Raw genomic sequence first — 57,671 nt, 5'->3', positions numbered from 1 at the left:
ATCAGCAGGCCGTTCATGGTGGTGATCGCCACGTCCATGCTGGTGACTACGCGACCGGCCATTTGCGCTTTGACGGTCTGTTCTTCGATGGCTTCCCTGGCGTAGTGCTGTTCGAAATTGGTGTGGGCGAACAGCTTCAGCGTGGCGATGTTGGTGTAACCGTCAACGATCCGTCCCATCAGCTTCGAGCGGGCGTCGGAAGCTTCTACCGAACGTTCTTTCACCCGAGGCACGAAGTAGTAGAGCGCGCCGATGTAAGCGGCGATCCACACCAGCAGCGGGATCATCAGACGCCAGTCGGCCTCGGCGAACAACACCAGCGCACTGATCGCGTAGATCACCACGTGCCATAGCGCATCGACCGCTTGCACTGCCGAATCGCGCAGCGAGTTGCCGGTCTGCATGATGCGTTGGGCGATGCGCCCGGCGAAGTCGTTCTGGAAGAAGTTAAGGCTCTGCTTGAGCACATAGCTGTGGTTCTGCCAGCGGATCATGCTGGTCATGCCGGGGCTCAGGGTCTGATGCACCAGCAGGTCGTGCAGGCCGAAGAAGATCGGGCGCAGTACGAGGGCAACCACCACCATCCACGTCAGTTCGAGGGCATGGTCTCTGAAAAAATTCGGGTTCGGCGTGCCTTGCGCCAGGTCGATGATGCGGCTCAGGTAACTGAACAGCGCCACTTCGATCAGCGCGGCGAACAAGCCGACGACCAGCAGGGCGGCAAAGCTCGGCCAGACCTGCTTCAGGTAATAGGTATAGAAGGGCCAGACACGATCCGGCGGGGAAGCGGTGGGGGCGTCACGGAAGATGTCGATAAGTTGTTCGAAACGGCGATAGAGCATCAGATAACCGCCCGGAGCACGGGCTCTCCTTTTATCGGTGTGAGCGGCGTGAGGTTGAGTTCACGCCGCTCGATACGCCCTGTAAAGCTTAGTCGATGACTTTGGCCGACTTGATGAACACAGGGTCGGAAGGCACGTTTTGCATGCCTTGTTTGGTGGTGGTTGGCGAGTTGACGATGATGTCGACGACGTCCATGCCTTTGACCACTTTGCCGAACACTGCGTAGCCATCGCCCTGGTCGAGGAAGTCGTTGTCCTTGACGTTGATGAAGAACTGGCTGGTCGCCGAATCAGGTACGGAAGTGCGAGCCATGGACAAGGTGCCACGAACGTTGGCCAGACCGTTTTTGTGTTCGTTCTTGATAGGAGCCTTGGTTTCTTTTTGCTGCATCTGTTGAGTGAAACCGCCGCCCTGGACCATAAAGCCCGGGATCACTCGGTGGAAAATCGTGTTGTTGTAGAAGCCGCTGTTCACGTAATCCAGAAAGTTTTTGGTACTGATCGGCGCCTTGACCGGATCCAGTTCGATTTCGATCTGGCCGTTGGTGGTCTCCAGCAGCACATGCGGTGCCTTGGCTGGCGTGGCAGCCATCAGGTTGGCGGCGAACAGCACGGTACCGGCGGCGAGGGCGAGTTTTTTCAACATGGGTCAGTGATCCTGAGATTGAATATCGGCTGCGGCAAGAAACTCCAGCAGCGTTTGATTGAAGCGTTCGGGTTGATCGAGCGGGGTGGCGTGGCGCGAATCGGCGATCACCACCAGCCGCGCATTCGGTAGCAGTTTTACATAGGTTTCTTTCAGTGCCACCGGTGTGTAGTCGCGGTCGGCGCTGACGATGAGGGTTGGACAGGTCACTCGGGAAAGTCGTTCCTGAACCCCCCAACCCACAATCGCATCGAAGCTGGCGAGATAAGCACGTTTGTCGTTTTTTGCCCAGCGTTCGGCCATCTTCTGCCGCAGATCGGCTTGTTCCGGTTTCGGAAAAAGTTTGCTGCCCAGCGCTTTGCCGATGGTCGCCAGACTGAGCACGCGCATCAGGCTCCAGCGTTTGAACCACTGCCAGTAGTCGTCGCGGCTGCGCACTTTGACTTCGGGGGCGCTGTTGACGATGGTCAGACTCTTGAGCCATTGCGGCTGATCGACGCCGAGCTGGAAACCGATCATGCCGCCCATCGACAGTCCGACATAGTGCACCGGGCCAAGCTTCAGGTGTTCGATCAGCGCCAGCATATCGGCGCTGAATCCCGCGATGCTGTAACGCTCACGCGGTTTGTCCGAGCGACCGTGGCCACGGATGTCCGGGACGATCACCCGATAGTGCGCGGCCAGCGCCGGGATCTGCATTTCCCAGTCCAGCGTGCTCGAGCCGAGCCCGTGAACCAGCAGCAACGGCGTACCGTGGCCATATTCCTCGTAGTGCAGGTTGCAACCTTCATGTTCGAAATAGGCCATCGGTGAACTCCGTGTCAGGCTTGTTCGGGGGCGGCAAACGGCGCGTCCAAAGGCAATGTATCGAAAGTGCGCAGCAGCTCGATAAGGATTTGCGTGGCCGGGCCCAGCGGTTTGTCCTTGTTTGAATACAGATAGAAGCTAGGGTTGCGGCTGCCGCCCTGATCCAACGGTAGCAGCTTGAGCGTGCCTTCTTTCAATTCGCGTTCGATCATGTGTCGTGGCAGCCAGGCGAACCCCAGGCCACTGCTGACAAACGTGGCGGCGGTGGCGAGGCTGCCGACGGTCCAGCGCTGTTCGGCGCCGAGCCAGCCAACGTCGCGTGGTTGTTGGCGACCAGAGTCGCGGATCACCACTTGCATCTGGGTTTCCAGATCCTGAAAGTTCAGTTCACGATTAAGCCGATGCAAGGCGTGATCCGGGTGGGCGACGGCGACAAACTCGACATCGCTCAACTCTGCGCCGAGGTAGCCGGGAATGCTCAGCCCCGTGATTGCCAGATCGGCCACGCCTTCAAGCAGCACTTCTTCGACACCCGACAGCACTTCTTCACGTAGTCGCACCCGGCAGCCACGGCTCTGCGGCATGAACGCGGTCAACGCACGCACGATACGCGCGCTCGGATAGGCCGCGTCGACCACCAGCCGCACCTCGGCCTCCCAGCCTTGCTCCATATGATGGGCGAGGTCTTCCAGTTGACTGGCCTGTTTCACCAGTTGCCGCGAGCGGCGCAGCAACACGCCGCCGGCTTCGGTGAGCACCGCTTTACGCCCATCGATGCGCAGCAGCGGCACGCCGAGCTGGTCCTGCATGCGGGCGACGGTATAGCTCACCGACGATTGCGAACGGTGCAGGGCCTCGGCGGCCTGGGCGAATCCGCCGTGGTCGACCACGGCCTGCAATGTTCGCCATTGATCAAGGGTCACGCGGGGCGCTTTCATCATTAGCTCCTCTTGTCCTAAGCTGGCCGTCCCTCATGGAGACTGCCGAATGAAAAAATTCTGTTGTGTGCTGCTGGCGCTGCTTCCTCTGACCGCTTTTGCATACCCGATCGACGTGCAGAAAAACCTCAATGGCATGAAGATCGACTACGAAACCTACGATACCGATAACGACATCGGCTCCATCAAAGTCGTCAACTACGGTGATGTCGATGCACTCTGCAAAGCAGTGTTCAGCAATGGCCCGGAAGCGCCACGCACCCGCAGTATCGAGGTGCCGGCCGGTAAGCATAAAAACGCCACGGCCAAGTTTTCCCGCTCCATCATCAAGCTGCGCATCGAACTGAGCTGCACCCCGAAATAACACCGTATTTACCTGTGGGAGCGAGCCTGCTCGCGAAGACGTAGTGCCAGTCGACACATTCCTTGACTGACACACCGCTTTCGCGAGCAGGCTCGCTCTCACATGCTCTGGGTGCATCTAAACGAATTATTCGATGCTTTGCAGCAATTATTTGCGCTTTTTCATCGATACAACCCTGTTTAACCTTCACTCCATCGACCTACAACATTCTCGGATGGAGGCTACACACCATGTCCCGCGTTCTGATCATCGAAAGCAGCGCCCGCCAGCAAGATTCGGTATCCCGTCAACTGACCCAGACCTTCATCAGCCAGTGGAAAGCCGCGCACCCCGACGATCAGATCAGCGTGCGTGACCTCGCCGTGAACCCGGTTCCGCACCTGGACAGCAACCTGTTGGGCGGCTGGATGAAACCCGCCGAACAGCGCAGCGACAGCGAACAATCGTCGCTGGACCGCTCCAACCAGTTGACCGATGAATTGCTCGCCGCCGATGTGCTGGTGATGGCCGCGCCGATGTACAACTTCGCTATCCCGAGCACTTTGAAAGCCTGGCTCGACCACGTCCTGCGTGCCGGCGTGACCTTCAAATACACCGAAACCGGCCCGCAAGGTCTGCTCAGCGGCAAACGTGCCTACGTGCTGACCGCTCGCGGCGGGATCTACGCCGGCGGCCCGGCCGATCACCAGGAACCGTATCTGCGTCAGGTCATGGGGTTCATCGGCATCCACGACGTGACCTTCATCCACGCTGAAGGCATGAATTTGGGCGGCGACTTCCAGGAGAAGGGCTTGAATCAGGCCAACGCCAAGCTGTCCCAGGTCGCTTGATATGTTAATCGCCAGATAATCACTGGATGGTCTAGTGCTCTGGCGCAACCCCTTCAAGGTTCCACGCGCATCGAACCTCCCTTTGCACTTGTTGCTCCTGAGTGCTGTAGCCCGATTGAACGCTTTAGCGAGATCGGGCTTTTTTTTGCCTGCGATTCCCCTACCTCAAACAAATCCCCTGTAGGAGCTGCCGTAGGCTGAGATCTTTTGATCTTGTTTTTTAAAATCAAAAGATCGCAGCCTGCGGCAGCTCCTACCGGGGATTTGTGTTGGTTGCAGAATGCAAAACCCGCTATCGTCGCCGCCATTCGAAACAGAGGCGACCATGGGCTATCTACTTTTTGTCACGCTGATCCAGGCGTTTTCCTTCAGCTTGATCGGCGAATACCTGGCCGGTCATGTCGACAGTTACTTCGCCGTGCTGGTGCGCGTGGTGCTGGCCGGGCTGGTGTTTATTCCGTTGACCCGCTGGCGCTCGGTCGAACCGTCATTCATGCGCGGCATGCTGATGATCGGCGCCTTGCAGTTTGGCGTGACCTACGTCTGTCTGTACCTGAGCTTCCGCGTGCTGACGGTGCCGGAAGTGTTGCTGTTCACGATCCTCACGCCTTTGCACGTGACCCTGATCGAAGACGCGCTCAACCGGCGCTTCAATCCATGGGCGCTGGTCGCCGCGCTGGTGGCGGTGGGCGGTGCAGCGGTGATTCGTTTTGACAGCATCAACCCGGACTTCTTCATGGGTTTCCTGCTGCTGCAACTGGCCAACTTCACCTACGCCGCAGGCCAGGTGATGTACAAACATCTGGTGGCGAAACACCCGAGCGATCTGTCGCATTATCGGCGCTTCGGCTTCTTCTACCTCGGCGCGCTGGCGGTGGTATTGCCGGCATTCCTTTTGTTCGGCAAAGCCAACTTCCTGCCGGAAGCGCCGTTGCAATGGGGCGTGTTGCTGTTCCTCGGTCTGGTCTCGACAGCGTTGGGGATGTACTGGTGGAACAAAGGCGCATGCATGGTGAACGGCGGCACGCTGGCGGTGATGAACAACCTGCATGTGCCGGTGGGCTTGTTGCTGAACCTGCTGATCTGGAATCAGCATGAGGAACTGGGCAGGTTGTTCCTCGGCGGTAGCGTCATCCTCGCCGCCGTATGGATCAGCCGATTGGGCATCCGACGCACCGCATAACCCCTGTAGGAGCTGCCGCAGGCTGCGATCTTTTGATCTTTAAAGTCAAAGATCGCAGCCTGCGGCAACTCCTACATTGGGACTTTGGGTTACAGGAGGTGTTTTTGTGGCTCGGGAATGTGGGCTGAGCCGAGTACGGCTGGCAACAACCCCGAACGCAAATCGCCACCACTCGGCTGTTGATACAGACTCAACCCGAACTCCGGCAGCACCGCGAGCAGATAGTCAAAAATATCCCCCTGAATCCGCTCGTAATCGGCCCACACCGTGGTGCTGGTGAAACAGTAGATTTCCAGCGGAATACCCTGCGCCGTGGTTTGCATCTGGCGAACCATGCAGGTCATGTTCGGTTGCACCTCCGGGTGGCTCTTCAGATAGGCCAATGCATAGGCGCGAAAGGTGCCGATGTTGGTCATGCGCCGACGGTTGGCCGACATCGCCGCGACGTTGCCTTGCGCCTCGTTCCACGCCTTGAGCTCGGCTTTCTTGCGGCTCATGTAGCCGCTCAGCAGATGCACCTGGCTCAGCTTTTCCTCTTCATCGTCACGGATGAAGCGCACGCCGCTGGCGTCGATGAACAGACTGCGCTTGATCCGTCGGCCGCCGGATTGCTGCATGCCGCGCCAGTTTCTGAACGACTCGGACATCAGCCGCCACGTCGGGATCGAGACGATGGTCTTGTCGAAATTCTGCACCTTGACCGTGTGTAACGTGATGTCGACCACGTCACCGTCGGCGCCGACTTGCGGCATCTCGATCCAGTCGCCGACCCGCAGCATGTCGTTGCTGGTCAGTTGCACGCTGGCGACGAACGACAGCAGGGTGTCCTTGTAAACCAACAGAATTACCGCCGACATCGCACCCAGACCCGACAGCAGCAACAGCGGCGACCGGTCGATCAGCGTGGCGACGATGATGATCGCGCCGAACACGTACAAGACCATTTTTGCCAATTGCACGTAGCCCTTGATCGAGCGAGTGCGCGCGTGTTCGGTACGGGCGTAGATATCCAGCAGCGCGTTGAGCAAGGCGCTGACCGACAGCAGCAGGAACAGAATGGTGAACGACAGCGCGACGTTGCCAAGGAACGTCATCGCGGTTTTGCTCAGTTCTGGCACCAGGTGCAAGCCGAACTGGATGACCAGCGACGGCGTCATCTGCGCCAGGCGCTGAAACACCTTGTTGTGGCGAAAGTCGTTGATCCAGTGCAGGGAAGGCTGGCGGCCGAGCATGCGACTGGCGTGCAGGATCAGATACCGTGCCACTCGTCCGAGCACCAGCGCGATCACCAACAGCAACATCAGCGCCAGGCCGGATTGCAGAAGCGGGTGTTGTTCGAGGGTGCCCCAGAGGTCCTGGGCGTTGAGCCAGAGCTGTTTGAAATCCATAAGAGAAACGATTCTTCTGTGAGACGCGATGGGCGATTAGAGCATTTAAGCCGCTGTGTATTACCGTAAGAGACAAATCGAGCAACAAAAAAGCCACTGATTACGTCCGTTTGTATAAAGAAACTCGGCCTGAGCGCTCGAAACCGGTAACCTATGCAGCTGTTTTTTTGCATATCTTCGAGGTAGCACCCGTGTTTTCCCAATTCGCCCTGCACGAACGCCTGCTTAAAGCTGTGGCCGAGCTGAAATTTGTCGAGCCAACGCCTGTGCAAGCCGCGGCCATTCCGCTGGCGCTCCAGGGGCGTGATCTGCGGGTGACGGCGCAAACCGGTAGCGGCAAAACCGCCGCTTTCGTCCTGCCGATCCTCAATCGCCTGATCGGCCCGGCCAAGGTTCGCGTCAGCATCAAGACGCTGATCCTGCTGCCGACCCGCGAGCTGGCCCAGCAAACACTGAAGGAAGTTGAGCGTTTCTCGCAGTTCACCTTCATCAAGTCCGGCCTGATCACCGGCGGCGAAGACTTCAAGGTGCAAGCAGCGATGCTGCGCAAAGTGCCGGACATCCTCATCGGTACCCCGGGCCGGATGATCGAGCAACTGAACGCCGGCAACCTCGACCTGAAAGAAGTCGAAGTGCTGGTGCTCGACGAAGCCGACCGCATGCTCGATATGGGTTTTGCCGAAGACGTCCAGCGTCTGGTCGACGAATGCCCGAACCGTCAGCAGACCATGCTGTTCTCCGCGACCACTGGTGGTTCCGGCCTGCGCGACATGATCGGCAAGGTGCTGAACAACCCTGAGCACTTGCAGCTCAACGCAGTCAGCCAACTGAACTCGACGACCCGTCAGCAGATCATCACCGCCGACCACAACCAGCACAAAGAACAGATTGTGAACTGGCTGTTGGCCAACGAGACCTATCAGAAGGCCATCGTGTTCACCAACACCCGCGCCATGGCCGACCGTATCTACGGCCGTCTGGTGGCTCAGGAATACAAAGCGTTCGTGCTGCACGGCGAGAAAGACCAGAAGGATCGCAAGCTGGCGATCGACCGTCTGAAGCAGGGCGGCGTGAAAATTCTGGTTGCCACCGACGTGGCGGCCCGTGGTCTGGACGTTGATGGCCTGGATCTGGTGATCAACTTCGACATGCCACGCAGCGGCGACGAATACGTACACCGTATCGGTCGTACCGGCCGCGCCGGCAATGACGGTCTGGCGATCTCGCTGATCTGCCACGGCGACTGGAACCTGATGTCGAGCATCGAGCGCTATCTGAAGCAGAGCTTCGAGCGCCGCACCATCAAGGAAGTCAAAGGCACCTACGGCGGACCGAAAAAGGTCAAGGCCTCGGGCAAAGCCGTTGGCGTGAAGAAGAAAAAGACCGACGCCAAGGGCGACAAGAAGAAAACCGCCGCCAAGACGCCGACCAAGCGCAAGAGCGCCAACCGTCCCAAGCCTGACTCGTTGGTGAGCAGCGACGGCATGGCGCCGCTCAAGCGCCGCAAGCCGGCAGAGCCTGCGGCTGAGTAAGTCGTTTCAGGCACACAGAAAAAACCCGGACAGTGTCCGGGTTTTTTTATGGCCGGGATTTGTCAGCTCCCGAGTAGCCCGCTGGTGTCGGCGTCAAAGCGTTGCCTGGCTTTGTCAGCCGCCGGTTTCAACAGCGCGAGCAGCGCCGCTTCGCTGTACAACCGGGTGCCGCCTAATTCCTTGGGCGTCGGCTCGATTGGAATCAGCACATCTTCACCGTCCGCGTGCAGCCAGATCACCACAACGTGCAGTGCCGACACAAACAACACCCGCAGTTCCACGGATTTGCCGTGCAATTGCGGCGATTGCTCGGCCAGTTTCAGCGCACCGACTGTTGCGGCGGCGTGCGTCCCGTGGTTCAGCGAGGCGAACTCGACATGGCCGCGGACCTCGGCCAACTGCGCATCGGCAATCGTCACACCGTCGGCAAACACCAGGTAATGCCAGTCGCCGATCCGCGCATCGTGCAGACCTTTGCCTTGGCTCAAGTCATCGAGGCTGAGCGAATAACCGCGATAGGCTTCGCTCAGGCTGATCTTCGCCGGCGCAGCGCTGGCAAACTGGCGATTGGCACCAAAGCCTTGGGTTTGCAGTGCGGCTTGCAGCGCAGGACGCAGGGTCTGTACGCCGTTGGAAGGCGCCTTTGGATAAGTCAGTTGCATGATGTCGCCCTCCTAGTTTTTTGCGGTGAAGTAAGTGTTGGTCCAGTTGCCGCCGCCGTTGTACGAACCGGGGAACGAATTCAATGCACGCGTCGAATAGCCGTAGATCGAGTCCGCCACCAGTACGTAGTTGCCGTTGGTGCCGTAGATCGTCAGGAAGTGCGCGCCGCCGCCATACCAGGCACAACGCAGGCCGACAGGGCGGCCCATGTTGATCTGGTTCTGGATGGCCGACATCTGCAACGAACCCTGATTCATGCCGTTGTAGCTGCGCGTGGTGCGCAGGGCGGTATCCAGATAGCCGTAGACGTTGCACGGCCCCGGTTGATTGCAGCAGTTGCGGTTGAGCTCCGAGCTGGCAACACCGCACTGAGTCCAGTTCCCTGTGCCGTAATAGTTGCCGACCGAAGCGGAAACGGCCGCCCAGCACCAGTTGGTCTGGGTTTGTTGCTGCATGCTGAAGTTGAGGCTGCTGGCAGCCAATGCGCTAGCGTGTTCAGCGGCTTCGACCTCGATCAGTTGCGCGTCGAGCAGATGGCCGACAAGACACCTTGGCAGGGTTTCGCCAGTAAATCGGGTTGCTTCATTGGTTAACATTTTTTCAATCCTCCATGAGTGAAAACAAGCGTCCAGCTTGTGTGGGTGTTGCGCTGTTGCTGAGCGATCGGTGTTCAACGGTTGCCATCTTCGATGGCCGGTGCCGATCTCCTTGCTCGAAGTAACCGTAGTCATGGATATGCGTTTGTGCAAATAAATAAATGCATTTATGCATTTTCAGGGTCAAAAGGTCGCAACCTTCGGCAGGTCCTACAGGGCGATGTAGGACCTGCCGAAGGCTGCGATCTTTTGATTTTGCTGTTAGCCCTCGGTCTTCTTCTCTGCGGAATCCAGCTCTTTCAACCGCTGATCAATCAACTGGCACTTGTCCGGCAAATCCGCACTGGCGGTGCCCAGATCCATCTTCTGTAGTTCTGCGTTGATTTCCTTGGCCTTGGTCGGGTTCTGCTCGGTGAGCTTGGCGACTTCCTTGGCCAATTGTTCACGTTTGGCGGTGGCCTCTTCTGGCGTACAGGCCCAGACGGGCAGGGCGCAGGCGAGGGTGGCGGCGAGGGTCAGTTTGATCAGGGTTTTCATGGGATGGGCCTCAGTTCCGGTTAAGGCGGGTTAACCGGTTGAGGCCTTTAAGCGGGCAAAAGTTCAGTAATGTCGGGGCATCAACGACCCTGGCAACAATTGGATTTTGTCGCTCCCTCATAGCGGTCATGGTGCCGAACCCATTCCATGATCTCGTCCTCATTTCTGCCTTTCGGCGTGAGGTCGAGAAAGTTGTAGGCCCCGACCAACATGTCCAGTCCTCGGGCGTAGGTTGAGTAGGTGTGGAAAATCTCACCGTTGTCATTGCGATAAAACACACTCAGCCCCGGCATTTCTTCCTCGGCGCTGTCAGTTTTTTCGTAGTTGTACGTAGCCTTTCCGGCCTCTGCGTCCTCAGCCTTGGCGCACACGCCAAAGTCGTAGTTAAAATCGGAATCGGCTGACGACAGCCAATCGAACTTCCAGCCCATCCGCCGTTTAAAGTCCTGAAATTCGTTGAATGGCGCGTGAGAAACCGCAACCACCGCAATATCGTGATGCGCCAGATGTTGATTGGCGCCGTCGATGTGGTCGCTGAGGAACGAACAACCCGGGCAACCTTCTTCCCAGTCCTTGGCAAACATGAAGTGGTAAACCACCAACTGACTGTGTTCGCCGAACAGATCGGCCAGCCTCATTTCAGTGTCTGGGCCCTGGAAGCGGTAGTCCTTGTCGACTCTCACCCATGGCAGCGCGCGCCGTTCGGCGCTGAGGCGATCACGTTCCCTGGTGAACGCTTTTTCGTTGGCCAAGTGTTGTTTGCGGGCGGCGAGCCATTCTTCGCGCGACACCACCGGATGATTCTCAACGTTCATGATGATTTCTCCTGCGGGTTGAAACCGTCTGTTTCAGACTAGTCGTTTAACCCTCAGGCCAATCGACAGACCGCCGGTCGGTCGCTGGTAACAATGCGGCTGAACGGCTGCGCAAGGCTCCGGTCACAACCTATGTATGCGCCATTAATCACGCGCACCGGAGGTTGAATCAGGATGACGACTTATAACTGGGATTTGATTGAGCGCTTGCTGCACGAGGTGCAGAACAGCGCGGGCCACAGTTTTGCCCCTCGCGCGTATGCCGAGGACTATGCAGCGGAGAAAGCCAGCGCCGGCGAGCCGATCGAGAATCTGGATCATCTGAAAACGCTGGCCTGCGATTATGAAAGGTTGCTGCTCTTGCGCGGCTATATCGCACCGCGTCCGGATGAAGAGGGCAGCACGGGAAACAATTTTGTGCTGACGGCGCGTGGATCGAGCTTGTTGAGCCTGATCGACAGCAGCATTCCTGGCAATGATCACCCGCGTCAGGTGCTGGATGAGCAGGCCGATGCGCTGGATGAGTCGACGTTTGATGTGGTGGCCTCCAAAGCCCAAATCGCCTGATCCCAGAGGATCCTGTAGGAGCAAAGCTTGCTCGCGAAAGCGCCATCAAATTCAATAGTTTCATTGAATGACACGCCGCTTTCGCAAAAAAGCTTTGCTCCTGCAGATCGCTGGATTACGGGGATTTGCTGGCTTTCAGACACTTGAGGTCATTAAAGTCCTTGCGTACGCCATCAATCTTCTTCAACAACCGCTGACGCTGTTGCGGCGTACTTTCCGCCATCAGGTCGACCGCCAGCGCGCGTGCTTGCGCTTCGGTGTTGGCGTAGGCCTTCTGGTATTCCGGTGTCCATAAACGTTCGCGATTAACCAGAAGCGTCTCGATTCTCTGTGGGAATTCAGGGCTCTTGCGCTGTGCAACCGCGGCACTGAATTGCTTCTGCCAATGCGCACGGTTGGCGATCCACTGGGTGTTTTGATCGCCCAACGCTGTTGACCATGCCATCACGCGTTGTTCCTGGGTCGCGCTCAAAGGCCCGAGCCAGTCATTCAAGCGTTTAACCATGCGTGCGCCGCGCTCGGCGATTTGTTCTGTCAGTGGCGGATTGACGTAATCCTGCTGACGCTTGCGCAGATCCTTGGCAAACGCGTCATTCATCTCGGCAACCTGTTTGTCATCCAGCCCTTGCAGCAGTTCGATTGCCGAAGGGGTGATTGCCTGGGCGGTTTCGGCGATGGCTTGTTTGGCTTCCGCAGTACGCGCCTGGAGCGCGGCGTCGGTTACCTGATTGGTTTCGACCATGGTCTGCAAACGATCCAGCCAATCCAGATAACCCGGCAGTTGCGTGGTGCAGTGCCAGCTCAGGTGTTCCTTGAGGCGTTCGTTGAACCAGTCTTTTTGCTCGCCATGCATATCCACATAGTCGCTGAGCGTCCAGGGAATGATCACGTCGAGGTTACGGTAGGCCAGCCCGACGCGACTGCAAGCGCCGAGGGCGAGGGTGAACAACAGCAGAGCGGCAATGTGCTTGAACCAGCGAGACATGAGCGAATCCTTGCGGTGGCCTGGCTTCGAAGATCTGATTCTTATGTGATGCAGGATGCGCGCGGCAGTTCAGCCAATCAATAGAATGCGCGTACGGCCTTGAGGGTGACGAGGCCGTCACACTGGCTGTTGTGCCCGGAATAGGCCGAGCAATCGCTGCCGCTGAGGCTGGAGTTGCTGTAGATCAAGTCGAGATCGACGCCCATGAACGGTCGTGACAATTGCACTGACCAATCGGTGAAGCTGCTGACATAACCACCGTCCACCGCTACCGGAGTGTTCAGTTGATGGGTGGTGTATTTCATGCTGACACCGATGCCGAACGGCTGGTTACCGCCAAGGTCGGCGAACAAGGTGTTGTTCTGTTTATCCGGATCGTTGCTCAAAGCCACGCCGAAGCGGCTGCCGAGCAGCGTCAGGCCACCGAACAGTTCCTGGCTGTCGAGGGTTTCGACGCTCGGGTAGCTGTAGTGGATCATCCCGACTTCATAGCCAAGGGTTTGATCGAAGGGCTGTTTAAAGCCGACGTAGGAATCTATTTCGAGGTTTTTGCCTGGCGTGATACCCATGCTCGGTGCGTACTGGCCGACATAGAGGCCGCTGTCGTGGCTCAGGTCGAGACCGCCGTGGAACGAGCCGGCCGCCGCCGGTTTGACCAGACCCTGGGCCATGCTGCGCGTCGGCGTGGTGCCGAGTTTGAGGTCGAAATCGCCGAGTTCACGCTGGAAAATTTGCGCGTGCGCGGTCGTGCCTGTCAGCAGGCCTACGAGCAATAAACAGGAAGTTTTGCGCATGCGTCACTCCATGAACAGCGAGCACAGGCCGGTGAGCCTGTTGAAACGCTTGATCTAGACGCGTGCAAGGATACCGGCGAATGATCGGCATTGATGGCCGTTCGTCGATTTACAAGGATTTTTGTTTAAAACGGGAGGGGATTGCGCGGTGCCAGTCCAGACGCTTCGAAGCTCAAAGCGCCTCTGGACGGGTGTAAAACCGGGTGTTACTTTTTGCCCAGGCTAATCTGCTTGGACGGGCCGAACGTCTGGCCACTGACGCCTTTGGCAATTTGCTGGATCTCGCCGCCGGACTTGAGGAACGCTGCGATCTGATCGTTGATCGATTCGCTGGTTTCAACGGCTGGAGCTGGCTTTGCTTTGCTGGTGGATGCTTTTACACGCATGGCGGCCATTAACCTGTAGAAAAGTAACTCGGCCAGGCATCGTACAGTAATAACTTGACAATTGCTTGGTAAATATCCCCCGGAATAACCCACCGCGTTGCTGCATTATTCTCGATTCAATATTCGCAATATCCGCCTAACCTGCTGTTTTAAATAACAACATTTATGTTCTGAAGCGCAGGCATGAGCTGAAATCACCCCTTGCGTCGGTCTGACGAGCGGCACCTTGGGCATCGCCCACCAAGGAAAATCACAGCGTCGCGCAGAATTTCCACAGCGCAAGGAACTGCCAGCCAACGTTCCCGGCAAAAACGGGTAGAATGCCGCCCACGTAATGAGGGTTCTGGAAATGGCTTTAGTCGGGCGTTACAACAGTTTGCAAGTGGTTAAACACACTAACTTCGGTTTATATCTGGACGGCGGTGCCGACGGCGAAATTCTTTTGCCCAACCGTTATATCCCTAAAGATATTCCCAGCGAAGATGAAGATTGGCTCAACGTTTTTGTTTATCTGGACAGCGAAGACAAACTTCTCGCCACCACAGAAAAACCAAAAGTACAGGTCGGCGAATTTGCCAGTCTGAAAGTTGTTGAAGTCAACAGCATCGGTGTGTTCCTCGATTGGGGGCTGCCGAAGGATCTGTTGCTGCCGTATTCCGAAGAAAAACGCCAGATGACCGCTGGCGAGTACTGCGTGGTGCACGTCTACCTCGACAAACACACCCGCCGCATCACCGCGACGGCGCGTCTGGATCGCTACCTCGACAAGACCCCGGCCAATTACAGCCAGGGCCAGGAAGTTGACCTGCTGGTTGCCGAAGCCACTGACATGGGTTTCAAGGCGATCATCAACAACAAGCACTGGGGTTTGATCCACAAGAACGAAATCTTCAAGTTCATGCGTGCCGGCATGATCGAGAAAGGCTTCATCAAGGAAGTGCGCGCCGACGGCAAGATTGCCCTTAGCCTGCAACCGGTAGGTCAGGAAGCAGCCAGCAGCCTGAACTCGAAGATCCTCGCCAAGTTGCGCGAGAATGACGGTTCGTTGCCGGTCAGCGACAAAAGCGATCCGGCGTTGATCAGCAGCCTGTTCGGCGTCAGCAAGGGCAACTTCAAGAAGGCCATCGGTTCGCTGTACAAGGAAGGCAAGATCGTCATTCACGCGGATCGCATTGAACTAAGCTGATGCGCACCGGCCCCATGTAGGAGCTGCCGCAGGCTGCGATCTGTTGATCTGGTTTATAAGATCAAGGTCAAAAAGATCGCAGCCTGCGGCAGCTCCTACATTGAGGGCTGTGTGATGAAAAGAATGCTGATGGCTTACGTGGCCACGCTGGTGACGTTTCTTCTGCTTGATGGCATCTGGCTCGGCCTGTTGATGGCGCCGACCTATCGCGAACTGCTCGGTTCGCTGATGCTCGAAAAACCGCTGCTGGTGCCCGCAGCGGTTTTTTATTGCCTGTATGTTTTTGGTTGTGTGCAGTTCGTGGTGCTGCCGGCGCTGAGCTGGCAGCGCGCGGCGAAGATGGGCGCGTTGTTGGGGCTGGTAGCGTATGGCACGTATGACCTGACCAATTGGGCGACGTTGCGCGGCTGGTCGGTGCAGGTGACGGTGCTGGATTGGGCTTGGGGCACGTTTGCCACTGCTGTGGCGTGTACCGTCGGGTTTTTGGTAGCGAAACGGTTTGGCAGGTCTGATCTGTAACGCGTGTTGGCAGTACCGGCCTCTTCGCGAGCAGGCTCGCTCCCACAGGGAAACGCGATCAAACTGTGGGAGCGAGCCTGCTCGCGATTGGCGGCGCAGCCGACAGCCATTCAGCGCTGACGCCACTGACGAACTAAATGTCTTTTCCAGACGGCTTTTTCCGCCCGAGTCATTGATAATCCTCGACACTGATTTCTGACCATTGGATGGCCTGCCATGTTGTGTGTGTTCGAGGTGTTGCGGTGAGTATCGAGCGGCGTAATGCCGACAGTTTTGCCTTGCAGGTGATGGTCGGCCTCTGCCTGATCTGGGGCGTGCAGCAAGTAATGATCAAATGGGCGGCGCCGGACATTGCACCGGTGATGCAAGCGGCGGCGCGCTCGGGGATTTCCGCGCTACTGGTCGGGTTGCTGATCTGCTGGAAGGGCGGCTGGGATCAGGTTGGCAATACCTGGCGCGGCGGCTTGCTGGCCGGTGCGCTGTTCGGTCTGGAATTCTTCTTCATCTCTGAAGGCTTGCAACTGACCACGGCTGCGCACATGTCGGTGTTCCTCTACACCGCGCCGATCTTCACCGCATTGGGCGTGCATTTTCTATTGGCCAGCGAACGCCTGCGACCTTTGCAATGGCTGGGCATTCTGCTCGCGTTCATCGGTATCGCGATTGCCTTTGCCGGAGGTGTGTCGTGGGACAACCTTGACCGGCGCATGTTGCTGGGCGATGCCTTTGGCGTGCTGGCCGGCGCCTGCTGGGGCGCAACCACGGTAGTGGTGCGCGCTTCGCGTCTGTCGGACGCGCCGGTGACGTTGACCCTGTTTTATCAATTGATTGTCGGTTTTGTCGGCCTGCTGTTGATCGCATTGTTCAGTGGTCAGATCAGCCACGTCAGCCTGACCACCATGGCGGTGGCCAGTGTGCTGTTCCAGGGGCTGGTGGTGTCGTTCTTCAGTTACCTGGTCTGGTTCTGGCTGCTGCGGCGTTATCTGGCGGCGAATCTGGCGGTGTTTTCGTTCATGACCCCGCTGTTCGGCGTGACCTTCGGCGTCTTGCTGCTGGGCGAGCAGTTGAGTCTGAACTTCGTGATCGGCGCCGTGTTGGTGTTGCTCGGCATCACGTTTGTCAGCGCCGAGCAATGGGTACGTCGACGTTTGCGCAAGGCGCTCGGCCAGCAGTAACCGACTGCATTGCCAGGCCGCCGGCAATCAGCAAGCCGCTGCCGGCGATCAGCAAGGCCGGGTGCAGGCTTGCGCTGTAATGAGTGCTCAGCGCAGCCAAGAGCGGGCCGCTGAGCTGGCCGACGGCGAAGCAGGCGGTGAGCATGCCGGCATTACGTTGTGTGGCGTGGGGCGCCAGTTCCCGCGAGCGTTGCATGACCAGTTGCATGCAGGCCAGGAATGGCGTGCCGCAGAGGATTACGCCGAGTGCCAGGCCCCAACCGCTGCTCAGCAGGCAGGCAAAAACACCGGCCGCTTGCAGCCACAACGTCGCCATCAACCAGTGACGCGTGGTCTGCGGATCGTGGCGGCGCAGGCTCACCAATAGCACCCCGATGGCCGCGCACAGGCCGAAGCTCGGCCAGAACAGATCTGCCTGCCATTGCCCGTGAAATTGCGCGTTGGCCATCTGTGACAGGAACGTTGCCGGGATGATGTAGCCGACGCCGTACAGGGCGTAGATCACCGCCAGCCGAGCGATGCCACGATTCGACGGACTGACGGCCACTGCCGCAACTGCCTTGGTGGCAACTGGTTGCGGCAGGAGGCGCCAGACCCCCAGCATCATCACCAATGCGGCTGCTGCATAAATCAGCCACAGCGTCGCGGACGTCTGGTTCAGCAGATGTGAGACCAGCGCCAGCAACCCCGTCAGAAAAATCCCCATTCCCGGCCCGGCAAATACCAGCGCCCCAAGTCGTGGACGACCCGCTGCCGCAGCCAGCGGCTGACTCAGCGTCGTAATCATCACCACCACCCAGGCACTCGCGACCCCAGTACCGAAGCGCAGCAGCAGATGCGACCAAAACCCATTGGCCCAGAACGACGCCAGTGTCAGTAACACGCACAACCACAAGCCGCCATGCAGGCGTCGCTGCACTTGCTGAGGACGGCGCGCGAACATCGCCTCCACTGCGCCAATCAGATAACCGAGGTAGTTGGCCGCCGCAATCAGACCGGCGGCCGTCAGGTCGAACTGGCCTTCGCTGAGCAGGTGTGGCATTTGCGGTGTGAGGGCGAAACGGCCGATACCCATGGCCAGCATCAGGGCCACGAAGCAGGCGGATAAGCGAATGACGGGTGACATGGTGCGAATTCCGTAAGGGCTTCAATGACCATTAGGCTAGGACTGATTGACTTTCTTTAAAATTGAATAATAGTGAGTAACTTGTTCTGTTATGGAGAAAGCTTGTGGAATTCAGCCAACTGCGGATTTTTCAGGCCGTGGCCGAGGAAGGCTCGATCACCCGTGCTGCCGAACGTTTGCATCGGGTGCCGTCGAATCTGTCGACGCGGCTCAAACAGCTGGAAGAGCAACTGGGTGTCGAATTGTTCGTCCGTGAACGTCAGCGTTTGCAGTTGTCGCCTGCGGGAAAAGTCCTGCTGGACTACACCGGCAAGTTGTTCGCGTTGCGTGATCAGGCCAGTGCGGCAGTGATGGGCGGGCAGCCGGCGGGGGATTTCGTGCTGGGTACCATGTACAGCACGGCGGCGATCCATTTGCCGGCGTTGCTGGCGCGCTATCACAAGCAGTATCCGGCGGTGAATCTGCAAGTGCAGTCGGCACCCAGTGGGGAGTTGCTCGAAGGCCTGCTGACCGGGCGCCTTGATGCCGCACTGGTCGATGGCCCGCTGGAGTTGGCCGGCCTCGATGGCGTGCCGTTGTGCGAGGAGCGACTGGTGCTGATCACTGAAATTGATCATCCGCCGGTTCGCAGCGCCCGAGATGTAGAAGGGCGTTCGGTGTTCACTTTCCGCCGGGGCTGCTCCTATCGCATGCGCCTCGAAGCCTGGTTTGCGCATTACCACGCGGCAATGGGTCGGGCGATGGAGATCGAGTCGTATCAGGGCATGCTTGCCTGCGTGATTGCCGGCAGCGGCGTGGCGCTAATGTCCGAGTCGATGCTCGCCAGTCTGCCGGGGCGCGACAGTGTCGCAGTGCATCCGTTGGCCGAACCATTTGTGGGTGCGACAACGTGGCTCATGTGGCGCAAAGGCATGGTCGGCGCCAACCTCAATGCCTGGGTTGAGGTGCAACAAGCTGTCTATCCTGCGGCTCAGATCGAAACCCGCGAAACCGCCTGAACCAATGCCGGCGAACTCTGTTCAATTCAGTAACAGATCATTGCGGATTTGGCCGAGCATTGCGTAGGACTTCGGACTATTATCAGTGCGAAGCGGCCTCAGAATTCCGGCCGCTCAGCACCACCCTGAAGGGGGCATGACGATGAAAGAGAAAATTCAAAACTGGCTGCACGATTTAGGTGTTGCCCTTGGCTTGATCGAACCGCCTCTGCAACCTGTACCGATCCGCACCGATGACGAGCAGCGTCGGCGCCAGCCTCGTCGGCGGTAGGCACACGTAAGCATCAGGTGAATGGGGTTATTTGTGGCGAGGGGATTTATCCCCGTTGGGCTGCGCAGCAGCCCCATTCGCAGCAATCACATTCTTACAGGTCGAACCGGGTTTAATAGTTTTGGGGCTGCTTCGCACCCCAACGGGGCGGTGCGACGGTTCGCTGAATCCCCTCGCCACGGGGATCTCCAACATCCTGAGGGATGTATTTGGCATTCCTTCTCAATGCTGTCCAATCTCAATTAAAAACCGACTCAAGTCATTCGCGGTCTTCGCGGTCTTGAGCATGCGGTCCTCTTCTGCGGTGAACGCCGTCAGTCCGAATTCATCTTCAAGATGAAAGATCAGATCCTCGATATCCGCTTTTTCCAATCCCAACTGCACCAGGCTGGTGTGGTCATTGAATTCGCGGTTTTCCAGCAGGCGCCGGATGAATCGGTGCACGGCGGCACGCACGGCAGCTCTTCTCATGACAAATAATTCATTGTTGTTTCGACTGATTACAGCAGGCCTCAGGCGTGTCTGCGCAACCATTCGTCAATCATCGAGCGCAAACGTCCACCGGAGAAACTGCCGAAATGCCCGCCATGCACCGTCCGAATCGGTAACGCCTGTAAACGGCGCAAACTGGCCGCGTAGTCATCCAGATTGGAATGGTAGGCGTCCTCGATCAACGGCCCGTCGTAAATGATATCGCCGCTGAACAGGGTTTCAGTCGCCGCTTCATACAGGCTGATACCACCCGGCGAATGGCCCGGCGTGTGCAGCACCTGCAGCGTGCGATTGCCCAGATCGAGCACATCACCGTCCTCGACGAAACCGGTCGCCGGCGCAGCCTTGACCCGGTATTCGGCGTAGCACAACGGGCAATCCGGGTGCGCCTCAAACATGTCATCGCCGACGAACGCACGGCTCAAATCATTCTCACCGTCGGGCGCCGCAAGAATGTCCGCTTCGGCGCGATGCACCAGCCGTTCAGCAAATTCATGATGACCGGCGATATGGTCGAAGTGGCAATGACTGGCGACTGCCACCAGTGGTCGTCCGGTAATCCATGGCAATTGTTCGCGCAGGCTGACCAGCCCCGAACCGCTGTCGAGCAACAGGTCTTTGTCGCGTCCCTGAACGTGCCAAAGGTTGCAGCGGTAGAACGGGCGAATGTACGGCTCGTGAATCAGCCGAATGCCATCGCTCAGGTGTTGCACTTCAAACCACTGATCGCGAGAAACGATCTTCATAAATCATTTTCTCCAGACGAAAAAAACGGGTGTGGCAACCGACGCCACACCCGTCGAAGAAAGCATCAAGTCGTTACATCAAAGCTTAGATCGCACTCGCCACCGTCGCCGGGCGAGGGGAGACCAGACTCACCACCACAAAACTCACCAGACTTACGGCCAGGCTGTAGTAGATCGGTGTGTTGGCATCCAGGCCGTCCTTGAACATGAACAGCAGCGCGGTGGCGAAACCCAGGCCCATGCTGGCGATGGCGCCGGCAGTGGTCGCGCGTTTCCAGAAGATCGCCCCGATCAGCGGGATCAGCATGCCGCCCACCAGCAGGTTATAGGCCAGGGTCAGAGCGCTGATGACGTCGTTCACCACCAGCGCGATGCCCAGCACGACGACGCCGGTCAGCAGGGTGAACAGGCGGTTGATGCGCAGGCTCGACTGTTTACCGCCGCGCAGTTTCGGCAGCAGGTCTTCGGTCAGAGTGGTGGCCGCCGCCAGCAGGCCGGCGCTGGCGGTGGACATCATCGCGGCCAGTGCAGCAGCGATCACCAGACCACGGATGCCGTCCGGCAGCGACAGTTTGACGATGGCGGCAAAGGCGTTGTTGACGTTGTCCAGATCCGGGATCAGTACGTGTGCTGCCATGCCGATCAGGGCGCAGGCCAGACCGTAGAGGATGCAGTAGACACCTGCGAAGCTGCCGGCGTATTTGGCGACTTTTTCATTCTTGACGGTGAACACCCGTTGCCAGATGTCCTGGCCGATCAGGATGCCGAAGAAGTAGATCATGAAATAGGTGATGATCGTGTCCCAGCCGATGGTGGTGAAGTTGAAGGCGGCTGCCGGCAGCTTCAGCACCAGTTCGTCCCAACCGCCAACGCGGTACAGGCAGATCGGCAACAGGATGAACATCAGGCCTACGGTCTTGATCACGAACTGGACGATGTCGGTCAGGGTCAGCGACCACATGCCGCCGATGGCCGAGTAGATCACCACCACGCCACCGCCGAGCAATACCGACACCCAGAACGGCAGACCGAACAGCACTTGCAACACAGTGCCGATGGCGAGGATCGAGGTCACGCCGATCATCAGTGCGTAGGCCAGCATGATCGCCGCGCTCGCCGAGCGAGCCATCGGGTTGTAGCGTTTTTCCAGCACCTGGGTAACGGTGTAGATCTTCAATTTCAGCAGTGGTTTGGCGAGGAACAGGTTCAGCGCAACGATGCCGCAACCCAATGCTGCGCACAGCCAGAAACCGGAGATGCCATGCACATAACCCAGACGCACGGTGCCGACGGTGGACGCGCCACCCAGTACGGTCGCGGCCATGGTGCCCATGTACAAGGTCGGGCCGAGGTTACGACCGGCAACCAGAAAGTCTTCGTTGGTCTTGGCCTTGCGCATGCCGTAATAGCCAAGAATCAACATCGCGGCGGCGTAGATGAGTACGACGAATAAATCCAAAGCCATGATGGCGTGTCTCCGATTGTCTTTTTTATGTTGAGGCCAAATTCGATTTCTGTAGGAGCAAGGCTTGCCCGCGACAGGCGCGCCGCGTTCTATCAGGCTGACCGCGTTATCGTTTTTCGCGGGCGAGCCTTGCTCCTACAGGTCATGCGTAAATCAGGCGGCCTGGCGCAGTTCAGGTTTTTCCAGGGCTTGGCTGCGGGCATCCTTCGGGCCGAACACTTCGCGCGGTTCCGGGAACAGGCTCAACAGCGTCAGGTACACCACCGAAGCCAGGCCCAGGGTCACCGGCAAACTGATGTCGATGCCACCCGCCATCTCGCCCAGTGGGCCGACAAATTGCCCCGGCAGATTGACGAAGCACAGGCCGACTGCCGCACTCGGGATCCACGCGCCCAGACCACGCCAGTTCCAGCCGTGGCTGAACCAGTAGCGTCCGCCTTGTTCGCCGCGAGTAAACACTTGCAGGTCATCCGGGCAGTAGAAGCCGCGACGCACCAGCAGACCGATGATCATGATCACCATCCATGGCGTAGTGCAGGTGATGATCAGCACCGCGAAGGTCGACACGCTCTGCACCAGGTTCGCTGCAAAGCGCCCGATAAAGATGAAGGCAATCGACAGTACGCCGATCAGCAGCGTCGCTTTCACGCGGGACAGCACGCGCGGGAACACGCTGGACATGTCCAGCCCGGTGCCATACAGCGAGGTGGTGCCGGTCGACATGCCGCCGATCACCGCAATCAGGCACACCGGCAGGAAGAACCAGCTTGGCGACACCGCCAGCAAACCACCGACATAGTTGTTCGCCGCGATGTAGTCCGGTGCCTTGATCGCGACGATGGTCGCCGTGGTCAGGCCGAACAGGAACGGGATGAACGTAGCGATCTGCGACAGCACAACCGCCGCCATGATGCGTTGCTTGGAAGTTTCACGCGGGATGTAACGCGACCAGTCGCCGAGGAACGCCCCGAAGGAAATCGGGTTGCTCATCGCCACCAGCGCAGCGCCGATGAACGCCGCCCAGAAGCCTGGCTGACCGAGGCTGACGGTGCCAGCGTAGTGCGCGTCGAAAGGACCGGCGAAGGCGAAGATGCCCAGCAGGAACAACAGGCTGGCGCTCCACACCGCGATCTTGTTCACCCACAGCAAAAAGCGGAAGCCGTAGATGCACACGGTCAGCACCAGGATCGCGAACAGGCCGTAGGCCAGGCCCAGGGTCAGGTCGGTTTCCGGCAGACCGATCAGGCGTTTCGCACCACCGATCAGCGCATCCCCCGAACTCCACACCGAGAGCGAGAAAAACGCGATAGCGGTCAACAGCGACAGGAACGAGCCGACGATCCGCCCGTGCACGCCGAAGTGCGCACCGGACGACACGGCGTTGTTGGTGCCGTTGAGCGGGCCGAACAGGCCCATCGGTGCGAGGATCAGCGAGCCGAGCAACACGCCCGACACAATCGCCCAGACGCCGGCCTGAAAAGACAGACCGAACAGCACCGGGAAACTGCCGAGCACGGCGGTGGCAAAGGTATTCGAACCACCGAAGATCATCCGGAACAAATCCGTCGGGCCTGCGGTGCGTTCGTTGTCCGGGATCTGCTCGACCCCGTGGGTTTCAATTTGCGTAAGGCTTTGGTCGTTGTTGTTGTTATTCATGATCTGCTCCGATCATAAAGGCGCGTTCATCGTGCGTGAACGTCACCTGTCTTGGCTAAGGGGATGGCAGCCCTTCCGGCATTGCGGATAAATGTTCGTGGCAGGCCAGCCAATGGCCTTGTTGTTCTAGGCTCGACGCTTGTTTCTTGAAAACAATCGTCTCGCGCTCCTGGCTGAAGTGTTGCTCCCCTTGCATGCGCAGCTCGGTGGCCACGTCATGGATGAAAATCGCCACGTCACCTTGCAGGCTGACGAAGGCGTTGCTCGAGGTGCACGAGAGCACCTCGAAGCCATCCTCGGCGCGCCAGTTGTCCCACAAGGCCTGATAGGCATCGCGCGACAGCAAAGGCTGTTCGAGGGTGTAGAAGACGAAGCTCGCGTCGGTGCTGAATGCACCGAAGTAAGCGTCGCGATCGTTACGGGCGAAGGCGGCTACCAGCTCGGCGGCCGCGTGCAAAACCTGATCACGTTCGTTCATGACCCAACCCTCAGCGGTGGACCACGCCTGGCAGTACGCAGAGCATTTCGTACAGCAGGTTGGCGGCCAGCAGCGAGGTGTTACCGGTGGTGTCGTAAGCGGGCGAGACTTCTACCAGATCGCAACCGATCAGGTCGAGGCCTTGGCAGCCACGGACGATTTCAATCGCCTGAATGGTCGTCAGACCACCGATTTCCGGGGTGCCAGTGCCTGGCGCCCAGGCCGGGTCGATGCCGTCGATGTCGAAGCTCAGGTACACCGGACCGCCGCCGACTTTCTCGCGGACTTCGGCCATCAACGGCGCCAGCGACTTGTGCCAGCACTCTTCGGCCTGCACCACGCGGAAGCCCTGATCGCGGCTCCAGTTGAAGTCATCGGCGGTGTAGCCCTGCGCACGCAGACCAATTTGCACGACGCGGTTGCAGTCCAGCAGGCCTTCTTCGACGGCGCGACGGAAGGTCGTACCGTGAGCGATTTTCTCCCCGAACATGTGATCGTTGACGTCAGCGTGGGCATCGATGTGTACCAGACCGACCTTGCCGTGCTTTTTATGAATGGCACGCAGGATCGGCAGGGTGATGGTGTGGTCGCCACCCAGGGTCATCGGGATCACGTTGTGCTCGAGGATGTTGTCGTAGGCTTCTTCGATGATGCGCACGGCGTCGAGCAGGTTGAAGGTGTTGATCGCCACGTCACCGATGTCGGCCACCGCCAGCGAGTCGAACGGCGCAGCGCCGGTGGCCATGTTGTACGGGCGAATCATCACCGATTCGGTGCGGATGTCGCGTGGCCCGAAGCGTGTGCCCGGGCGCAGCGAAGTACCGATGTCCAGTGGCACGCCAACGAAGGCAGCGTCCAGACCGGCAGCAGTGGGTACGTGTGGGAGTCGGAGCATGGTGGCGATGCCGCCGAAGCGCGGCATTTCGTTGCCGCCCAGTGGTTGGTGAAGAATCTTGTCCACGGGTAAGGCCTCATCGTCTTTGTTTTATTTATGTCGGCGCACCGTTCAGCAAAGGTTCGGACGCCGCTGTGGGGCCGATAATGCGAAATGTAGTGCGGCGAAAGAATCGCTACGGACAAAAACTTAGTTCAGATTTTTCTAAACTAATGGTGGTGGGCGGATTAGACTTTGCGCTCTTGGGATTCTGGCCTGGCTGAACAATGACGCGCCTCACCGCAGCCCTCTCCCAGAGGGAGAGGGGGCCGACCGAGTTGTTGGCGGAATCTGCATCGACCTGAAAAATCGAGTCGAACTCAGGATTTGAAAGCCTTGGAGATCAGCTCCCTCTCCTCGGGGAGAGGGCTGGGGTGAGCGGCTTTTCCTATAGACACACAGTGGCAAAGCCTGGAGTAGACATGGCCAACGCTTTACCCGACCTGAAACTATTACGCATCTTCGTCAGCGTCGTGCGCCATCAGGGTTTCGCCAACGCGCAGCAGGAACTCAACCTGTCGACCTCGGCGATCAGCACCTACATGAGCCAGCTCGAAGCCGCGCTTGGGCTGGTGCTGTGCCATCGCGGGCGTGGCGGGTTCAGCCTGACCAGCAAAGGTGAACTGTTCCATCAGGAAACCCTGCGCCTGCTCGCCGAACTCGAAGGCTTCGAGCAATACGCCGCCGCGCTCAAGGGCGAACTGCGCGGCACGCTCAACCTCGGCGTGATCGACTCCACGGTCAGCGACAAGGCCCTGCCGTTCGCCGAAGCCATCGGCGCCTACAGCCAGGAACACCCGGCGGTGCATTTGCATTTGTCGGTGATGAGCCCGTATGAGCTGCAACTCGGTGTGCAGGACAACCGCCTCGATCTGGCCATCGGCGCGTTTTCCACGCGCATGAGCGGTCTGGTCTACATGCCGCTGTACCGTGAGCAGCACTGGTTGTATTGCAGTAGTCGGCATCCATTGTTCAATGAACGGCGCATTCCAGAGCAGGTCATCACTCAGCAACGCATGGTCGGGCGCGGTTACTGGAGCCAGGCGGAACTCGCCCGGCACGGCTTCAAACACAGCGCCGCGACCGTGGAAAGTATGGAGGCGCAGCTGATTCTGGTGCTGTCCGGGGCCTATATCGGTTATCTGCCGGAGCACTACGCTCAGGCATGGGCCGACAAGGGTGATTTGCGGGTTTTGTTGCCAGCGACATTTGGCTATCAGGCACCGTTTTCGATGATCATGCGCCGCGGTCGTAGCCGTGAGCCGCTGATCCAGACCTTCCGTGATTTGCTCAAAGCACAGCTCAATCAGGCCTAAGAACGATGCCCAGAATTCAATGCCCGCGCTGCCTGCGCCCACAAACCCATTGCCTGTGCCCGCTGATCCCGAGCCTCGACAGCCGCACACGGGTGCTGCTGTTGCAGCATCCGAGCGAGGTCAATCATGCGTTGAATACGGCGCGGTTGGCGGCACTCGGGTTGACCAATGCCGAACTGATTGTCGGTGAAGTGTTCGAGGATTTGCCGACGTTGCTGAACCGGCCGGGGTATCGGGCGCGGTTGTTGTTCCCGGCGGACGATGCGCAGCCGATGCAGGCTTACACCGAATCTGCTGAGCCGCTGTTGCTGGTCGTGCCGGACGGCACGTGGCGCAAGGCGCGCAAGATGCTGCACCTCAATCCGCTGCTGGCGGCGTTGCCACGGGTGACGCTGACCGAGGGGGGCATATCGCGCTATCGATTGCGCAAGGCTCCGGGGCCGGGAGCGTTGTCGACAATTGAGGCGATTGTGCAGGCGCTGGAAACTCTCGAAGCGCCGACGACGTTTGCGCCGTTGCTGAAGCCGTTCGAGGCATTGATCGAGGGGCAGATTGCGGCGATGGGGGAGGAGACCTTTCAGCGTAATCATGGCGATAAATAATTGCTGAAGCGGCTGGCCTCTTCGCGAGCAGGCTCGCTCCCACATTTGATCGAAGGTGGGCACAAACTCTGTGTTCACCTCACATCCCCTTGTGGGAGCGAGCCTGCTCGCGAATGCGTCAGATCTATCTATGCACTGTTCGCAGTGTCTATCGTTCGCGCATCGCCTCGGTCCGTGCCTTCAGCACTGGTTTCAGCAGATAATCCAGGACACTTTTCTCCCCGGTAATAATATCCACCGTCGCCACCATCCCCGGAATGATCAGCAACGGTTTCACGTCCCCGCCCAAATGGTTTTTATCGGTCCTGACCTGAATCAGATAGAAGCTGTTGCCCTTGTCGTCAGTAATCGTGTCAGCGCCGATCAGCTCAAGCTTGGCGCTCAGCCCACCGTAAATCGTGTAGTCATAAGCACTGAACTTGACCATGGCTTTCTGACCTGGATGCAGGAACGCGACGTCCTGCGGCCGCACCTTGGCTTCAATCAACAAATTGTCTTCCAGCGGCACGATTTCGACCATGTCACTGCCCGGCTGAACCACGCCGCCGATGGTGTTGACCTTCAGTTGCTTGATCACGCCATGCACCGGCGAAGTGACGGTTGTGCGGCTGACTCGGTCGTCGATGGCGATGCTGGAAGCGGTGATTTTCGACAGGTCGGTGCGTTTCTGATTGAGGTCCTTGGCCGCGTCGGAGCGGAAGGTCTGTTCCGATTCGTCGATTTTGCTCTTGATCTCGTTGATCGCCGATTCCGCACGGGGGATCGCCAGTGTCGTCGCGTTCAGCGAGCCACGAATTTCCACCGCGCTGCGCTTGAGCCGCAGGATTTCCACTGGCGATACCGCGCCCGTGCCGACCAGCGGCGCCGACATGTTCATCTCTTGCTGCAGCAACGCGAGGCTGGAGCTGAACTGGCCTTGCTTGGAGCGAAATTCGGCCAGCTCCTGAGTTTTCTGGCGCAGTTGTTCGGTGAGGGTGCGTTGCTCACTGGCCAGCCGGCGCTGGCGCTGGTCGTACAGCGCCCGTTCGTCTTCGGCGACCTGTGGCGCCTTGGCGACCACCTCGTCAGACAGCTTGAACGGACGTCCCTCGGCTTCGGCGGAGAGGCGTTCAACCTGCGCGGTCAGCGCATAGCGATCGGCCTCGCTTTCACCCTTGTTCGACAGAAAACGCGTGTCATCCAGGCGCAACAGCTTGTCGCCCTTGTTCACCATCTGCCCTTCACGCACGAAGATTTCGGTAACGATGCCGCCCTCAAGGTTCTGGATCACCTGGACCTTGCTCGATGGAATCGCCTTGCCTTCGCCCATGGTCACTTCTTCGAGCACGGCGAACTTGGCCCAGACCAGCGCGCTGATCAGCAACGCCGCCGCCAGCCACACGGTAACGCGCGACCAGCGCGGCGAATCCTGCAACGAGGCGCCGGCAGTTTCCGGCATGAACTCGGCCTCGGCGCTTTTGCCGAAGCTGTCGAAGTAGCCGCGTGATTTGCTATCTGAAGAAGCCGACATGGGGCGATACCCCTCAATTAAGAAAAATCAAACTGCATGACAAACCAGTGACCCATACGCTTCCCAGTGACCAGAAAGCTTCCCTGTGGGCCAGAGAATTTCCCAGTGACCAGAAAACTTCTCTGTGGCCAGAGAGTTTCCCAGTGACCAGAAAACTTCTCTGTGGCCAGAGAGTTTCCCAGTGACCAGAAAATTTCTCTGTGGCCAGAGAGTTCCCAGTGACCAGAAACTTTTCTGTGGCCAGAGAGTTTCCCCGTGGCGAGGGGATTTATCCCCGTTGGGTTGCGCAGCAGCCCCAAAAATCTCATGGGCGCTGCGCACCCAAACGGGGATAAATCCCCTCGCCACAGGTTCTGTGCAGGCCACATGCTCTGTGCAGGACACAGGTTTTGTGCAGGAAACAGGTTCTGTGCAGGACACAGGTTTTGTGCAGGAAACAGGTTCTGTGCAGGAAACAGGTTCTGTGCAGGACACAGGTTTTGTGCAGGAAACAGGTTCTGTGCAGGACACAGGTTTTGTGCAGAAAACAGGTTCTGTGCAGGACACAGGTTTTGTGCAGACCACAGGTTTTGTGCAGGAAACAGGTTCTGTGTAGACACAGTTTTGTGAAGGCCACAGGTTCTGTGTAAACACAGGTTTTGTGCAGACCACAGGCTCTGTGCAGGCCACAGATTCTGTGTAGCCACAGGTTCCATGCAAACCATTGGGTTGGTGAAAGCCATGATCATGTGTACGCATCTACACCGCCGCCGAGCCGACGCGGCCCTTGCGCAGTGCATCGATGACCGCGTCTTTCGGGCCGTCGGCGACGACACGACCGTTGTCCAGCACCAACAGCCGATCCACCAGGCTCAGCATCGAGGTGCGGTGGGTGACCAGCAGCAGGGTTTTGCCTTGTACCCAGTCATGCAGTTTCTGCCGCAGTTGGTCTTCGCTGCTGTTGTCCATGGCGCTGGTCGGTTCGTCGAGCAGCATGATTGGCGGGTCGAGTAGCAGCGAGCGCGCCAGCAACACCGCTTGGCGTTGCCCCCCGGAGAGCAGTTGCCCACGTTCGCCCACCGGCCGGTCGAAACCTTGCGGATGCTGGCGAGCCAACTCGGTGACACCGGTCAGCTCCGCCACTTCGAGCATGCGTGAATCGCTGATGTAGCGCGCACCGAGGGTCAGGTTGTCGCGCAGGCTGCCGGCCAGCAGCGGCAGGTCGTGGGCGACGTATCCGATCTGCTGGCGCAGGTCGGCGACATCCAGTTGCCGCAGGTCAAGACCGTCGAGCAGCAACTGGCCTTCTTCGGGTTCGTAGAAGCCCATCACCAGTCGCGCCAGGGTGCTTTTGCCCGAACCACTGCGGCCGATGATGCCGACCCGCTCACCCGGTTTGAGGCTGAAACTGACATTGCTCAGGGCCGGCGCATTCTGGCCGTTGTAGTGAAAAGTCACGCCGCTCACGTCCAGAGCGCCTTGCAGTTGTGTGCGTTCCAGCGGTCGCTGTTTGCCGTCGCGCTCTTGCGGCAGCGACATCAGCGCATCGGTGCTTTTCATGGTCAGTTGCGCTTGCTGGTAACGGGTGATCAGCCCGGCGATCTGCCCCAGCGGCGCGAGTACACGGCTGCCGAGCATGTAACTGGCGACCAGTGCGCCGACACTGAGGTTGCCGGCGATGATGCTGTAAACCCCGGCAACAATCGTCGCCATCCCGGAAAACTGCTGAATGAACAGTGTGCCATTGGTCGCCAGCGCCGACAGATTGCGCGCGTGGCTGTCGAGGCGGGTGAGGGCGCCGTGGGTGCTTTCCCATTTGTGCTGACGCTCGCTTTCGGCGCTGCAAGCCTTGAGGGTTTCCAGCCCGCCGAGGGTTTCGATCAGCACCGCCTGACGTTCGGCGCCCAGGCTCAGGCTCTTCTGTACGGTGTCGCGCAGACGCACTTGAATCGCCAGCGCGAAGATGATGGTGATCGGAAACGCCAGCAGCGGAATGACCACTAGCCAGCCGCCGAGCAAACCGATCACCACCAGCATCAGTACAACAAAAGGCAAGTCGATCAGGCTGGTCAACGTCACCGCTGTCAGAAACTCACGCAGGCCCTGGAAGTCATGAATGCTCTGCGCGAAACCGCCGATGGTCGCCGGCCGTGCCTTCATCGACATGCCAGTGATGCGTTCAAACAACGTCGCAGAAAGAATCACATCGGTTTTCTTCCCGGCGGTGTCGAGCAAGTGCGCGCGCACCACCCGCAGCACCAGTTCGAAACCGGTGCCGATGAGCAGGCCGATCGACAGCACCCACAGGGTCGACGTGGCTTGATTCGGCACCACGCGATCGTAAGTCTGCATGACGAACAGCGGCACCATCAGGCCCAACAGGTTGATCAGGAAACTGGCGAGTATCGCGTCGCTGTAGAGCCATTTCGATAGCTTCAAGGTGTCGCGAAACCAGGCATGCACGCGGGGTACCAGCGGCGAACGGAGGTCTTCGAGTTCATGCCGGGGCCGAGCGAACAGCGCCTGGCCGCTGTAGTGTTCGCTGAGTTCGTCGCGGCTGACCCATTGCTCGCCGCCATCGGCTTCACTGGGCAGGATCAGCGCTTTGCCGTCATCGCCAAAACGCCGCAATACGGCGGTGCGACCGTCGTTGAGCAATAACAGGATCGGCAGATTGAGTGGCGAGATGTCTTTCAGTTCGCGGCGCAAAATCCGCGCCTGCAAACCGGCCCTGGCGGCGGCGCGGGGCAGCAGGTCGAGGCTCAGGCGTTGTTTGTTCAACGGCAGCCCGGCACTCAGGCTGGCACGACTGACCGTCGCGCCATGGAGTTTGCAGAGGATCAACAGACCGTCGAGTAACGGATCATCGAAGCTCAGCCGCGGATCGACCCCGGAGTGGCCGGGTTCCATGCTGGTCATATTGATCGCCTCTGTTGGACTGGCTCGAGTATCCACACATCACCCCTGTAGGAGCTGCCGCAGGCTGCGATCTTTTGATCGTTCCCACGCCGCGCGTGGGAACGCCTCTAGAGACGCTCTGCGTCCCGTGACGCGGAGCGTCACTGGCTACATTCCGGAGCTAGGGAACGCTGAAAAACATCAAAAGATCGCAGCCTTCGGCAGCTCCTACATAAAGGGTTACTTCAGTTCCGGCAGGCGTGCTTCGTTTTTCACCTCGGTCGCGGCGATCGCATCCGCTGGCAATACCACCCGTTGTTTGCTCAACAACTGACCCATGTTCGCCAGCACGCGGTACATCGAGTATTCCTCGGTGTAGCGAATTTCGGTGTAGCGACGGTTGGCGTTGTACAGCTCGTTTTCACTGTCGAGCAAGTCGAGCAGGGTACGTTGGCCGAGGCCGAACTGATCCTGATACGCGGCGCGTACGCGTTTGGTGGTTTCGGCGTATTCGCGGGCGGTCGGGGTTTGCTTCTTGGCATTGACCATCGCGTTCCAGGCCAGGTGAATGTTTTCGTTGAGCTGACGCAGGGCGTTGTTGCGGATGTCCATCGCCTGATTGATCTGGTGCGCGTCGGAGGCCAGTCGGGCCTTGTCGCTGCCGCCACGGAACAGGTTGTAGTTCATGATCACGCCGACACGCCATTCGTTGTCGTGGCCTTCGTCGCCCTGCACGTTGTTGTTCGCGCCCACCGCTGCTTCAGCGTCGAAGCGTGGATAAAACGGCGACTTGGCAACTTCGTACTGGCTCTCGGCCGATTGCACGTCAGCCTGCGCCGATTTCAGGTAGGGGTTGTTTTCGACCATGCTCTGCTGGGCTTCAGGCAGGCTCGTGGGCAATTCCCCACGGGTCGACGGTGGCGCTTCCAACTCGTCGGGCATGCGCCCGACCACGCTGTAGAAATTCGACTCGGCATCCGCCAGGTCGACTTCGGCAGTGTCGAGGTTGTTTTGCGCCAGCGCTTTACGGGCGACCGATTGATCGGAGTCGGCAGTGCTGCCAATGCCGCGCTCGGTGCGCAGGCCGATCTGATCGTTGACCCGCAAGTGCGCCTGCAAATTGTTCCGGGCCAGTGTCACCAGTTCGCGGCGCTTGAGCACTTCGAGGTAGACCTCAATGGTGCGCAGCGCCAGATCCTGAGCAGTGCCTTGTGCGTAGTAGGCGCGCGAGTTGGACACGCCCTTGGTGCGCTCGACCTCGTTGGCGGTGTTGAAACCGTCGAAGAGCATTTGCCGCAGACGCAGCTCGGACTGGGTGTAATTGAGAATTTCGGTGTTGTGACCGCTGGGCGTCAGCGACCGGGTGTTGGTGTTATCGCTGTAGCCGCGCCCGTAAGCAGCATTCAGGTCGACCGACGGATAGAAGCCGCCCCTGGCGACTTTGACTTGTTCATCGGCCGACAGTTTGGCGTCCACGCGCGAGGCGAGTTCCGGGTGGGTGGCGATGGTGCTTTGGATCGCCTCGGTGAGGTTCATGGCCTGGGCTTGAGAAGTGCAAGCCATGGCCAGCAAAACCGCGCTGCAGAGGGGGGTTAGAACGCGCATGGGTGCATCTCCCTGAGTCCTGATGGTGTGTTACTGTCGCCAAATATTTGACGATATTTTTAGCTGTAAGCGTTTCACTCTTGTAACAACAGAGCTAAGAACATCCTGAAGCGTAGCTAAGAAAAAATTTTCATAAGGCTTATGCCGAAAAAAACTTATGCGCTTTATAAAAACCAGCACATTGTTCAGCACGAAAGCCTTTGTTTTAGGTGCTTTAGGGAGCGCAAAAAGGCTTGAGGAAAGTTCCACTCACTTTGCGACATACGGCGAAGTACTGCTGAAGGGGAGGGACGCGTAGCGGCAAATGAGCGACAGTTTTTTGTCACTCGGGTGATTCACCGCCGTTACGTAGCGTTAGCAGGCAAGCGGTCTTGATCAGGGCTCGGAAGTGCTTGATAGCACTGAAATTTCCTCATCGGGCGCGGCCTGCGAAACGAACTGTCGAGGGTGCGAGCGTCGCCCCGACAACCCGATTGAGCCATGGGCTGCTTCGCTTACCAGTGCCGACGGTGGTCGGCAGCGGAGGATTTCACATGGCAACGCTCATCGGTACAGTCACTAAAGTCATTGGCCAGGTTTTCGCCCAGGCAACCGACGGCACCCGTCGTGCTCTGGTTGAGGGCGATCGCCTGTTTGCCGGCGATCAACTGATCACCGGGGCGGAAGGCGCCGTTGCCGTTCATCTGCAAAATGGCCAGGAACTGACCCTGGGCCGCGACAGCAGCCTTACCATGACCGGCCAATTGCTCGCCGATCAGGCAGCGCATGTGAATGCGCCCGAGGCGGTGACGCCGAGCGAAGCGCAACTGACCGACGTCGAGCAGATCCAGAAAGCCATTGCCGCCGGTGACGACCCGACCAAAACCGCTGAAGCCACCGCCGCCGGCCCCAACGCACCGGGCGGCGCGCCTGGAGAATTGGGCGGCGGTCACAGTTTTGTCTTGCTGACGGAAGTCGGCGGGCGGGTAGACCCGATCATCGGCTTCCCGACTGCCGGGTTCGGCGGTATTCCCGAGTTTCCCGAAGAGCGGCACAACGTTGTCGTCGACAACGGCACCCCGGCGCCCATCGTGCCGCCACCGATCAACAACATCGTGACCCTCAGCGGCCTGGCCGTGCCTGGCGGTGAGTTGACTCTCAATGAAGCCAATCTGCCTGACGGCTCGGCTGCCAATCCCGGTGCGCTGACACAGAGCGGCAGCTTCACGGTGACGGCGCCGGACGGTTTGAGCAGCCTCAGTGTTGGCGGCATCAACCTGATCAATGCAGGGGTGGCGGTCGGCTTTCCGCAGTCGATCACCACACAATTGGGCAACACCCTGACCATCACCGGGTACAACCCGGCCACCGGCGTGGTCACTTACAGCTACACCCTCAACGGCAATGAGGCCCACGCTGCCGGTGATGGCGCGAACAACCTCAGCGAACAGTTCACGGTGATTGCCGGCGACAGCAATGGCGACACCGCGACTGGCACGCTCGACGTCAATATCACCGATGACGTGCCCAGAGCAGTGGATGACAGCAACGCTTCGATGGCTTCGGAAACCTCGTTGACGCTGACCGGCAACGTGCTGACCAATGACGTGCAAGGCGCCGACCGCGTACCGACCGGCCCCGTCACCGCTGGCACTTTTACCGGCACTTACGGCACGCTGGTACTCAACGCCAACGGCACTTACACCTACACGCTGAACACCAACGACGCCGACTTCAAAAACCTCCACGGCGGCGGCAACGGCACAGAGAACTTCACCTACACCATCACCGATTCGGATGGTGACAAAAGCACCGCAAACCTCGTCTTGCAGATCCACAACAACGATGACCCAGTGATCATCAACGGGTTGAACGTCGAGGGTGGCGAGCTGACGGTTTACGAGAAAAACCTCAGCGACGGCAGTGCACCGGATTCTGCGGCATTGACGCAAAACGGCACGTTCACCATCACGGCACTCGATGGCGTCACAACGCTGACCATTGGTGGTATCGCCGTCGTCACCAATGGCGTGGCTGCCGGGTTCCCGCAATCGGTTACCACCCCGCTGGGCAGCACGCTGACCATTACCGGTTTCAACGCTGCGACCGGTGTTGTCAGTTACAGCTACACCCTGGATCACAACGACGCGCACCCGACAGCCAATGGCGCCAACACGCTCAACGAACAGTTCGCGGTGACGGTGGTCGATGACAACGGCACCACTGCCAATGCCTCGCTGGACGTGAACATTGTCGATGACCTGCCAAAAGCCGTGGATGACTCGAATGCGGGCACGGCGTCGGAAACCAATCTGATCCTCACCGGCAACGTCCTGACCAACGACGTACAAGGCGCCGACCGCGTGCCGACTGGCCCCGTCACTGCCGGCACCTTCACCGGCACCTACGGCACCTTGGTGTTAAACGCCAACGGCACTTACACCTACACCCTCAACACCAACGACGCCGACTTCAAAAACCTGCACGGTGGTGGCAACGGCACCGAAACCTTCGCCTACACCATCACCGATTCCGATGGCGATACCAGCACTGCGAACCTCGTCTTGCAGATCCACAACAACGACGATCCAGTGGTCATCAGCGGCCTCGATGTGAACGGTGGTGAGCTGACGGTTTACGAGAAAAACCTTGGCGACGGCAGCGCGCCGGATTCCGCTGCGTTGACCCAAAACGGCACGTTCACCATTACAGCACTCGATGGCGTGACAACGCTGACCGTCGGCGGTATCGCCGTCGTCACCAATGGCGTGGCTGCCGGGTTCCCGCAATCGGTCACCACGCCGCTGGGCAGCACACTGACCATAACTGGGTTCAACGCCACAACCGGTGTCGTCAGTTACAGCTACACCCTGGTCGACAATGAAGCGCATCCAACCGCCAACGGCGCGAATAACCTGCCTGAGCAGTTCGCCGTCACCGTGGTCGATGACAACGGCACAACGGCCAACGCGACCCTCGATGTAAACATCATCGACGACCTGCCAAAAGCCGTGAACGACAGCAACACCGGCACCGCATCGGAAACCAATCTGATCCTTACTGGCAACGTCCTGACCAACGATGTGCAAGGCGCCGACCGCGTTCCCAGCGGCCCCGTCACTGCCGGGACTTTCACCGGCACCTACGGCACCTTGGTGTTGAACGCAAACGGCACTTACACCTACACCCTCAACACCAACGACGCCGACTTCAAAAACCTGCACGGTGGTGGCAACGGCACCGAAACCTTCGCCTACACCATCACCGATTCCGATGGCGACACCAGCACGGCGAACCTCGTCCTGCAGATCCACAACAACGACGATCCGGTGGTCATCAGCGGTCTCGATGTGAACGGTGGTGAGCTGACGGTTTACGAGAAAAACCTCAGCGACGGCAGTGCACCCGATTCCGCTGCGTTGACGCAAAACGGCACATTCACGATCACCGCATTGGACGGTGTCACCACGCTGACCATCGGTGGCATCGCCGTCGTCACCAATGGCGTGGCTGCCGGGTTCCCGCAATCGGTTACCACTCCGCTGGGCAGCACGTTGACCATCACCGGGTTCAACGCCACAACCGGCGTCGTTAGCTACAGCTACACCCTGGTCGACAACGAAGCGCATCCAACCGCCAACGGCGCGAATAACCTGCCTGAGCAGTTCGCCGTCACCGTGGTCGATGACAACGGCACCACCGCCAACGCGACTCTCGATGTGAACATCATCGACGACCTGCCAAAAGCCGTGAATGACAGCAACGTCGGCACCGCCTCGGAAACCAATCTGATCCTCACCGGCAACGTCCTGACCAACGATGTGCAAGGTGCCGACCGCGTACCGACTGGCCCGGTCACCGCAGGGACCTTTACCGGCACCTACGGCACATTGGTGCTGAATGCCAACGGCACTTACACCTACACGCTGAACACCAACGACGCCGACTTCAAAAACCTTCACGGCGGTGGCAACGGCACCGAAACCTTCGCCTACACCATCACTGACTCCGATGGCGACACCAGCACGGCGAACCTCGTCTTGCAGATCCACAACAACGACGATCCAGTGGTCATCAGCGGCCTCGATGTGAACGGTGGTGAGCTGACGGTTTACGAGAAAAACCTTGGCGACGGCAGCGCACCGGATTCCGCTGCGTTGACCCAAAACGGCACGTTCACCATCACCGCATTGGACGGTGTCACCACGCTGACCATCGGTGGCATCGCCGTCGTCACCAATGGCGTGGCTGCCGGGTTCCCGCAATCGGTCACCACACCGCTGGGCAGCACGTTGACCATCACCGGGTTCAACGCCACAACCGGTGTCGTCAGCTACAGCTACACCCTGGTCGACAATGAAGCGCATCCAACCGCCAACGGCGCGAATAACCTGCCTGAGCAGTTCGCCGTCACCGTGGTCGATGACAACGGCACCACCGCCAACGCGACTCTCGATGTGAACATCATCGACGACCTGCCAAAAGCGGTGAACGACAGCAACACCGGCACCGCATCGGAAACCAATCTGATCCTCACCGGTAACGTCCTGACCAACGATGTGCAAGGCGCCGACCGCGTTCCCAGCGGCCCCGTCACTGCCGGGACCTTCACCGGCACCTACGGCACCTTGGTGCTGAATGCCAACGGCACTTATACCTACACCCTCAACACCAGCGACGCCGACTTCAAAAACCTGCACGGCGGTGGCAACGGCACCGAAACCTTCGCCTACACCATCACTGACTCCGATGGCGACACCAGCACCGCAAGCCTGGTCTTGCAGATCCACAACAACGACGATCCAGTGGTCATCAGCGGTCTCGATGTGAATGGTGGTGAGCTGACGGTTTACGAGAAAAACCTCAGCGACGGCAGCGCACCCGATTCCGCTGCGTTGACCCAAAACGGCACGTTCACGATCACCGCATTGGACGGTGTCACCACGCTGACAATCGGCGGCATTGCCGTCGTCACCAATGGCGTGGCCGCAGGCTTTCCGCAATCGGTTACCACCCCGCTGGGCAGCACGTTGACCATCACCGGGTTCAACGCCACAACTGGCGTCGTCAGCTACAGCTACACCCTGGTCGACAACGAAGCCCACCCTACCGCCAACGGTGCGAACAACTTGCCTGAGCAGTTCGCCGTCACCGTGGTCGATGACAACGGCACCACCGCCAACGCGACCCTCGATGTAAACATCATCGACGACCTGCCAAAAGCGGTGAACGACAGCAACGTCGGCACCGCCTCGGAAACCAACCTGATCCTCACCGGCAACGTCCTGACCAACGACGTACAAGGCGCCGACCGCGTACCCACAGGCCCGGTCACCGCAGGAACCTTTACCGGCACCTACGGCACCTTGGTGCTGAACGCCAACGGCACTTACACCTACACCCTCAACACCAATGACGCCGACTTCAAAAACCTGCACGGCGGTGGCAACGGCACCGAAACCTTCGCCTACACCATCACTGACTCCGACGGCGATACCAGCACCGCGAATCTGGTTCTGCAGATCCACAACAACGACGATCCGGTGATCCTCAACGGCCTCGACGTCAATGGTGGTGAACTCACCGTCTACGAGAAAAACCTCAGCGACGGCACTAGCCCCAACCCGACGGCACTGACCCAAAGCGGCACCTTCACCGTCACCGCACTCGATGGCTTGCAAACCCTGACCGTGGGCGGCATTGCCGTCGTCACCAACGGTGTCGCCGCAGGCTTCCCGCAATCGGTTACCACGCCGCTGGGCAGCACGCTGACCATCACTGGTTATAACGCCAGCACTGGCGTCGTCAGCTACAGCTATACCTTGGTCGATAACGAAGCGCATCCGACCGGCAACGGTGCCAACAGCCTTACCGAGAACTTCAACGTGGTCGCCACCGACGGCGACGGCAGCACCGCGTCCGGGCAGATCAACGTCAATATCATCGATGATTTGCCGACCGCCAAAGCCGATACTGGTTCGGTGACGGAGGGCGGCACGGTCAATATCAGCGTGCTCGGCAACGACGTCACCGGTGCCGATGGCGCAGCGGCGGGCGGTGCGGTGGTGGGCGTGCGCGCTGGCAGCAACACCGCGACGTCGGCGATCGGCGGACTCAACAGCAACATCAACGGCAACTTCGGTTACCTGACTCTCGACGCATTGGGCAACGCCGTTTATCACAGCAATCCGAACTCGGTGAGCCCACCGGGTGCGACCGACACGTTCACCTACACCATCCGCGACGGTGACGGCGACGAAAGCACCACGACCATCACCGTCAACGTCGCCGACAGCAAATTGGTGGCCTCGGTCGACCAGGACGTGACGGTCTACGAAAAAGCCCTGGACCTGACCAAGGACGGCCAGGATCTGGCCCCCGGTACGGTCACCGGCAGCGATCCGACCAACAACGGTGAAACCGCCACCGGCACGCTGGTCGGCGCGGTCACGGGCGGCAGCGGCGCGATCACTTACACCCTGGTCGGCAGCGCCACAGGTACCTACGGCCAGATCCAGCTCAACGCCGACGGCACCTACACCTATACGCTGACCTCGGCGCCGAAAACCACGCCGAGCGCCAACGACGGGGCCAATACCCTGAGCGAAAGCTTCACCTACAAAGCCACTGACGCGCTGGGCAACAGCACCACCAGCACCCTTGTCGTCAATATCGTCGATGACGTACCGAAAGCGGTCGCCTCGGATCGTTCGGTGGCGGCGGTAGAGATCGACTCGAACATTCTCATCGTCCTCGACATCTCCGGCAGTATGGCAGACGCGTCCGGCGTGCCGGGCCTGTCTCGGCTGGACCTGGCCAAACAGGCGATCAGCGCCTTGCTCGACAAATACGATGATCTCGGTGATGTGAAAGTACAGTTGGTGACCTTCAGCAGCAGCGCCACCGACCGCACCTCGGTATGGGTCGACGTCGCGACGGCGAAGGCCTTGCTCGCCGGCCTGAATGCCGGTGGCGGCACCAACTATGACGCCGCGGTGGCGACCATGTACAACGCGTTCAACACCGCGGGCAAACTCACCGGGGCGCAGAACGTCGGGTACTTCTTCTCCGATGGCAAACCCACCAATGGCCAGGACATCGGCACCAGCGATGAAGCCACGCTCAAAGCGTTCCTCGATGCCAACAACATCAAGAACTACGCGATCGGCCTCGGCAGCGGCGTGAGCAACGCCAACCTGGATCCACTGGCGTATGACGGCATCAGCCACACCAACACCAATGCGGTGGTGGTCACCGATCTCAACCAGCTCAACTCGGTGTTGTCCGGCACCGTGGAAGGCGCGCCAGTCACCGGTTCGCTGTTGGGCGAGGGCGGTACGTTCGGCGCCGATGGCGGCTTCATCAAATCCATCGTCGTTGACGGCACCACCTACACCTACGATCCAAAAGCCCTGAGCGGCCAAGGCTCGTTGACCGCGACCGGAGGCGTCAACCACGGCACCTTCAACACTGTGAACAACACGCTGAGCATCGCCACCAACAACAGCGGCACGCTGGTGATCAACCTCGACACCGGCGACTACACCTACACCTCGCAGAAAACCACGGCGGTGGTGATCACCGAGAACATCGGTTTCACCCTCAGCGACAACGACGGCGACCTCGCCAGCTCGACGCTGACGGTGAAAGTGATCCCCAACGCGCCTCCGGTGGCCGCGGATGACCACGTCATCACCAACGTGCTGTCGAGCAACATCGTCGTGCCAGGCGAACTGCTGCTGGCCAACGACACCGATCCAAATGGCGACACGCTCAACGCCTCGCCGACCACCTTCAACACCGGTTGGGCCGCCAAAGGCGCGGACTTCACCGGCACAGGTGCGATCACCTTCAATGGTACGGGCAACACTGCCGCCAACCAGAGCCTGGCCGACGTGCGCAACTCGTTCGCCGCCAACACCGCGGCGATGACCGCCATGCTGGTGGTCAGCGGCTATCTCGGCGCGGTAACCACTGCCAATGCCAATGATGAAGACCTGATTACCGTCAAACTGAAACAGGGCGAAACCCTCAACCTGGATCACAACCTGGCGGCCGGGCACATCACCATGGAGTATTCGCTCAATGGCGGCGCGTTCGTCGCCATTGCCGACGGCGGCACCATCACCGCCAGCGCCGATGGTACCTACCAGATCCACATCACCAACATTACCAACACCAGCGGCAGCAATCCGACGGCGGCGGAAAATTATCAACTGACCATGACGGTCAACTACGCCGGGGCGCACGACATCACCCCGGACTACCACGGCACATACACCGCCAACGACAACCATGGCGGCAGTGACACGGCCAACGTGACCATCACTTATCAGGACGGCCACACCCTCACCGGGACCTCGGGCGATGACGTGTTGGTGGCGGGTACTGGCGACAACATCCTCAACGGTGGCGACGGCAACGACGTGCTCACCGCAGGCAGTGGCAACAACGAACTGCACGGCGGCGCCGGCAACGACTTGCTCTACAGCGGTCCGGGCAATGACCTGCTGGACGGCGGCACTGGCATCGACACCGCCAGCTACGCCCACGCCACTGCTGGAGTGACGGTCAATCTGAGCCTGCTCGGTGCGCAAAACACCATTGGTGCCGGCACCGACACCCTCACCGGCATCGAAAACCTCGTCGGCTCTAACTTCGATGACACCCTGACCGGCGACAACAATAACAACGTGATCAACGGTGGATTGGGCAACGACATCCTCAACGGCGGTGGCGGCGATGACTTGCTGATCGGCGGCATGGGCAACAACACGATGACTGGCGGGCCGGGAGCCGACACCTTCCAGTGGCTCAAGGGCAACAGCGGCCACGACACCATCACCGATTTCACCCCCGGCACCGACAAGCTCGACCTGTCGCAACTGCTCCAAGGCGAAAACGGCACCACAGCGTCGCTGGACGACTACCTGCATTTCACCGTCACCGGCACCGGCGCGTCAGTCGTGACCAGCATCGACGTCAGCGCGATGGCCGGCGCTACGCCGAACCAGACCATCGACCTCGCCGGCGTCAACCTTGCCAGCCACTACGGCGTAACGCCTGGGGCTGGCGGGATGATTGCCAGCGGGCACGACACGGCGACGATCATCAGCGGGATGTTGAATGATCATTCGTTGAAGGTGGATACGGTTTGATCGAGGGCTGAGACGACAAGACCGCCGCCCTGATGAAACAGGACGGCGGTCTTGTCTTTCTGACGGCATGCTCTTCAGGCGCTATAAGTCGAGTAACTGCAGTTCCAGATTGTCCACCTGATAATCGTTGCCGACCCCCGAATCGACATGACTGACAATAGCCAGAGTCATCTCGCTGGCGCTGGCGACGAAGTTGCCTGACAAGTTTGTCCAGACCAGGTTTCTGAGGGTTATCGGCCCGGTAATGGCAACGCCTCCGGCGCTCAGCGACAGCGACGGTGCAGCATAGTCACCGCGAAAACGGAAGCAGTTGATCGTCAACGAATATCGGCCACCGGGCTTCAGATTGGCGAATTGTTTCTGCAGCACAACGCCCGCCGAGTTGTCGCTGTAGGTGTAATTTTGCGCCCTGTAGTTGCCTTGCTCGAACACGATGGTCCAGTCATTCGGACGCGTTGCTGGACCCCGACGCCAGCCATTCCAGTCATATTGGTCAAAATTTGTCAGGTCGTGCTCCAGCGGCGGCTCGGTCGCCTTGCCGATCCGCAGTTCCAGCAAAGGTGATTGCACTGACGCGCGGCCGGGGTTGATCACCTTGTAGTGCACCGTCAGAGGATTGCCGGCGAAAGGTGCGATGTAACGGCTGCCTGCATCAAAGGTCAGGGGCAGGTTGGGGTCAGTAATGGTGCGCCCGAAAATATAGCGAAGCGTGACCCCGAGTGGATCGACGACCTGCCAGAACAGCTGGACCGACGCACCGGCTTTCAAGGCCCAGTAATCGGGAATGAACACCTTCGCCATGCTGGTGTTGGCGGGTAGCTCGTTCTCCACGACTTGTTCGATGAACGGCGGGCGTAGCGTGAAGGCGCCGCCCTGGATGGTGATATTGGTCGGTTTGGACAGTTGCGGCGCGCCAGTGCCTCCTTTGCTGAGGGTGTAAGTCAGGCGCAGAGAGCCCCGGATCAGCGCCAGCACGCGTTCATTTTCAACTTCAAAATAAATTACGCTGCTCATCCCGTCCAAGGACTGGGTGTACGTGAACGTGACCGCTTCGCCCGTTTCCGTGAGGCCCTGCAGAGTCAGTTGCAACTGGTCATTCTTTGCATAGTTGCTGAGGAAAATCACCACTCGCGCCGGCCCACCAAGGAGCAGGTCATGATTGAGTATGTTGCCCGGTGCCCTTTCGACGGCGGGGGCTGGCAGCAATGTGATTCCCGGTTTGCTTTGCAGGAGCAGTGCGTCCGACCAGCCGCTCTGATTATGAACCCTGTCGGTCAACTGATAGCGCACCACCAGCGAATCGGTTGGTGGCAGTGTGGCGAGCAGTTTGGGTGTCAGTTCAAAAATAATGGCGGCCGCTGCATTGGTGACGGTGAGTACCAGCGTCAGTGGTCCGAACGCGAGTGTCACGACATCCTCCAGAGCCTGATGCAAATAGGGTTCTATGGTCACGCGCATGCCGTTATCGATCACGCTTTGGTCAATGATCGTTTCCGAGGCGATAGGCAGCGGCAAGCCCTGGTTGAATGGCTTGCCACCGTCGATGTCCGGTTTGCCCGGCGGAAAACTTTTGTAGAACAGCAAATAGGGCGTTGAGCTTTCGGCGTTACCGCTGATGCGCTTCACAGTGATAGACAGCGGCTGGTTTCCCGGATGCGGATACCTCGAACTCATGTCACTGGCGCAGATATGGAAAGGCACATCTCGGGGCACGCCGTCGGCATCGAAATTTTCAATGGTTACAGGAAACGAGGCCACGGGGACAAAGACATCGCCGAGAAAAACATCGATATGGTCCCCGACAGCCATCTGCTGATAGCTGAGGATGTACACCAGCAAGCCCTGAACATCGCTGTGTACCATGCTGTAGTTGACTCCCAGCGCACCATCGCTCAGCGGTTTGTAACCGATGACATACGGCGGTGGTACGGCAAGCACGCCAATGTTGCCGGACGGCGGTGGAAAGATGACGACCTGTTCTTCTGAAGCGCTAGCGCTGCTGGTGGTCTGGCTCATGAGCAATAACCCATCGTCGGGGGGAGGCGGATGCCCTGGCGGGCGACATTGATTTCCTCGATTAGAACCGCACTGACCGACACCGCCTACTGTCAGATCTGACAGGTGCGCTAACGTTTAAGACCAATGGTCAGCCTGAGGCCGGCGGGTGGGTACGGTTGTGGATTCCTGAACTGAAACCGTCCCCTGCAGGAGCTGCCGAAGGCTGCGATCCCTGATCTTGTCTTTTAAAAGAAACATCAAAAGATCGCAGCCTTCGGCAGCTCCTACAGGGTGTGTTTTTTAGTCGGCAATTGGTCTCCCACGCACAGCCGCCATGACATCAATCGCAGACAGATCGTTTTCGATGAGCTTTGGAGCACTGGTGCGCACAAGCCGGCGGACTCTGGCGTAGCTATATCCAGAGGCGCAGGGGTTTGTAGTCTGCCAGTCACGTCCGCAAGTTGATTGAATACATTGGTTGTTCAGGGAGTTAAAAAAAGTGGGTGGCTCCGCACTCTTTTCTGAACTGTCTAGTTCCAAAAAACTATATTGTCGACCCAGATCCCACCATCAGCCTCGGGACCTACCTGTATCAATATATAAGATGCCTCTTTCCCCGGTTGTGCTGTGTATGAAACTATGTGGACATTTGGATGTGCCGTTATCGGGATGGCGGTGATTTGTAAATTTGAATTATTTTTGTTGCAAAAAAATACTGTTGTGCCGATTGTGTTTACAACAGAAAGCTCAATGCTGGCGTTTCTTGCTTCTCCGTTAAATTCCAATCTGAAAATGGCCCCATGGTCTGCGAGTAGTGTTCTGTTTCCGAACCTCGGTGTGTATTGGCCGTTAGTTTGTAGTGTTTGCACGTTATAAGTCGACCCAGGGCTATCGGCGAGCACGCGAACGGTCAGGCCGCTGTTCAGCTTGACTGGGATATTTTGTCTAAAGGTCTGCACGGGAACTGTTTCAAAATTTTCGGATCCCGACACCAGGTTTGGCTTTTTAAAATTAAGTTTCAAGGTTGGGAGGTGGGTCGACTTGAGAAGGTCTGCTTCGCCATTGAATGCAACGCTTGCGTCTACAGAGAAAAGACTATCGTTTTTCAGTAGGGTCAATTGACTTCGCGGCAGAGTGATATTGGTAAAGCCGTTAGCAACTTCTGTTGCGGTGAGCAGGTGTGAGGTTAGAAGAGTGATGGTGTGACTTGCGCCGCTCTCCAGGATCCGTGAGCATTTCAACCACACTCTTTGTCCCAAATGAGCACCTGGCAAGGGTGCCAGTCGTATTCCAGCATCTCCGGTGAAATTGCCTAAATTGAAATTGAGGTTGTCCGGCGCTTGAATAACCTTTGGCATGGGCAATCTGGAGTCATTGTCCTTTATCCGCAATACAGTCAAGTTCAACCCGGACGACGTGCCAATCACCGCATTGTTACGATTTAAACGCCACGTAAGCTCAAGATCCCTGCCATGCCGAGCCGCCAGAAAAGCAGCTGTCAGTACGGTGTCGATGCGCTTGCTGCCACCAAACTTCACCAAAGGAAATGGTGCCGACCCGGCCGGCGGATTGATCTCCACCAGTTGCGCCTCGTCCCCCGCCAGTGCAAGTAAATATTCAATCCGCAGCGTCAGCCCATTCACATAGGCCAGCACATCGATCGGACTGACTGCCGGCGGCAGCAGTAACGGTGGCAACAACTCGATCTTTGTCTCTTCACCAATCTTCAACTGCAGCAACTCGGACTGCACTTGGACCTCACCCGGGTTGGCGATGGTGTTCTGTAGCGTCAGTGGGGTGTTGGCATAGGGCGCGATATAGTTGGCGTCGACGTGAAAGGTGATGGGCAGCGTTGTGTCAGTGACGATCTGACGGAAAACGAACAGCGCCACAATCCCTTGCCGATCGGTGGTTTGCCAGCGCAGTTCGACCGTGGCACCTTTTTTCAGCGGCCAGTAAGCGGCCACGCGTACGGTGGCTTGCGCAGTGTCGACCGGTAATTTGCCGTCCACCAACGGTTCCAGAATCGGTAAACCCAGAAGCTGCGAAGTGCCGCTGATGGTCGCATCCGCCGGTTTTGACTGTTGCGGCTTGCCGGTCCTGATCAGCTGATAGTGCGCATGCAGCGCCCCGCCAATCAGGTTGCGCACATGTTCGTTATCGAGCGTGAATTTTACTGACCTGCTGGTGACTGCCAGCGTCTGGCTTTTGAGTTCGGTAACCGGATCCCCACCCCGGGTGAGCCCTTCCAGGGTCAGCTCTATCACATCGTCTTTGGCGAACACCCCGGTAACCAGGATGTCCAGCGGGCGGCCCGCCAGCGCGTTGTGATCAATCACGTTGTCGATATCGGCCTGGTCGAAAATCGGCGCGTTCAGCAACGCCACGCCAGGTTTGAACGCAAGGTTGAGTGAATCCGACCAGCCGCTGGCGTTTTCCACCCGATCAAACACTTCCCAGCGCACCACCAGGCTGTTGGTCGGTGCAAGGCTGGCGAGTTGCTGCGGGGTCAGTTCGAAGATCACGTCACCCAGTGCCGTGACGATAATCTCAAACAGCAATGAGCCGAAGGCCAGCACCACCACATCCCCGATGGACTGATTGAAGTATTGCGCGACGGTCACCGTCATGCCTTCGGCAATGACCGACTGATCGACCACGGTCTCTGAGGCGACGGGCAGCTTTAGACCCTGATTGAATGGCTTGCCACCATCTTTGTCGGCCTCGCCCGGCGCCGGATATTTGTAAAACAACGGTGCGCGCGGTGACGACTCGGCGGGGTTGCCGCTCACGCGCTGAACCACGAACCAGAGCAGCTTGTTCTCGTTCTTCAGTGGCGCAAAACGGGCTTCCATGTTCTGGGCCGAAATGTAGAAGGGAATGTTTTTCGCCAGCCCTTGGTCATCGAAATGTGCATCGGTGACCGATAACTCGACCACCGGTACTCTGTCGGTGTCGATGAACACTCGGAGGCTGTCGCCGACGGCCATATTCAGGTAGGCCAGGATGTAGACGAGCAGCCCTTTCCGGTCGCCGTACACCATGTTGATGTTGATCCCCAGCGCGCCGTCTGCCTGTGGTTTGAAGTTGACCGGGAAGGGCGGGGAGACCGATAGAACGCCAATGCCGCGGCCTGGCGGGAAGACCAGAATTTGTTGATGGGCGGCTGAACTGGTGCTGCTTATGGGGCTGTTCATCTAAGTATCACCTTTAAGGAGGCACCTTTGGAGTGAATGGCGGCACCAATAAGGCGGATTAGATCCCCGGTCGAGGACATTGCCTACTGTCATATCTGACAGGTACATCAGGGTTTCAGATTAACGGTGGATAAACGCATCAACACCCTTAACTGCTTCTCTATTAACCGAGCATGATCAACTGGGCGATCCCAGCAGCGTCTGGTGCTGCGAAGCCCACGGCAGGCCGGGCCGCTGTAGTGGTCGAGCGCGGATCGACGGTTTCGTGGGATTTTTTGAAGCGTAATAACAGGGGCCGGTGAGGCGTTTGTGGCCAACGCGGTGACATCCAGAAAGTTGTTGGCGTCGGCCTCGACGATCTTTGGCGGAATCAATGCAGTTACCGGCAATACCAGAATGTTCAAGCGCAGTGCGGTTGACGGGGTAGGTATGCCATCGCGGATGAGGGTGTAAATCACGCTGATGGTCTTGCCCGGACTGTAGGCCAGAACCGAACGAGGTACGGCGCTTTCCAGTCCGGCACTGACCGCGCGTGGCGGGCTGGTATAGGAGCCGGCAGCCGTTGGGAAAACTTACAAGCCGGCGGACTCTGGCGTAGCTGTAGGCAAAGGCGTAAGGATGTGGAGCCTGAGAGACGTGTCTGGCGGTTTTTTTAACCCGTTCAAGGAGGATCAGAATTTGCGCAAAGTCTTCTGCCGCAGGATGTACACCGTCACCAATACCGCACTCGTCAGCATGAACCCCCGCGCCCACGGCAGTGGCACCAGATAACACGAGAACAGAATGCTCGCCCACATCAGGCCGATCGCATAGACCTTGCCCTTGAGCGGAATGCCGTTGCCATCGAGGTAATCGCGGATCCATGGCCCCAGTCGCGGGTGCTCGACCAGCCATTGATAGAAACGCGGAGAGCTGCGCGCGAAGCACGCGGCCGCGAGGAGCAGGAAAGGGGTGGTGGGCAGGACAGGAAGGAAAATACCGATCACCCCTAATGCCACGCTGAGCCAGCCAATGGCCAGCAGCAGGTAGCGCAACATCAGGGAGCGGTTGCCTATGGGGTTGTCCATAGGCTGCGACTTAGTGGTGACGTGGCTTGAGGATCGCCGGCTTCTCGTCTGGCGCCTGGCACAGCAGGTACAGCGCGGTCAGGGCTTCCGGGATCTGCACGATCATGTCGTCCATCAGGTTGGCGTCCTTGGCGATGTCTTCGAACTCTGGCTGTTCGTCGAACAGGCCCGAACCGACCATGATCGGCAGGAGCATCTCGCTGACTTCTTCTTCGGCGGTTTCGAACCAGGCTGCTTCACGCAGGAACACGCCTTCCATGAAGCCGATGCACCAGCCGCGCAGTTCGGAATCGTCCGGCTCTTCGCCCAGATCCAGTTCGCATGGCAGCTCGAATTCTTCGTCGGAAGCGAGTTGACGGGCGATGTGCGCCTTGAGGCCGATCAGGGTGGCTTCGATTTCTTCGCGCTGGGCGTCGCTGCTGTAATGCGGCTCTTCAGCGAACAGGGCGTCGATCCATTCACGCTCCGGTACGTCTTCGGCGCAGATCGACAGCGCGGTCAGGTAGCCGTGAGCGGCCACGTAATCCAGCGCCTCGTCGTGCAGCTCGTCGGCATCGAGGAAAACTTGCAGGCGGGTCAGTTGCTCAGCGAAGGACATTACGGGGCTACCTTGGGGGAATAAACAATGCGGGAATTCTAGGCCTTCTTGAGCGCTCAAGCCAGCCGCACGGCAGATTTGCCCCGCTGCGCCCTGCATATCCCCTGTAGGAGCTGCCGAAGGCTGCGATCTTTTGATTTTATTTTTTCAAGATCAACATAAAGATCCAGATCAGAAGATCGCAGCCTGCGGCAGCTCCTACCGGGCATGACTTGATTTGAAGGTATAAGCGGCGCCCTGTGCAGGGGAGGGCTCGGGTATACTGCCGCGCTTTGCGCTCCCTGCCCGTATTGCGGCTGTCATGCAATGCGTTCTTACGATTCTGCGGTGCAGCTTTGCCCGTCATGAACCAGCCTTGCAGGGATGTTTTTGTGATTTTTGGAGTTTTTATGCTCGAACAGGCTCAACGCGTCCTCAAGGACATCTTCGGCTACGACAGTTTCCGTGGCCGTCAGGGTGCAATCATTGAGCGCGTGGCCAGTGGCGGTGATGCGCTGGTGCTGATGCCTACCGGTGGCGGCAAGTCCCTGTGCTTCCAGGTGCCGGCACTGCTGCGCGAAGGCCTGGCGGTGGTGGTGTCGCCGTTGATCGCGTTGATGGACGACCAGGTCGCCACGCTCGAAGAGCTGGGGGTGGCCGCCGCTGCGTTGAACTCGACGTTGAGCGCCGAGCAGCAGCGCGACCTCGCCACGCGGATCAAGCGCGGTGAAGTAAAGATGCTGTACCTGGCGCCCGAGCGCTTGGTGCAGCCGCGCATGCTGTCGTTCCTGCAAGGCTTGAACATCGCCTTGTTCGCCATCGACGAAGCGCATTGCGTATCGCAATGGGGCCACGACTTCCGTCCGGAATACCTGCAACTGGGCCAATTGGCCGAGCTGTTTCCGGACGTGCCGCGCATCGCCCTGACCGCGACCGCCGACAAGCGTACCCGCGAAGAAATCGTCACCCGCCTGCATCTGCAGAACGCCGAGCGCTTCCTGTCGAGCTTCGACCGTCCGAACATCTTTTACCGCATCGTGCCCAAGGAGCAGCCGCGCAAGCAGTTGCTGGCGTTCCTTGCCGAGCGCCGTAGCGATGCAGGCATCGTTTATTGCCTGTCGCGCAAGAAAGTCGAAGAAGTCGCGACATTCTTGAGCGAGCAAGGCTTCCCGGCGCTGCCGTATCACGCCGGTTTGCCCAACGATCTGCGCGCCTTCAACCAGAAGCGCTTCCTCAACGAGGAAGGTCTGATCATGGTCGCCACCGTGGCGTTCGGCATGGGCATCGACAAGCCCAACGTACGCTTCGTCGCGCACCTCGATCTGCCGAAATCCCTTGAAGCGTATTACCAGGAAACCGGTCGCGGTGGCCGTGACGGTCTGCCGGCCGATGCGTGGATGGCCTACGGTCTGCAAGACGTGGTGATGCTCAAGCAGATGCTGCAAAACTCCGAAGGCGACGAGCGGCACAAGCGTCTGGAGCAGCACAAGCTCGACGCCATGCTCTCGCTGTGCGAAGAGACCCGCTGCCGTCGCCAGACCCTGCTGGCGTACTTCGACGAAGACATGCCCGAGCCGTGCGGCCATTGCGACAACTGCGTCGATGGCGTGCAGACCTGGGACGCCACCGAGCCTGCACGTCAGGCGTTGTCGGCGATTTTCCGTACTGGCCAGCGTTATGGCGTCGGTCACCTGGTCGATGTGCTGCTGGGCAAGGACAACGAGAAAATCCGCAGTTTCGGCCATCAGCACCTGTCGGTGTGGGGCGTTGGCAAGGCGTTGAGCGAGAGCGAGTGGCGCTCGCTGTTTCGCCAATTGGTGGCGCGCGGGCTGGCGGATGTCGATCACGAGGGTTATGGCGGTCTGCGCCTGAACGACAGTTGCCGGCCGCTGCTCAAGGGCGAAGTGAGCCTGGAGCTGCGCCGCGATCTGAAACCGCAAGTTGCCGCCAAGACCAACAGCAAGAGCCCGGCCAGCCAACTGGTGCGTGGCGAAGAACGCGAACAGTGGGAAGCGCTGCGTGCGTTGCGACGCAAACTCGCCGAGGAACACGGTGTGCCGCCGTACGTCATCTTCCCCGATTCGACGCTGCTCGAAATGCTCCGCAGCCAGCCGACCTCGCTGGCGGAAATGGCCACGGTCAGCGGCGTCGGTGCACGCAAGCTGGAACGTTATGGCGAGGCCTTCCTCGAAGTGTTGGGCGGCGCAGTCGAGGCGCCGAAAGCAGTCGCCGATGTTCGCCACGAACTGATCACTCTGGCCCGCGCCGGCATGACGCCGTTGCAGATCGCCGGTCAGTTGCAGTGCTCGGAAAAGAACGTTTACACCATGCTCGCCGAAGCGATTGGCAAGCAGCAGTTGTCGCTGGAGCAAGCGCTGGACTTGCCTGAAGAACTGATGGGCGAAGTGCAGGACGCGTTCCTCGATGGCGAAGGCGAGTTGCCGTCGGTCGCCGAAATTGCCGAGCTGTTTGCCGGGCGGGTTCCGGAAGGCGTGCTTTATTGCGTGCGGGCTGCGTTGCAATCGGAATTTGAAATGTGAGGCGACGTATGCGCCAAGCCCCATACAGTTGTAACGATTCAGTACAGAGCCACTCTTGCCTATAACTGCAGCTCATGCTTAGCTGGCTAATAATTAGAAATTCTTTATTTTCAGTCTAACCGTGAGTGTTTTATGCCGTTAACCGATCAACACCGCTTTGGCATGCAACTGGCCCAGATGTCACGTGGCTGGCGTGCCGAACTGGACCGCCGGCTCGCCGGCCTCGGCCTGTCACAGGCGCGCTGGCTGGTGCTGCTGCATCTGGCGCGTTTCGAAGACGCGCCGACTCAACGCGAGCTGGCGCAAAGCGTCGGCGTTGAAGGCCCGACCCTCGCACGCTTGCTCGATAGTCTGGAAAGCCAGGGGCTGGTGCAACGCCAGTCCGTGATGGAAGACCGTCGGGCGAAAAAAATCGTCCTCTGCGCTCCGGCCTTGCCGCTGATCGAACAGATCGAAACCATTGCCACGCAACTGCGTCACGAATTATTCGACGGCGTCGACGAGGCGGATTTGAAGGTGTGCATGCGTGTTCACGGGCACATTCTGGCTAATCTGGAAAAATCTTGAGGCACAACCCCGTGCCGTTTTTTTGAGAGATCGCGCTGAGCAGACTATAAGAACTACTGGGCAATATCGTGTTCGTACCGGATGTGCGAACGCATAGAAGTCGGTTTTGCTTATTTAAGGGATGCTCATGCTCGCAAGTTGGCACGTGGTACTGCGCGGTGGCGCCAAAAGGTTGCTGATCGCTGGCGTATTCAGCTATTCGACCGGGTCGATGGCGTTGGGGCTGGGTGACATCACCGTCCATTCAGCCCTCAATCAGCCGCTCAAGGCTGACATCGCTTTAGTGGATGTCGGTGCGCTGACGCAAAACGATATCTCGGTGAGCCTGGCCACGGCGGACGAGTTCGGTCAGGCCGGCGTCGAACGGGTGTTTTTCCTCAACGACCTCAAGTTCGCGCCGATTCTGCATGGTAATCGTCAGATGATCCGGGTGACGTCGAGCAAACCGGTCAATGAACCCTTTCTGAATTTTCTCGTGCAACTCAGTCAGCCCAACGGCCGGGTGCTGCGTGAGTACACCGTGCTGATCGATCCACCGGGCTCATCCTCTATCGTGCCGGCTACCGATGAGCCGGATCCGCGCCCGCAATCTTCCGCATTTCCCACCGTCGAACCTGCCACGGCGCCTCCCCAGGCAGCGCAGGGCAAGCGCGCAACAGTCCCGACGCAACCACCGCTCGCGGCACCCGCCAACGATGCGCTCGCCGAGCAACTGGCCGCCAGCGTGCTGCAGAACCAGCAACAGCAAAAAACCATTGATGAGTTGAATGCCAAACTGCAGGAGCAACAGGCGCTGATCGCTGACGGCAAAAAGCAGATGAGCGAACTGCAAACGCGCCTGGTCGAGCTGCAAAAGACGCCGCCGCCGGCTGTGGTGACGCCGACTCCGGCGCCGGTTGTTGCGCCAGCTGAATCGGCTGACGACGCGCCGAACGGCTGGTTGCTCGGCGGATTGTTGCTATTGCTCGGCGCGCTGGTGGGTGGATGGATCCTGCGCCGTCGTCAACAAACACATGGTGAAGCGCCGCTGGCAGTGCTGCCGTCAGACAATCAGCCTGAGGTTGATCAAGCTGACAGCAGCCCTGCGGTTGGAACACACGCCACAGCCGAGCATCGCGAAGAGCCGGCGGCGGGCGATGTGCTGGAAGCGGTGGGGATTTATCTGGCCTACGGGCGTTTGGGGGAGGCTGTCGGTTTGCTGCGCGAAGCCTTGCACAAAGAGCCGGAACGCATCGACCTCGGTGTGCAATTGCTGGAAGTGCTCGGGCGCCAGGGCGATAGCGCGGCGTACGAGCAGCAGGAAAGTCAGCTGCGGCAGCAGGGCGTCGATGAGCAGCAATTGCATGCCATCCGCGAGCGTTATCCGAAACTGCTGAATGCTGCACCGCTGGCGGCTGCTGCGCCAGTGGTCGCCAGTGTCGTGCCCCTCGTCGCAGCCGACACTGAACCTGGGCCGGTCAAGGATGATTTCGAATTGAATCTGGGTGAGCTGTCGATGGACTCCAGTTGGGATCTGGACGACAGCCGAACAGCAGCCATTGAGCCATCGGCACCCGCGTCGGGTCTCGGTGCAAGCCTGCAAGTGCTGCCGCAGGACTTCGAACTGCCTCAGGTGGCGGCCAGTGAAGAAGCCGAGCTGGAATGGATTCCCGAGCCCGATGCGCAACCGCTGGACGATGACTTTCTCAATGAGTTCGCTGATCCGCCGTCGTCGCTGGCGTTGGAGCCGCTGGATCTGCAACTGGCCGATCCTGTCGATGAGGCCGCTGCTGGCAAGCTCGAACAGGCACAGACGTGCATCGATGACGGTGACATCGACAGTGCGATTGCCTTGCTCAATGAGCTGCTCAAGGAAGGCGATGAGCCGCTCAAACAAACGGCGCGGACATTGCTGGCAGGGATTCGCTGATTTTTTTGCCTGCCGTTGATGGGGTGAACATGTCGACACTATCGCGAGCAGGCTCGCTCCGACATTTGAATTGTGTTCACAAATCACCTGTGGAAGCTGCCGCAGGCTGTGATTTTTTGATCTTCAAAAACACAGTCAAAAGATCGCAGCCTGCGACAGCTCCTACCGTGGGTCAGAAGGTTTGGCCGAGGTTGAGGTACACGGCCTGCTCATCCGCATCATTCAGCCCGTAACTGAAATTCAATGGCCCCAACGGCGTATCGAAGCCGATAAACACGCTCGCCGCATTGATGTAGCCACTGTCGAACTCATTGTCGTTGTTCCAGGCCCGGCCGCGTTCCAGCGAGGCGCCGGCATACAGCGGGAAGTCCAGCGGCAGGTACGAGCGAGGCGTCAAACGACGGAAATACACGGCGCGCATCAGACTGACGTTCTGCCCGGAAATCGCATCTTCACGGAAGCCCGACAGCTGCCGCGCGCCGCCTAGCAAAAAGCTCGACGTCACCACATTGGCATTGTCCAGCGTGCGGCCGTAACGCCCCCCGAGAATCAGCGTGTCAGGCCCATGGCTCATCGCTTTATCGAGCTTGAACTCCCACTGCCGGTAGCGCGTGTCTGAACCCAGGCCCGGTTCGAACTGCATCAGTGTCAGGCTGATGTCCTTGCCTTCATGAGGGAAGTAAACGTTGTCCAGTGAGTCGTACGAGTACTTCAAGGAGTAGAAGCCTTCGGTGAAACTCTCGCTCGGCAGATCCTGGTCGCCAATGCGCACATCAGCCTTGCCCCATGCCTCGCCGACACCGAAACGCACTTCGCCGTTGTTGCCGATTTGCCGACCCAGGTTAAGACCGAAACCATAGCGCTCCACGCGGTACTGCGCGATCGGATCGTTATCGAGCACCGAATCGACGTTTTGCGCTTCGAACGAGGCATACGGCGCAACAAAGTAGCGCGAACCGACGTCCAGCGGCTGATAGAACTCGGTGTACAGCTCCTGTTTGTCGCCAATCTGCGCGCGGGTCAGCCATTCCGCGCCGAGGCGGTTGATCCCGTTGATGCGGTAACTGGCGCCGAGGTTGAAGGCGCTGTCGCCGCGCATGTCGTCCGACAGGTTCAGACCGACCCGCAGGTAATCGGTGCCGCTGCGCTTGCCGCGAGCGCTGATCACCAGCGTGTGATCCTGGCCCTTGTGAACCACGCGGTATTGCACCTGCTCGAAGTAGTCGAGGCCGTACAAGGTGCCCATGTCCGAGTGCAAGCGTCCCAGATCCAGTGGCTCGCCGATGTGCTGACGGATGTAGTAGCGGATCACATCGTCATCGACTTTCGAGTCGTTCTCGATGCGGATCGCGGTGATGATTGGCGTGCGCTGGCCCGGCGAGCGGGCGGCATTGAGCTCGGCGTCCTGGGACTCTTTGGGTTTGAGCATGGCAAGGCGTGCGTCGAGGATTCTGGTGGCACGGTAACCAGCGTCGATCATCTCCTGAGCCTTGCCGAAATCGGTGACGCCGTACGCTGCCAGCGCCGGCTGGACTAACACATCGGTGGGTTTAAGCGCTGCCAGTTGCTCCTCTGAGTTACGCCGAGTCATCAGAGTAATCGACTGGTTCAGCACATCGACGACGGTGGTCAATTGCTTGCGATTGCGCAGCGGCGTACCGATGTCGACGACGATGGCCACGTCGACGCCCATTTCCCGCGCGACATCGAGGGGGATGTTGTCGGTCATGCCGCCGTCCACCAGTAGCCGTCCGTCGAGTTCGACCGGGGCGAACACCGCCGGGATCGACATGCTGGCGCGGATAACCTGGGGCAGGTGGCCTTTGCGGAACACCACTTTTTCGCCATTGGCGATGTCGGTGGCGACGGCACGGAACGGGATCGGCAGTTTGTCGAAATCGCGGGTGTCGCTGGTGTGGGCCAGCAGGCTTTCCAGCAGCAGCGCGAGGTTCTGACCTTGAATTACCCCCAGCGGCAGGCCGAGACTGCCGTCGTCGCGAAAGCTCAGTTTCTGTTTCACCAGAAAGTCGCGGTCATCCTGCTTGCGCCGGAACGGCACGTCTTCACGCGGCGGCGCATCGGACAGCGCCTGCTGCCAGTCGATGTTCAGCGCGAGTTTTTCCAACTCATCGATCTTGTACCCCGACGCATACAGCCCGCCAATCACTGCGCCCATGCTGGTGCCGGCAATTGCGTCGATCTTGATGCCTTGTTCTTCCAGCGCCTTGAGTACGCCGATGTGCGCCAGCCCGCGTGCAGCACCGCCGGACAACACCAGACCGACTTTCGGCCGCGTTGCCTCACTGGCCGGAACGCTGGCGTGAACAAGAAATGGAAGGAAACCAAGCAGCAGGCAGAACAGCAGACGGCGCATTGTGAGTCTCGGGGCAAGCGATAAAGCCGGCTATTATAGCGGCGCCCTCTGTCTCAGGAGTTTCAACGAACATGACTGTCGCCAAAGCGGAAGTTGTCATCACTTATTGCACGCAATGCCAGTGGCTGCTGCGCGCCGCGTGGCTGGCGCAGGAACTGCTCAGCACCTTCGGCGATGATCTTGGCAAAGTCTCATTGGTGCCCGGCACCGGCGGGGTGTTTCACATTACTTGCGACGGCGTGCAGATCTGGGAACGCAAGGCCGACGGTGGTTTTCCGGAGGCCAAGGTGCTCAAGCAGCGGGTGCGCGATCAGATCGATCCTGAGCGCGACCTCGGCCACAACGACCGCACTCAGTGAGAGGCGGCGTCGGCGGCGACGGCTTTCTTGTCAGCATGGCCTGACATCCGCGCCGACACCACGATGGCGACGATGATCAGCGCACCGCCGATGAGCATCTTCGGTGTCGGGTTTTCATCGAACAGCAGCCAGGCAATGGTGATGCCGTAAACCGGCTCCATGGCGAACACCACAGCGGCGGTGCGCGCTTTGATCACCGCCAGGCTGGCCACGAAAAGGCTGTGGGCGACGCCGGTGCAGAACACGCCGAGCAGGGCGATCCACAGCCAGTCCAGTGCGCGCACCTCGCTCAATTGCGGCGCCGCGACCGGTAGCAGACACAACGCCACCACGACGTTTTGGCACAATGCCGCCTGCACCGCCGGAATGCGCCCGGAACTGGCGCGGTTGGTCAATGACAACAGGGAAAACAGCAACCCGGACAACACCGCCCAGAGCAGGCCGACGGTCGAGCCGCTGGCCAGATCGAAGGTGGGCGTCACCAGCACCAAGCCAACACTGACCAACACCACCAGGAGGATTTCGTTGGCGCGGATGCGCTCGCGGAAGATCAGCCCTTCGAGAATCACCGTGAACGCCGGGAAACTGGCAAACCCCAGGGTGGCGATGGCAACGCCGGCGACTTTCACCGAAATGAAAAAGCTCACCCAGTGCCCGGCCAACAACACACCACTGAGGATGAGTCGTCGCCAGTCCACGGCCTGAAGTTTCTGCCAGCCGCTCTGGCTGGCGAAACGGGCGAAGAATGCCAGGGCAAGCACGGCGAAAGCCGCGCGCCCGAACACGATCACGGCGGGCGACGCCGCAGCGAGTTTGCCGAACACACCGGTCAGGCCAAACATCAAAGCACCAATGTGCAGGGCGCCGAGGGCGGTACGCGGAGTCATTGCAATCCTTCTCTCAAATATAGGAGCTGCCGCAGGCTGCGATCTTTTGATCTTGCTTCGAAACAAACAAGATCAAAAGATCGCAGCCTGCGGCAGCTCCTACATTTAAGCGTGTAGAGGTCAGTAAGTCTGTCGGCGGACTATCGTCGTTTGTCGCAGGAATCGCGCCGAATCTGGCCGGGTGATGCGCCGAACTCACGCAGAACCGCCGCTGAAAAGGCACTCTGCGA

48 protein-coding genes (2 of these 48 cut by a window edge) are annotated in these 57,671 nt (G+C 59.1%); 18 read left to right on the top strand and 30 right to left on the bottom strand.

Annotated elements, in window-relative coordinates; all coding sequences use genetic code 11:
- From JFT81_RS12395 to JFT81_RS12380, 4 genes are all read right to left on the bottom strand, one after another.
- Window positions 1-842, bottom strand: the 5' end (the start) of a protein-coding gene (locus JFT81_RS12395) for an ABC transporter ATP-binding protein (protein ID WP_201227533.1). It extends 991 nt beyond the left edge of the window; only the first 842 of its 1,833 coding nucleotides appear in the window; its start codon is at window positions 840-842; the stop codon falls past the left edge of the window.
- A gap of 88 nt (window positions 843-930) precedes the next feature.
- Window positions 931-1,488 carry a peptidylprolyl isomerase gene (locus JFT81_RS12390; protein WP_201146975.1) on the bottom strand — a complete coding sequence of 186 codons (558 nt, stop codon included), beginning with the start codon at window positions 1,486-1,488 and terminating at the stop codon, window positions 931-933.
- A 3-nt stretch (window positions 1,489-1,491) separates the two neighbouring features.
- Window positions 1,492-2,295, bottom strand: coding sequence for an alpha/beta hydrolase (locus JFT81_RS12385; RefSeq protein WP_201227532.1), 804 nt, complete (start codon window positions 2,293-2,295; stop codon window positions 1,492-1,494).
- 14 nt (window positions 2,296-2,309) lie between these two features.
- Window positions 2,310-3,233: a LysR family transcriptional regulator gene (locus JFT81_RS12380; RefSeq protein WP_201227531.1), complete on the bottom strand. Its 924-nt coding sequence runs from the start codon at window positions 3,231-3,233 to the stop codon at window positions 2,310-2,312.
- 49 nt (window positions 3,234-3,282) lie between these two features.
- On the opposite strand from JFT81_RS12380, the gene JFT81_RS12375 reads away from it, so the two are divergent.
- The 3 genes from JFT81_RS12375 to JFT81_RS12365 all read left to right on the top strand — a co-directional run bounded on the left by JFT81_RS12375 (window position 3,283) and on the right by JFT81_RS12365 (window position 5,610).
- Complete coding sequence (locus JFT81_RS12375) at window positions 3,283-3,597, top strand: 3-phosphoglycerate kinase (RefSeq protein ID WP_201146977.1); 315 nt, start codon at window positions 3,283-3,285, stop codon at window positions 3,595-3,597.
- Between the two features lie 230 nt (window positions 3,598-3,827).
- Window positions 3,828-4,427 carry an FMN-dependent NADH-azoreductase gene (locus tag JFT81_RS12370; RefSeq protein ID WP_201227530.1) on the top strand — a complete coding sequence of 200 codons (600 nt, stop codon included), beginning with the start codon at window positions 3,828-3,830 and terminating at the stop codon, window positions 4,425-4,427.
- A 325-nt stretch (window positions 4,428-4,752) separates the two neighbouring features.
- Complete coding sequence (locus JFT81_RS12365) at window positions 4,753-5,610, top strand: carboxylate/amino acid/amine transporter (protein WP_201227529.1); 858 nt, start codon at window positions 4,753-4,755, stop codon at window positions 5,608-5,610.
- 89 nt (window positions 5,611-5,699) lie between these two features.
- Here JFT81_RS12365 and JFT81_RS12360 read toward each other — a convergent pair whose 3' ends face one another.
- Window positions 5,700-6,998, bottom strand: a complete 1,299-nt coding sequence (locus tag JFT81_RS12360; protein ID WP_201227528.1) for a mechanosensitive ion channel family protein — start codon at window positions 6,996-6,998, stop codon at window positions 5,700-5,702.
- Window positions 6,999-7,189: 191 nt separating this feature from the next.
- On the opposite strand from JFT81_RS12360, the gene JFT81_RS12355 reads away from it, so the two are divergent.
- Entirely contained in the window at window positions 7,190-8,530 is a 1,341-nt protein-coding gene (locus tag JFT81_RS12355) for a DEAD/DEAH box helicase (RefSeq protein WP_007914470.1), read from the top strand.
- Window positions 8,531-8,592: 62 nt separating this feature from the next.
- On the opposite strand, the gene JFT81_RS12350 is transcribed toward JFT81_RS12355, so the two are convergent.
- From JFT81_RS12350 to JFT81_RS12335, 4 genes are all read right to left on the bottom strand, one after another.
- The gene (locus JFT81_RS12350) at window positions 8,593-9,192 is read right to left on the bottom strand and encodes a hypothetical protein (RefSeq protein WP_201227527.1); all 600 of its coding nucleotides are present in this window, start codon (window positions 9,190-9,192) and stop codon (window positions 8,593-8,595) included.
- 12 nt (window positions 9,193-9,204) lie between these two features.
- Complete coding sequence (locus JFT81_RS12345; protein WP_201227526.1) at window positions 9,205-9,789, bottom strand: papain-like cysteine protease family protein; 585 nt, start codon at window positions 9,787-9,789, stop codon at window positions 9,205-9,207.
- Window positions 9,790-10,050: 261 nt separating this feature from the next.
- Window positions 10,051-10,326: a hypothetical protein gene (locus JFT81_RS12340; protein WP_201227525.1), complete on the bottom strand. Its 276-nt coding sequence runs from the start codon at window positions 10,324-10,326 to the stop codon at window positions 10,051-10,053.
- A gap of 80 nt (window positions 10,327-10,406) precedes the next feature.
- Complete coding sequence (locus JFT81_RS12335; RefSeq protein WP_201227524.1) at window positions 10,407-11,141, bottom strand: thioredoxin family protein; 735 nt, start codon at window positions 11,139-11,141, stop codon at window positions 10,407-10,409.
- Window positions 11,142-11,315: 174 nt separating this feature from the next.
- Between JFT81_RS12335 and JFT81_RS12330 the strand changes: the two genes are divergently transcribed.
- Complete coding sequence (locus tag JFT81_RS12330; RefSeq protein ID WP_201227523.1) at window positions 11,316-11,708, top strand: transcriptional regulator; 393 nt, start codon at window positions 11,316-11,318, stop codon at window positions 11,706-11,708.
- A gap of 115 nt (window positions 11,709-11,823) precedes the next feature.
- On the opposite strand, the gene JFT81_RS12325 is transcribed toward JFT81_RS12330, so the two are convergent.
- From JFT81_RS12325 to JFT81_RS12315, 3 genes are all read right to left on the bottom strand, one after another.
- Window positions 11,824-12,693, bottom strand: coding sequence for a DUF6279 family lipoprotein (locus JFT81_RS12325; protein ID WP_201227522.1), 870 nt, complete (start codon window positions 12,691-12,693; stop codon window positions 11,824-11,826).
- Between the two features lie 77 nt (window positions 12,694-12,770).
- Window positions 12,771-13,487 (bottom strand): TorF family putative porin, encoded by a 717-nt coding sequence (locus JFT81_RS12320; protein ID WP_201227521.1) that lies wholly within the window; start codon window positions 13,485-13,487, stop codon window positions 12,771-12,773.
- Between the two features lie 206 nt (window positions 13,488-13,693).
- Window positions 13,694-13,882, bottom strand: coding sequence for a hypothetical protein (locus JFT81_RS12315; RefSeq protein ID WP_016985943.1), 189 nt, complete (start codon window positions 13,880-13,882; stop codon window positions 13,694-13,696).
- 340 nt (window positions 13,883-14,222) lie between these two features.
- Between JFT81_RS12315 and JFT81_RS12310 the strand changes: the two genes are divergently transcribed.
- The 3 genes from JFT81_RS12310 (at window position 14,223) to JFT81_RS12300 (ending at window position 16,753) form a co-directional block, all read left to right on the top strand.
- Window positions 14,223-15,059, top strand: a complete 837-nt coding sequence (locus JFT81_RS12310) for a S1-like domain-containing RNA-binding protein (protein WP_201227520.1) — start codon at window positions 14,223-14,225, stop codon at window positions 15,057-15,059.
- A 114-nt stretch (window positions 15,060-15,173) separates the two neighbouring features.
- On the top strand, window positions 15,174-15,578 hold the full coding sequence (locus JFT81_RS12305) for a DUF2177 family protein (protein WP_201227519.1): 405 nt from the start codon (window positions 15,174-15,176) through the stop codon (window positions 15,576-15,578).
- A gap of 242 nt (window positions 15,579-15,820) precedes the next feature.
- Entirely contained in the window at window positions 15,821-16,753 is a 933-nt protein-coding gene (locus tag JFT81_RS12300) for a DMT family transporter (RefSeq protein ID WP_201227518.1), read from the top strand.
- Here the strand turns inward: JFT81_RS12300 and JFT81_RS12295 are convergent.
- The gene (locus tag JFT81_RS12295; RefSeq protein ID WP_201227517.1) at window positions 16,698-17,879 is read right to left on the bottom strand and encodes an MFS transporter; all 1,182 of its coding nucleotides are present in this window, start codon (window positions 17,877-17,879) and stop codon (window positions 16,698-16,700) included. The two genes, JFT81_RS12300 and JFT81_RS12295, sit on opposite strands and share 56 nt — an antisense overlap.
- 104 nt (window positions 17,880-17,983) lie before the next feature.
- On the opposite strand from JFT81_RS12295, the gene JFT81_RS12290 reads away from it, so the two are divergent.
- The gene (locus JFT81_RS12290; protein WP_201227516.1) at window positions 17,984-18,877 is read left to right on the top strand and encodes a LysR family transcriptional regulator; all 894 of its coding nucleotides are present in this window, start codon (window positions 17,984-17,986) and stop codon (window positions 18,875-18,877) included.
- A gap of 142 nt (window positions 18,878-19,019) precedes the next feature.
- Window positions 19,020-19,148 (top strand): PA1414 family protein, encoded by a 129-nt coding sequence (locus tag JFT81_RS29585; RefSeq protein ID WP_003184145.1) that lies wholly within the window; start codon window positions 19,020-19,022, stop codon window positions 19,146-19,148.
- 222 nt (window positions 19,149-19,370) lie between these two features.
- Here JFT81_RS29585 and JFT81_RS12285 read toward each other — a convergent pair whose 3' ends face one another.
- The 6 genes from JFT81_RS12285 to speB form a co-directional block, all read right to left on the bottom strand.
- Window positions 19,371-19,619 (bottom strand): acyl carrier protein, encoded by a 249-nt coding sequence (locus JFT81_RS12285; RefSeq protein ID WP_201228090.1) that lies wholly within the window; start codon window positions 19,617-19,619, stop codon window positions 19,371-19,373.
- A 41-nt stretch (window positions 19,620-19,660) separates the two neighbouring features.
- Window positions 19,661-20,386 carry an MBL fold metallo-hydrolase gene (locus tag JFT81_RS12280; RefSeq protein ID WP_201227515.1) on the bottom strand — a complete coding sequence of 242 codons (726 nt, stop codon included), beginning with the start codon at window positions 20,384-20,386 and terminating at the stop codon, window positions 19,661-19,663.
- A gap of 85 nt (window positions 20,387-20,471) precedes the next feature.
- A complete protein-coding gene (locus JFT81_RS12275; RefSeq protein ID WP_201227514.1) occupies window positions 20,472-21,851 on the bottom strand; it encodes a sodium:solute symporter in 1,380 nt (459 codons plus the stop codon).
- Between the two features lie 153 nt (window positions 21,852-22,004).
- Window positions 22,005-23,507 (bottom strand): cytosine permease, encoded by a 1,503-nt coding sequence (locus tag JFT81_RS12270; RefSeq protein WP_201227513.1) that lies wholly within the window; start codon window positions 23,505-23,507, stop codon window positions 22,005-22,007.
- A gap of 55 nt (window positions 23,508-23,562) precedes the next feature.
- Window positions 23,563-23,985: a nuclear transport factor 2 family protein gene (locus JFT81_RS12265; RefSeq protein ID WP_201227512.1), complete on the bottom strand. Its 423-nt coding sequence runs from the start codon at window positions 23,983-23,985 to the stop codon at window positions 23,563-23,565.
- Window positions 23,986-23,995: 10 nt separating this feature from the next.
- Entirely contained in the window at window positions 23,996-24,946 is a 951-nt protein-coding gene (gene speB, locus JFT81_RS12260) for an agmatinase (protein ID WP_201227511.1), read from the bottom strand.
- A 395-nt stretch (window positions 24,947-25,341) separates the two neighbouring features.
- Between speB and JFT81_RS12255 the strand changes: the two genes are divergently transcribed.
- Both JFT81_RS12255 and JFT81_RS12250 read left to right on the top strand, forming a co-directional pair.
- A complete protein-coding gene (locus JFT81_RS12255) occupies window positions 25,342-26,235 on the top strand; it encodes a LysR family transcriptional regulator (protein WP_007956593.1) in 894 nt (297 codons plus the stop codon).
- A gap of 5 nt (window positions 26,236-26,240) precedes the next feature.
- On the top strand, window positions 26,241-26,837 hold the full coding sequence (locus JFT81_RS12250; protein WP_201227510.1) for a DTW domain-containing protein: 597 nt from the start codon (window positions 26,241-26,243) through the stop codon (window positions 26,835-26,837).
- Between the two features lie 148 nt (window positions 26,838-26,985).
- Here the strand turns inward: JFT81_RS12250 and JFT81_RS12245 are convergent, their stop codons facing one another.
- Entirely contained in the window at window positions 26,986-28,347 is a 1,362-nt protein-coding gene (locus JFT81_RS12245; RefSeq protein WP_201227509.1) for an HlyD family type I secretion periplasmic adaptor subunit, read from the bottom strand.
- A gap of 391 nt (window positions 28,348-28,738) precedes the next feature.
- On the opposite strand from JFT81_RS12245, the gene JFT81_RS12240 reads away from it, so the two are divergent.
- A complete protein-coding gene (locus JFT81_RS12240; protein ID WP_201227508.1) occupies window positions 28,739-28,942 on the top strand; it encodes a hypothetical protein in 204 nt (67 codons plus the stop codon).
- 143 nt (window positions 28,943-29,085) lie between these two features.
- Here JFT81_RS12240 and JFT81_RS12235 read toward each other — a convergent pair whose 3' ends face one another.
- Complete coding sequence (locus JFT81_RS12235; protein WP_201227507.1) at window positions 29,086-31,245, bottom strand: type I secretion system permease/ATPase; 2,160 nt, start codon at window positions 31,243-31,245, stop codon at window positions 29,086-29,088.
- A gap of 219 nt (window positions 31,246-31,464) precedes the next feature.
- On the bottom strand, window positions 31,465-32,829 hold the full coding sequence (locus tag JFT81_RS12230; protein ID WP_201227506.1) for a TolC family outer membrane protein: 1,365 nt from the start codon (window positions 32,827-32,829) through the stop codon (window positions 31,465-31,467).
- A gap of 533 nt (window positions 32,830-33,362) precedes the next feature.
- Between JFT81_RS12230 and JFT81_RS12225 the strand changes: the two genes are divergently transcribed.
- Complete coding sequence (locus tag JFT81_RS12225) at window positions 33,363-41,966, top strand: retention module-containing protein (protein WP_201227505.1); 8,604 nt, start codon at window positions 33,363-33,365, stop codon at window positions 41,964-41,966.
- A gap of 81 nt (window positions 41,967-42,047) precedes the next feature.
- Here JFT81_RS12225 and JFT81_RS12220 read toward each other — a convergent pair whose 3' ends face one another.
- From JFT81_RS12220 to JFT81_RS12200, 5 genes are all read right to left on the bottom strand, one after another.
- Window positions 42,048-43,982, bottom strand: a complete 1,935-nt coding sequence (locus tag JFT81_RS12220; RefSeq protein ID WP_201227504.1) for a hypothetical protein — start codon at window positions 43,980-43,982, stop codon at window positions 42,048-42,050.
- A 512-nt stretch (window positions 43,983-44,494) separates the two neighbouring features.
- Entirely contained in the window at window positions 44,495-47,161 is a 2,667-nt protein-coding gene (locus tag JFT81_RS12215; protein WP_201227503.1) for a hypothetical protein, read from the bottom strand.
- A 107-nt stretch (window positions 47,162-47,268) separates the two neighbouring features.
- Complete coding sequence (locus tag JFT81_RS12210; RefSeq protein WP_201227502.1) at window positions 47,269-47,619, bottom strand: hypothetical protein; 351 nt, start codon at window positions 47,617-47,619, stop codon at window positions 47,269-47,271.
- A 213-nt stretch (window positions 47,620-47,832) separates the two neighbouring features.
- On the bottom strand, window positions 47,833-48,228 hold the full coding sequence (locus JFT81_RS12205; protein ID WP_201227501.1) for a YbaN family protein: 396 nt from the start codon (window positions 48,226-48,228) through the stop codon (window positions 47,833-47,835).
- Window positions 48,229-48,238: 10 nt separating this feature from the next.
- Window positions 48,239-48,826, bottom strand: a complete 588-nt coding sequence (locus tag JFT81_RS12200) for a YecA family protein (protein ID WP_007919726.1) — start codon at window positions 48,824-48,826, stop codon at window positions 48,239-48,241.
- 389 nt (window positions 48,827-49,215) lie between these two features.
- Between JFT81_RS12200 and recQ the strand changes: the two genes are divergently transcribed.
- The 3 genes from recQ to JFT81_RS12185 all read left to right on the top strand — a co-directional run bounded on the left by recQ (window position 49,216) and on the right by JFT81_RS12185 (window position 53,821).
- A complete protein-coding gene (gene recQ / locus JFT81_RS12195; protein WP_201227500.1) occupies window positions 49,216-51,345 on the top strand; it encodes a DNA helicase RecQ in 2,130 nt (709 codons plus the stop codon).
- A 132-nt stretch (window positions 51,346-51,477) separates the two neighbouring features.
- Window positions 51,478-51,912: a MarR family transcriptional regulator gene (locus JFT81_RS12190; protein ID WP_201148334.1), complete on the top strand. Its 435-nt coding sequence runs from the start codon at window positions 51,478-51,480 to the stop codon at window positions 51,910-51,912.
- 127 nt (window positions 51,913-52,039) lie between these two features.
- Window positions 52,040-53,821, top strand: coding sequence for a FimV/HubP family polar landmark protein (locus JFT81_RS12185; RefSeq protein WP_201227499.1), 1,782 nt, complete (start codon window positions 52,040-52,042; stop codon window positions 53,819-53,821).
- A 172-nt stretch (window positions 53,822-53,993) separates the two neighbouring features.
- On the opposite strand, the gene JFT81_RS12180 is transcribed toward JFT81_RS12185, so the two are convergent.
- Window positions 53,994-56,195 (bottom strand): patatin-like phospholipase family protein, encoded by a 2,202-nt coding sequence (locus tag JFT81_RS12180; RefSeq protein ID WP_201227498.1) that lies wholly within the window; start codon window positions 56,193-56,195, stop codon window positions 53,994-53,996.
- 71 nt (window positions 56,196-56,266) lie between these two features.
- Between JFT81_RS12180 and JFT81_RS12175 the strand changes: the two genes are divergently transcribed.
- Entirely contained in the window at window positions 56,267-56,554 is a 288-nt protein-coding gene (locus JFT81_RS12175) for a SelT/SelW/SelH family protein (RefSeq protein ID WP_201227497.1), read from the top strand.
- Here the strand turns inward: JFT81_RS12175 and JFT81_RS12170 are convergent.
- Together JFT81_RS12170 and JFT81_RS12165 are read right to left on the bottom strand one after the other, a co-directional pair.
- A complete protein-coding gene (locus tag JFT81_RS12170) occupies window positions 56,548-57,441 on the bottom strand; it encodes a DMT family transporter (RefSeq protein ID WP_201227496.1) in 894 nt (297 codons plus the stop codon). The two genes, JFT81_RS12175 and JFT81_RS12170, sit on opposite strands and share 7 nt — an antisense overlap.
- Window positions 57,442-57,581: 140 nt before the next feature.
- Window positions 57,582-57,671, bottom strand: the 3' portion of a protein-coding gene (locus JFT81_RS12165) for an AraC family transcriptional regulator (RefSeq protein ID WP_201227495.1). 675 nt of this gene lie beyond the right edge of the window; 90 of the gene's 765 nt are visible here — the last part of the coding sequence; its start codon lies off the right edge, out of view; the stop codon is at window positions 57,582-57,584.

This window comes from Pseudomonas sp. TH43 (assembly GCF_016650635.1).
Lineage (GTDB): Bacteria > Pseudomonadota > Gammaproteobacteria > Pseudomonadales > Pseudomonadaceae > Aquipseudomonas.
This window is presented reverse-complemented; position numbering and strand designations above follow the sequence as displayed.

Bases quoted from the DNA above. Each gene is read 5' to 3' on its own strand.
- JFT81_RS12390 (WP_201146975.1), bottom strand. From the start codon at position 1,488: ATGTTGAAAAAACTCGCCCTCGCCGCCGGTACCGTGCTGTTCGCCGCC.
- JFT81_RS12385 (WP_201227532.1), bottom strand. From the start codon at position 2,295: ATGGCCTATTTCGAACATGAAGGTTGCAACCTGCACTACGAGGAATAT.
- JFT81_RS12380 (WP_201227531.1), bottom strand. From the start codon at position 3,233: ATGAAAGCGCCCCGCGTGACCCTTGATCAATGGCGAACATTGCAGGCC.
- JFT81_RS12375 (WP_201146977.1), top strand. From the start codon at position 3,283: ATGAAAAAATTCTGTTGTGTGCTGCTGGCGCTGCTTCCTCTGACCGCT.
- JFT81_RS12370 (WP_201227530.1), top strand. From the start codon at position 3,828: ATGTCCCGCGTTCTGATCATCGAAAGCAGCGCCCGCCAGCAAGATTCG.
- JFT81_RS12365 (WP_201227529.1), top strand. From the start codon at position 4,753: ATGGGCTATCTACTTTTTGTCACGCTGATCCAGGCGTTTTCCTTCAGC.
- JFT81_RS12360 (WP_201227528.1), bottom strand. From the start codon at position 6,998: ATGGATTTCAAACAGCTCTGGCTCAACGCCCAGGACCTCTGGGGCACC.
- JFT81_RS12350 (WP_201227527.1), bottom strand. From the start codon at position 9,192: ATGCAACTGACTTATCCAAAGGCGCCTTCCAACGGCGTACAGACCCTG.
- JFT81_RS12345 (WP_201227526.1), bottom strand. From the start codon at position 9,789: ATGTTAACCAATGAAGCAACCCGATTTACTGGCGAAACCCTGCCAAGG.
- JFT81_RS12340 (WP_201227525.1), bottom strand. From the start codon at position 10,326: ATGAAAACCCTGATCAAACTGACCCTCGCCGCCACCCTCGCCTGCGCC.
- JFT81_RS12335 (WP_201227524.1), bottom strand. From the start codon at position 11,141: ATGAACGTTGAGAATCATCCGGTGGTGTCGCGCGAAGAATGGCTCGCC.
- JFT81_RS12330 (WP_201227523.1), top strand. From the start codon at position 11,316: ATGACGACTTATAACTGGGATTTGATTGAGCGCTTGCTGCACGAGGTG.
- JFT81_RS12325 (WP_201227522.1), bottom strand. From the start codon at position 12,693: ATGTCTCGCTGGTTCAAGCACATTGCCGCTCTGCTGTTGTTCACCCTC.
- JFT81_RS12320 (WP_201227521.1), bottom strand. From the start codon at position 13,487: ATGCGCAAAACTTCCTGTTTATTGCTCGTAGGCCTGCTGACAGGCACG.
- JFT81_RS12315 (WP_016985943.1), bottom strand. From the start codon at position 13,882: ATGGCCGCCATGCGTGTAAAAGCATCCACCAGCAAAGCAAAGCCAGCT.
- JFT81_RS12310 (WP_201227520.1), top strand. From the start codon at position 14,223: ATGGCTTTAGTCGGGCGTTACAACAGTTTGCAAGTGGTTAAACACACT.
- JFT81_RS12305 (WP_201227519.1), top strand. From the start codon at position 15,174: ATGAAAAGAATGCTGATGGCTTACGTGGCCACGCTGGTGACGTTTCTT.
- JFT81_RS12295 (WP_201227517.1), bottom strand. From the start codon at position 17,879: ATGTCACCCGTCATTCGCTTATCCGCCTGCTTCGTGGCCCTGATGCTG.
- JFT81_RS29585 (WP_003184145.1), top strand. From the start codon at position 19,020: ATGAAAGAGAAAATTCAAAACTGGCTGCACGATTTAGGTGTTGCCCTT.
- JFT81_RS12285 (WP_201228090.1), bottom strand. From the start codon at position 19,619: ATGAGAAGAGCTGCCGTGCGTGCCGCCGTGCACCGATTCATCCGGCGC.
- JFT81_RS12280 (WP_201227515.1), bottom strand. From the start codon at position 20,386: ATGAAGATCGTTTCTCGCGATCAGTGGTTTGAAGTGCAACACCTGAGC.
- JFT81_RS12275 (WP_201227514.1), bottom strand. From the start codon at position 21,851: ATGGCTTTGGATTTATTCGTCGTACTCATCTACGCCGCCGCGATGTTG.
- JFT81_RS12270 (WP_201227513.1), bottom strand. From the start codon at position 23,507: ATGAATAACAACAACAACGACCAAAGCCTTACGCAAATTGAAACCCAC.
- JFT81_RS12265 (WP_201227512.1), bottom strand. From the start codon at position 23,985: ATGAACGAACGTGATCAGGTTTTGCACGCGGCCGCCGAGCTGGTAGCC.
- JFT81_RS12255 (WP_007956593.1), top strand. From the start codon at position 25,342: ATGGCCAACGCTTTACCCGACCTGAAACTATTACGCATCTTCGTCAGC.
- JFT81_RS12250 (WP_201227510.1), top strand. From the start codon at position 26,241: ATGCCCAGAATTCAATGCCCGCGCTGCCTGCGCCCACAAACCCATTGC.
- JFT81_RS12245 (WP_201227509.1), bottom strand. From the start codon at position 28,347: ATGTCGGCTTCTTCAGATAGCAAATCACGCGGCTACTTCGACAGCTTC.
- JFT81_RS12235 (WP_201227507.1), bottom strand. From the start codon at position 31,245: ATGACCAGCATGGAACCCGGCCACTCCGGGGTCGATCCGCGGCTGAGC.
- JFT81_RS12230 (WP_201227506.1), bottom strand. From the start codon at position 32,829: ATGCGCGTTCTAACCCCCCTCTGCAGCGCGGTTTTGCTGGCCATGGCT.
- JFT81_RS12225 (WP_201227505.1), top strand. From the start codon at position 33,363: ATGGCAACGCTCATCGGTACAGTCACTAAAGTCATTGGCCAGGTTTTC.
- JFT81_RS12220 (WP_201227504.1), bottom strand. From the start codon at position 43,982: ATGAGCCAGACCACCAGCAGCGCTAGCGCTTCAGAAGAACAGGTCGTC.
- JFT81_RS12215 (WP_201227503.1), bottom strand. From the start codon at position 47,161: ATGAACAGCCCCATAAGCAGCACCAGTTCAGCCGCCCATCAACAAATT.
- JFT81_RS12205 (WP_201227501.1), bottom strand. From the start codon at position 48,228: ATGGACAACCCCATAGGCAACCGCTCCCTGATGTTGCGCTACCTGCTG.
- JFT81_RS12200 (WP_007919726.1), bottom strand. From the start codon at position 48,826: ATGTCCTTCGCTGAGCAACTGACCCGCCTGCAAGTTTTCCTCGATGCC.
- recQ (WP_201227500.1), top strand. From the start codon at position 49,216: ATGCTCGAACAGGCTCAACGCGTCCTCAAGGACATCTTCGGCTACGAC.
- JFT81_RS12190 (WP_201148334.1), top strand. From the start codon at position 51,478: ATGCCGTTAACCGATCAACACCGCTTTGGCATGCAACTGGCCCAGATG.
- JFT81_RS12185 (WP_201227499.1), top strand. From the start codon at position 52,040: ATGCTCGCAAGTTGGCACGTGGTACTGCGCGGTGGCGCCAAAAGGTTG.
- JFT81_RS12180 (WP_201227498.1), bottom strand. From the start codon at position 56,195: ATGCGCCGTCTGCTGTTCTGCCTGCTGCTTGGTTTCCTTCCATTTCTT.
- JFT81_RS12175 (WP_201227497.1), top strand. From the start codon at position 56,267: ATGACTGTCGCCAAAGCGGAAGTTGTCATCACTTATTGCACGCAATGC.
- JFT81_RS12170 (WP_201227496.1), bottom strand. From the start codon at position 57,441: ATGACTCCGCGTACCGCCCTCGGCGCCCTGCACATTGGTGCTTTGATG.